We start from the raw sequence: 52,404 nt of genomic DNA on the forward strand, positions 1-52,404 counted from the left end.
ATATTCCACTACTCGCAAGCACCTTTGAGGTAAGATATTTTCTCCTTGAAGGTGCTTTTTAATGCAGATTTTTATAATTTTAGTTATATAATATGCCTTAAAAATTTTGCTTAATTATGTATGCAAAAAACATTTATATTAACAAGAAATATTTACATTCAAATTTTATAAATATTTTATTTTAATATTGTTTTTTACATTATTTCATTTATAATATAAATATAGGCCTAAACTATAATTTAATACTGGAGGACATCAAGATTTGAAACAACGAGTGAAACAGAAGTTCTCAATAAGAAAGTTCTCGATTGGAACGGGATCGGTTTTATTAGGAACGTTTCTAATTTTGGGTGTTCAAGACGTTGCGCATGCCAGCGAATTGGACGCTAACAGCAAGAATTCGACAACGGCTAACAGCTCAGCTAACCCTGACGCTAAAGCCCCAGTAACTTAAGCCAATACGAACGAGGTTTCTCAACCTGAAACTACAAATAAAGAGAATGCAGTTGCACAAGAAGCTCCAACATCTTAAGCACCAGCTACTGCACAATCAAATACTGAAGCTAAAGCTACAGTTGAAGCCGCGCCTACTTCAACAGTTAAAGCTGAAGACAGAGAAGCAAAAACTGACTCTGCTCCTCAAACTGAAACAAACACAGTTACAGCTGCTTCAGATACAACTAGTCAACCTGTAGTGCATAAACGTTCACGCCGTTCGGCAACTGCACCACTTTCATCAGAAGGTGTATTAGAAGATACAACTACTAAAGCAACACCAAACATGGATGATCCAAATGGTGCAACAGTTAAAAGTAGAGATGTAGTGATTCCAAGACCTAAGGATTCAAATACAATCCCTACTCAAAATGTATTATTCGAAAAAAATCCAAATCCTAGTCAATATACATTTGCGATTACCGATTTGAAAAACTTTAACGCGGCATATAGAACAAAATATTACTACCGTTTATCAAAACCATACGATGATTCTAATAATGTAACAATTGAATTAGTTGATGGTGAAACAAATTCTGTAGTTGAAACTAAGAATATTAATTCACCTGGAACTGTATCAATTGGTGAATCTACTTTAGCAAGAGCGGTTGCTGCACGTGACCCTAAAAAAGCTAAATATGGTCATATTAACTTCACGTTTTTACAAACATTAGATTCATTTAAAAACACACTTTCAACTATCAGAGCTCGTTTCGCGATTGATGATCAAGGTAGCTTAGAAGATGAACGTAGTGGTATGCAAATCTATGACGTATTTAACCAAGCCAATGAAGGAACAACTATTACGGACCCGCAATACTATATTCCTCAAATTGTGCCTGAAACTGCGTACTATCGTGTAGTTAATAAAAACAACCCTACTTATCAAGCGAATAAAACTGATGTAAATGCGCAAACTTATGAACCAAACCGTACTGAAAAAGAATTAGCACGTTACACAATTAAAGGTATGGATGGTCAAACATATACTGCCTCAAACGTACGTCAATTTGAAGGTTACCATTTATATCAAATGGCTGATCCTGCCAATATGACTGGTCCAATGACTCGTCCTTATCAAGTAGGTTTAAGATACGTTGATGCCGAAACAAACAACGGTGGGGTAAAACGTATTAAAGAAATCGTTGGTGAAGATGGTACAACACGTATTGAAGTTTGGACTTTATCTGCTGACCACATGTCTGAATCAGCGAAAAATACAGGTATTGATACAACCAACTATGTGAAAGTATACGAAGCAACATTAAAACCTGGCGAAAAGAATATGAATGACTTAGGTAAACAAATTCTTATCCCTGGTTATACAAAACCATTCCTTATCCAACCAACTAGTGCTGGTGAAGGTGCTGTAGGTAACGTCTTCGTACCTGATCAAACTATAAATGGTGTACAAGTAGGTCGAGGAAGTAACTTCCGTTTACAAAACTTATTAACTAAAGCGCACCCAGTTATTTACTACTACACTAAAATCGAACCAGTTGAAGTAACATTAACTGCGAAAAAAGTTGTTAAAGGTACTTCTTCTTTACCTGGCGGAGAAATCCCTGTAACTAATGGACAATTTACTTTCAACATCGCAGCTGGCCCTAATTCACCGGCTATCCCAGTAGCTTCACAAACAAAAACAAATGATGCGAATGGTACAGTTACATTTGATAAAATTGCATTCTCAAAACCAGGTACTTATACGTACACAATCACTGAAAACAAAACAAACTTAAGTTCAAATTATGATGCTGAACCTTTAACAGTAACAGCTACGGTTAAAGTAACAGAAGAAAATGGTGTCTTAAAATCAAACGTAAGTTATGCATATGCTTCTGATAATGATAATAACCAAGCATTCACTAACTATTACGTAGCACCTAAACAATTGAACTTCGATGTACACTTCACAAAAGAATTAGCAGGACGTCCGTTAAATAACGGAGAATTCCACTTCAACATGAAAAATGCTAACGGTGAAGTTATTGCGACTGGTACTAACGATGCTCAAGGTCAAATTAACTTTACTTTCATCGACGGTAAACGTCCAACTTACACTAACACTGATGCTGGTAAAACATTTACCTACACTGTTGAAGAGGTTCCTGGTAATGAAGAAGGTCTTACTTATGACCCAATGAAAGCGAAAGTTACTGTTAATGTGACTAAGAGCCAAGACCAAAGTCTTCATGTACTTACAGTAACTTCTGTAGCACCTTCAGATACTGTATTTAACAACATTTATACACGTAACCCTGCAAAAGCAAAAATTGAATTTACTAAAGTATTAGCAGGTAAAAAATTAACTGATGGTGCATTTGAATTTACACTTTCTGAGAATGGTGAAGTGCTTCAAACAGTTAGCAATAAAAACGGTAAAGTAACATTTGAAGATATCTCTTATGATAGTGAAGGTAGCCATACTTATACTATTAAAGAAGTAAGAGGTAACGACGCTAATTACGACAACGATCCAATGGAAGCGACTGTTACAGTTAATGTCAATGAAAATCCAAGTACACACGAACTTAGCACTGTAGTCGAAATGCCTGATGACACTGAGTTTAATAACTACTATGTAGCACCAAAACAATTAAACTTTGATGTTCAATTCACTAAAGAATTAACTGGTCGTCCATTAAATGATGGTGAGTTCCACTTCAACATGAAAAATGCTGACGGTGAAGTCATCGCGACTGGTACTAACAACGCTCAAGGTATTATTACTTTCGAATTCGTTAATGGTAAACGCCCAACTTACACTAACGCAGATGCTGGTAAAACATTTACTTACACAGTAGAAGAGGTTCCAAGTGATTTAGAAAACATTACTAGTGACCCAATGAAAGCGAAAGTTACTGTTAATGTGACAAAATCAGAAGATCAAGGTTTACATGTTTTAACTGTAACTTCTGTGGCACCGGCTGATAAAGAATTCAATAACGTCTTCACTCCACCATCAGCAAAAGCAAAAATCGAATTTACTAAATCATTAATCGGTAAAGATTTAACAGATGGTGAATTCCAATTTACTATTTCTGAGAATGGTGAAGTACTTCAAACCGTTACGAATAAAGGCGGTAAAGTAGTATTCGACGACCTCACTTATGATGAAGTTGGATTGCATAGTTATACAATTAAAGAAGTAGCTGGTACTGATCCAAACATTGATTATGATTCAATGGTAGCCGTTGTAACAGTCAACGTTTATCAATCACCTTCTACAGGTTTATTAGCAGCAGAAATCATCCCTGCAGCTGATAGCGAATTCCATAACTATTACGTTACGCCTAAACAATTAAACTTCGATGTTCAATTCACTAAAGAATTAGTTGGCCGTGACTTAAAAGATCAAGAATTCCACTTCAATATGAAAGATGCTAATGGTGACGTGATTGCGACTGGTACTAACAATGCTGAAGGTAAAATCAACTTCACATTCGTTGATGGTAAACGTCCAACTTACACTAATGCAGACGCTGGTAAATCATTTACTTACACTGTAGAAGAAGTTGCTAGTGACGAACAAGGTATGACAAGCGACCCAATGAAAGCGAAAGTTACTGTTAATGTAACGAAAGACTTACATGTATTAACTGTAACTTCTGTGGCGCCTAGTGATACTGAATTCAACAATATTTACACACCAACACCAGCGAAAGCTAAAATTGAATTTACTAAAGCGTTAACTGGTAAAGCATTAACTGATGGTGAATTCCAATTCACACTTTCTGAAAATGGCGAAGTGCTTCAAACAGTATCAAATAAAGATGGCAAAGTTTCATTTGATGAAATTTCATACGATGAAGAAGGCTCACATACTTACACTATTAAAGAAGTTGTAGGCACTGATGCAAACATTGACTATGATCCAATGGAAGCAACTGTAACAGTTAATGTTTCTAAAAATTCAACTACTGGTAACTATGAAGCTGTAGTTCTTACACCAGATGACACAGAATTCAACAACTTCTATGTAGCACCTAAAGAATTGAATTTTGATGTTGAGTTTACTAAAGCTTTAACTGGTCGTGACTTAAAAGACCAAGAATTCCAATTCAATATGAAAGATGCTAATGGTGAAGTCATTGCCACTGGTACAAACAATGCTGCAGGTAAGATTACTTTCACATTCGTTGACGGTAAACGCCCTACTTACACTAATGCAGATGCTGGTAAATCATTCACTTATACAGTAGAAGAAGTACCAAGCACTGAAGTAGGTGTAACAAGCGATGCTATGAAAGCAACTGTAACTGTAAACGTTACTAAAGATTTACACGTACTTACAGCAACTTCAGTAGCACCAGCAGACACTGAATTTAACAATACATTTGTACCGCCAACACCTGTATTCCAACCTGAAAAATTCGATTTATCAGCGGAAAAATTTGATATTACAGGTAATAAATTATTAGATGATGATAGTGAATTAACTAATAAATATGCGGATACAAATGCTAACCCTTATGCAGATCAATCAGATAACAACGAACCTGAAAACATCAATACTAAAACATTAACTCGTGGCGATAAAATCGTTTACCAAGTATGGTTAGATACAACTCAATTAGGTGCAGAAAACAAAATCAGTAAAGTGGGTATCACTGATGACTACGACGAAACAAGCGTAGACGTAAGTGACATTAAAGCTTACGATAGCGTAACTGGTCAAGATGTAACTAACTTATTCGATATCACAAATGAAAATGGCGTGATTACAGCTACATCTAAAGCAAGCTTAATCAAAGACCACGTATTAGATAACGAACAAATTCCATTTGGTCGCTACTATAAATTTGATATTGTAGGTTCAATCAAAGCTGATGCTGTAGCAGACAAAGATATTACGAACGTTGCTAACCAATCTGTTCAATACTTCAACCCGGTTAAAGGTGGAAATGAAGTACCACCACCAAAACCATCTGAAAAACGTGTGAACAAAGTAAAACCTGCACCAGCTGACATCGAACTTAAAGTAACTAAGAAACTTGAAGGTGGCCAACTTAAAGGTGGAGACTTCACATTCGTATTAACTGATTTAGCTAACCCTGATCAAGTTGTTCAAGAAGTAACAAACGATGCAGATGGCGTTGTGAAATTCTCAACTATGAAATACAAAGAAGTAGGCACTCATTCTTACCTTGTTACTGAAAAAGTTGGACCAGATGCAAGCGTTGACTATGACACAATGTCTGTTGTAGTAAATGTTGATGTAACTAAAGACGAAGCTACTGGCAACTTAAAAACAAATGTTAAATACGTAAGCACAGGCGGTAAATCTATTGGTGCAAATGATACTGAGTTTAACAACACTGTTAAACCACCAACACCACCACACTTCCAACCGGAAAAATTCGATTTATCAGTGCCAAAATTCGATTTAACAGGAAACAAATTATTAGACGATGATAGCGAATTAGCTAATAAATATGCTGATACTAATAGCAACCCTTACGCTGACCAATCTAATAACAACGAACCTGAAAACATCAATACGAAAGAATTAAATCGTGGAGATGCAATCGTATACCAAGTATGGTTAGATACAACTAAATTAACTGCTGCAAATAAAATTAATCAATTAGGTATTACTGATGATTATGATGAAGCAAGTGTCGAAGTTTCTGATATCAAAGCTTACGATGGCGTAACAGGTCAAGACGTTACTCATCTATTCGATATCGTTAACAACAACGGTGTTATCACAGCTACTACTAAAGAAAGCTTAGTAACTGACCACGTGATTGATAATAATCAAATGCCATTCGGACGTTACTACAAATTTGATATCGTTGGTAAAATCAAAGCTGACGCAGTAGCCGGAAAAGATATTACAAACGTTGCAAACCAATCTGCACAATTCTACAATCCGGTTAAAGGTGGAAACGAAGTACCACCTCCACCACCATCAGAAAAACGTGTCAACAAAGTGAAACCAGAACCAGCTAATATCGAACTTAAAGTAACTAAACGTCTTGAAGGCGGAGACTTCACATTCGTATTAACTGATTTAGCAAATCCTGATCAACCAGTACAACAAGCAACTAATGATGCAAATGGTAATGTTAAATTCTTACCAATCAAATATAAAGAAGTAGGCACTCATTCTTACCTTGTTACTGAAAAAGTTGGTACAGAACAAAACGTTAAATACGATACAATGTCAATCGTTGTAAATGTTGATGTTACTAAAGATGAAGCTACTGGCAACTTAAAAACAAATGTTAAGTACGTAAGTACAGGTGGTAACTCTATTGGTTCAAATGATACTGAGTTCAATAACACTATCACACCACCGCCACCAGTAGTTCCACCAACACCTAAATATCAACCTGAGAAATTTGATTTATCAGTAGAAAAATTCGATTTAACTGGTCACAAATTATTAGATGATGACAGCGAATTAGCTAATAAATACGCTGATACTAATAAAGATCCTTACGCTGACAAATCTGATAACAACGAACCTGAAAACATCAACACGAAAGAATTAAATCGTGGAGATAAAATCGTTTACCAAGTATGGTTAGATACAACTAAATTAACTGCTGAAAATAAAATCAATCAATTAGGTATCACTGATGACTACGATGAAACAAGCGTAGATGTATCTGATATCAAAGCTTATGACGGTGTAACTGGTCAAGATGTAACTCATCTATTCGATATCGTTAATAACAATGGTGTCATCACAGCTACATCTAAAGAAAGCTTAGTGAAAGATCATGTCATTGATAACGAACAAATGCCATTCGGACGTTACTACAAATTTGATATCGTAGGTAAAATCAAAGCTGACGCAGTAGCCGGAAAAGATATTACAAACGTTGCAAACCAATCTGTACAATTCTTTAACCCGGTTAAAGGTGGAAATGAAGTACCACCTCCACCACCATCAGAAAAACGTGTTAACAAAGTGAAACCTGCACCAGCTGATATCGAGCTTAAAGTAACTAAGAAACTTGAAGGTGGCCAACTTAAAGGCGGAGACTTCACATTCGTATTAACTGATTTAGATAATCCTAACCAAGTCGTTCAAGAAGTAACAAACGACGCAAACGGTATTGTGAAATTCTCAACTATGAAATATAAAGAAGTAGGCACTCATTCTTACCTTGTTACTGAAAAATTAGGTACAGATGCAAATGTTGATTACGATGCAATGAACATTGTAGTTAACGTAAATGTAACTAAAGATGAAGCTACAGGTAACTTAAAAGCGGCTGTTAAATACGTAAGCACAGGCGGTAAATCTATAGGAGCTAATGATACTGAGTTTAACAACACTGTTAAACCACCAGTTCCACCAACTCCTGTATTCCAACCTGAAAAATTCGATTTATCAGTAGAAAAATTCGATGTAACAGGTCATAAATTATTAGATGATGACAGCGAATTAGCTAATAAATACGCTGACACTAATAACAACCCATACGCTGACCAATCAAGTAACAATGAACCTGAAAATATTAATACAAAAGCACTTAATCGTGGAGATAAAATCGTATATCAAGTATGGTTAGACACTACTCAATTAACTGCTGCTAATAAAATTAATAAATTAGGTATTACAGATGATTACGATGAATCAAGCGTAGCAGTACAAAGCATTAAAGCTTACGATGGTATTACTGGAAAAGATGTAACATACTTATTCGATATCACTAACGAAAATGGTGTCATCACTGCTACATCTAAAGAAAGCTTAGTGAAAGATCACGTATTAGATAACGAACAAATTCCATTTGGTCGTTACTACAAATTTGACATTGTCGGCGTAATTAAAGGCGATGCCAAAGCTAATAAAGACATCACTAACGTTGCGAACCAATCAGTTCAATTCTACAATCCAGTTAAAGGTGGAAACGAAGTACCACCACCAAAACCATCAGAAAAACGTGTTAACAAAGTGAAACCAGTACCGGCTAACTTTGAATTCAAAGTGACTAAGAAACTTGAAGGTGGTCAACTTAAAGGTGGAGATTACACATTCATCTTAACTGACTTAAATAACCCTGATCACCCAGTTCAATTAGCAACAAACGATGCTAATGGTAAAGTGAACTTCTTACCAATTAAATTTAATAAAGTAGGAACTTACTCTTACCTAATCACTGAAAAAGTGGGAACAGAAGCTAACGTTGATTACGATACAATGTCAATCGTGGCAACTGTGGTAGTGACTGAAAATCCAACAACTGGTGATTTACAAGCAACTGTAAATTACATCAGTACAGGTGGTAAAGCAGTCGGATTAAATGATACTGAGTTTAACAATAAAGTTAAACCACCAGTACCACCAAAACCAGGTAAACCACCGGTTCATCCACCACATCATCCGCCTAAAACACCGGAGAAACCACCAGTGACTCCGCCAGGCAACCCACCAGAAAAACCAGGTGTACCACCGACACATCACGTGCCACCAACACCTGAACAACCTAATAAACCTAAACATCTTCCTAAAACTGGTAGCGAAGAAACTAACACTAACGCACCATTATTAGCTACAATGTTTGCAGGTTTAGGTAGCATCTTATTATTCGGTAGAAGAAGAAAAAAAGAAGATAAATAATCTCCTTTAACTACCAAAGACCTAAGAAGACTTTGCTCTTCTTAGGTCTTTTTTATTCATTATTATAAAAAAATGATACAAGAATCACTCTCATTCTTGTATCACTTTCCAAATGCTTTCAATACGATTTTTAACATTCTTTCGATATAATCTTCATCTAATACATTAGGTTTAATCAAAATATTAAAATAGATAGGTGAGAAAATTAAATCAATAAACATATCTTGATCCGCTTCATCAATATGTCTAGCCACAATAGCCTTTAAACTCTTACGATTACTTTCAAAGTAACCTTTCATAAATAGTTCTCGTGCTTCACTTTGTTGATTACTAATCAATATTTCAATTACCGCACGTCCTAAGTTTGTTTTATAAACTTCCATAATTCTTATTAAGAATTCATACAAATCACTATATAAATCTTCATATTCATGTTCAAAAATTTGAGTTCGACTGACAAACATATCTACAATAATTGATGCTTTATCTTTCCAACGGCGATATATTGTAGCTTTAGAGATACCTGTGTTCTCTGCAAGTTCATCAATTGTAATCTCTCTAAAATGTGTATCTTCTAATAATTTATCTATCTCGTTAAATATTTTATGATTGATTGTCGGATCTTTCGGTCTTCCAGCCATGTTTTCCCCTTCTTAAATGCGCAATAAATTCTACTAGTTCAAATATGATTACCGCACTAACAAACCATACGATAAATCCTACTACAATGCTTAATAACCATTGATTAGTATAGTATAGCATCGCCCAAGTTGCTAAGATACTAAATAATACGCCAGTCATTCCAAAAACAGCGCCTCTACTCACGTGTTTCGCAATGACATCGCCATGTTGCATGCCTGTAATAAATAGTGAAACTAAAAAGACTGCAGGTAAAGTAGCAAATACCCCACCTAGTTCTTTCCAAGGTAAAAGAACTGAAATAATGTAACTTAACGTGACAGCCATGCCACCTACAAGAAATTTAATAAATGCTAATTTCATTGAAAATGCCTCCAACTATTACGAAATATGTCTAACTGCAAAAATAGAAAGTGAAATAACGACCCAGCAAATTAATGCGAAAATCGTACCTCGTTTATAATCTCTTTTACTAATATAGAGAGAAGTTAAAAAGACAGTAATAATACATGAAATGATGCCGATAACCGCACCAGCACTTAAATGAATAGACATTTGAACAAGCTTATCGCCACGATGGTCTATTGCTAAGGCGATTACAGCTGCGAGGTAGACTGCGGGCATAGTTGCGATAATACCACCCATTTTACCGCCAACTTTTTCAGCCATAATAGAGGCAAAGGCGACGGCTAGTCCGCCAATGACAAAATGAAGTATAGCACTTGAAATTGATATCCCGAACACTTTGAAACCCTTCTTCATTAATTATTAAACGAAACGTTTCGTTTAATAATATTGTAAGACTAAACAACTCAGTTGTAAATATCGAATAAAATATCACTAATTTTCAAATTATTTCGCCCGCCCTCACGCATCATGCAATATTCCTCTTTTCCTCATAACACACAAAAATCCTCCTTTCACTATCAGCTAAATTTAGCCTCTCGTGAAAGGAGGATATTTCTACTTTTTATATATTTTAATTTTAATTTCGTAATAATCATCATGGTCTTTATCGCGTTGTTCTACGCGTATGCCTGACGATTCGATAGCCTGTATACTTTTTCCGACTTCATCTCGGGCTTGTGTTAAATCTTTCTCAAATTGGAAGTTTTGAGCTTTAACTTTTTCAGGTCCGACTTTTTGTTTTACGCGGGCTTCTGTTTGTTTAACGTTTAATTTTTGGTTTATCACTTGTTCAATTAGCTTTTCTTGTTCTTCATGTTCAAGAGATAGAACCGCACGAGCATGACGCTCTGAAATCTTACCTTCTCGTAAACGCGTAATTACTTTTGGCGCTAATTTAAGTAATCTCAATTTATTCGCAATAAAGCTTTGGCTTTTACCTAAACTTTTCGCAAGTTCACTTTGTGTTGTTTCGCCAATCTCAAGTAATTTTTTATAAGCTTCCGCTTCTTCTACCGCAGACAAGTTTTCACGCTGAATATTCTCAATCAACGCTACCACTGCTGTTTCTTCGTCATTCATATGGCGAATAATGACGTCTGCTTGAGCTTTATGCAACGATTGTAATGCTCTAAAACGTCGTTCTCCAGCTATAATTTCGTACATGCCTTCTTCGATAGGACGTACGACAATCGGCTGTAATAGCCCGTGTTCATCAATCGATTCTGCCAATTCCTCAATCTTGCTCGCATCAAACACTTGTCTAGGTTGATAGCGATTGGGAACGATACGCTCTATTTGAATGGATTCAACACTTGAATTACGGTCTTCTTCAATGTAGCCAACGATGTCCTCTTTATTTTTTAAACCAAATAATTTTGAAAAAGGTTTTTTCATTATCCATTCACTCCTCTTAAAATTAATTTTATCATGTCTTTATGATTAATTTTCTAATAAAGGAGATTTATTAGGCGTACCGGGCTTTCTAGGATACTTCTTAGACGTTTGACGACGTTTATCAATAATAATCATCTGTCTTTCGCCAGCATCTTCAGGTAAGTCGAATGTATAAGAATCACTGAAGACACCACCTAAAATACCAATCCCATAATGCGCTTCTTCTAACTCTTCTTCTCCTTTTGAAGACTTCAATGCGATGAAGTGTCCTCCTTTTTTAACAAGAGGTAAACATAACTCACTTAAAACAGTTAATCTTGCTACGGCACGTGCTGTTACAACATCATAAGTTTCTCGATTAGCGCCTTTACCAAATAATTCGGCGCGATCGTGAACAAAGCTTACTTCTGTTAAACCAAGTTCAGCAGCTAAATGATTTAAGAATTGAATACGTTTATTTAAAGAATCGACAATCGTTACTTTTAACTCTGGATAAACAATTTTCAATGGAATACTTGGGAAACCAGCACCTGCCCCTACATCACAGATGGCAAGTGGTTGGTTAAAGTCATAATAAAAGCCTGGTGTAATAGAATCATAGAAATGTTTCAAATAAACTTCATGTTCATCCGTAATACTTGTTAAATTCATCTTTTCATTCCATTCAACAAGCAATTTATAGTACGTTTCAAATTGTTTTTTTTGTTTATCTGATAATTCAATTCCATGTTCACTTAATTCTTTAGTTAGCCATTCTACGCCACTCATTAACTTTTCACCCTTTGCAATTTACCTTGTTCTAAATAAACAAGTAAGATTGAGATATCTGCTGGATTTACGCCTGAAATACGTGATGCTTGCGCAATATTCAATGGTTTAACTTCAGCTAATTTTTCACGAGCTTCAGTCGCTAAACTATCCACTTTACTATAATCTAAGTCTTCTGGAATTTTCTTCTCTTCCATACGTTTTACTTTTTCAACTTGTTGTAATGATTTATTGATATAACCTTCATATTTCGTTTGAATTTCGACTTGTTCTTCAACCGCTTCAGGTAATTTGTGGTCTTCTTCTAAGATTTCTAAGATTGTATCATAACTCATTTCAGGACGACGTAATAAATCAATAGCTAAGATACCGTCTTTAAGACGTGAACCACCTTTTGCTTCAATAACAGATTGAGTATGCTCATTAGGTTTAATACGAATATTTGTTAAACGTTCAATTTCGTCTTCAATTTGTTGACGTTTTTCGTTAAAGCGTGCATAACGTTCTTCTGAAATCATACCTAATTCATGGCCTAGATCAGTTAAACGTAAGTCTGCATTGTCATGACGAAGTAATAAACGATATTCGGCACGAGACGTTAATAGACGATAAGGTTCGTTCGTACCTTTTGTCACTAAGTCGTCGATTAACACGCCGATATAAGCGTCTGAACGGCTTAAGATTTTTTCGCCTGTACCTAAAACTTTACCTGCAGCGTTAATACCAGCCATGATACCTTGACCTGCCGCTTCTTCGTATCCTGACGTACCATTAATTTGACCCGCAGTGTATAAGTTTTTAATCATTTTAGTTTCTAATGTTGGCCATAATTGAGTTGGCACGATTGCGTCATATTCAATGGCATAACCTGCACGCATCATGTCGGCCTTTTCAAGACCAGGAATCGTTGCTAACATTTCGCGTTGCACGTGTTCCGGAAGACTCGTTGATAAACCTTGCACGTACACTTCGTTCGTATTGCGACCTTCAGGCTCTAGGAAAAGTTGGTGTCTAGGTTTATCGTTGAAACGGACAAATTTATCCTCAATTGATGGACAGTAACGTGGGCCAGTACCTTTAATCATTCCTGAATACATAGCTGATAAATGTAAATTATCGTCGATTACTTTATGCGTTTTATCATTTGTATACGTTAACCAACATGGAAGTTGATCTAAAATATATTCAGTTGTTTCAAAGCTGAACGCGCGTCCTACATCGTCACCAGGTTGGATTTCTGTCTTAGAGTAATCAATTGTTTTAGAATTCACGCGTGGTGGTGTACCCGTTTTAAAACGAACGACTTCAAAGCCAAGTTCTCTTAAATTATCGGCTAAAGTAATTGAAGGAAGTTGATGGTTCGGGCCACTTGAATACTTCATGTTACCTAAGATAATCTCACCACGTAAGAATGTACCTGTAGTAATGACAACCGCTTTCGAACGATATTCTGTTCCAATATTTGTGCGTACACCTTTAACTTCGTCATCTTCAATAATTAATTCGTCTACCATACCTTGCATGATGTCTAAATTCTCTTCATCTTCAATCACGCGTTTCATTTCTTGTTGGTATAAGACTTTATCCGCTTGTGCTCTTAACGCACGTACTGCTGGACCTTTCCCTGTATTTAACATACGCATTTGAATGTGTGTTTTATCAATCGCTTTCGCCATTTGGCCACCTAATGCGTCAATTTCACGTACTACAATACCTTTAGCTGGTCCCCCTACTGATGGGTTACATGGCATAAAAGCGATATTATCTAAGTTAATTGTTAACATTAATGTTTTAGCGCCACGTCTTGCTGAAGCTAAGCCTGCTTCAATACCAGCATGACCCGCTCCAATGACGATTACATCATATTCTTGAACCACTTTATTGACCTCCTTCATATATTCCTACTTTTTTTATTTATGAAAATTAAGACACCCTACCGTCTCATTTTTTAATATTTATTACTAACTACTTACCTAAACAGAATTGACTAAATAATTGATCGATTAATTCATCACTTGCAGATTCACCAATAATTTCACCAAGTAATTCCCAAGTACGTGTTAAATCGATTTGAACCATATCCATTGGAATACCTGATTCCGCAGCATCAATGGCATCTTGAATCGCATGTCTTGCTTGTTTTAATAACGAAATGTGTCTTGAATTAGAAACGTATGTCATATCTTGGTTTTGAACTTCGCCACCAAAGAATAAATCTCTAATTTGAATTTCTAATTCATCGATACCTTCTTGTTTTAACATAGACGTTTGAATAAGAGGCGTATCTCCAATCATTTCTTTAACTTCTGCGATATCTAATTTTTGTTCTAAATCAGTTTTATTAATAATAACAATCGCGTCTTCATTTTTAATGACTTCATACAATGTACGATCTTCTTGTGTTAATGGTTCATTATTATTAAGCACGAAAAGGATTAAGTCTGCTTCACTTAATGCTTTACGAGAACGTTCTACACCGATTTTCTCTACAATATCTTCAGTGTCACGAATACCTGCTGTATCCACTAATCTTAATGGCACGCCACGGACGTTCACGTATTCTTCTAAAACGTCACGTGTCGTACCTGCGACTTCCGTTACAATGGCTTTATTATCTTGAATAAGGTTATTTAACATTGAAGATTTACCTACGTTTGGTTTACCTACAATAACTGTTGAAAGACCTTCTCTCATGATTTTACCTTGCGTACCAGTTTCTAATAGAAGGTTAATTTCATTTTTTATTTTCTTAGACTGTTCTAATAAGAATTCCGTCGTCGCATCTTCAACATCGTCATATTCTGGATAATCGATATTCACTTCTACTTGTGCGAGAATTTCTAAAATAGATTGACGTTGGCGTTTAATTAAATCACTTAAACGACCTTCAATTTGGTTCATTGCCACTTTAGAAGCGCGATCTGTTTTAGAACGAATGAAATCCATTACCGCTTCAGCTTGAGATAAATCAATACGTCCATTAAGGAAAGCACGCTTTGTATATTCACCTGGCTCTGCCATTCGAGCGCCATGCGTCATTGTTAGTTCTAAAATACGATTAATTGTTAAAATACCACCGTGACAGTTGATTTCAATTATATCTTCACGTGTAAATGTTCTTGGCGCACGTAACACAGAAATCATTACTTCTTCGACCACTTCATCCGTTTCAGGGTCTACAATATGACCGTAGTTAATCGTATGTGAATCTACGTCTTCTAATTTTTTCTTTCCTTTATATAGCTTATCTCCAATTTCTACTGCTTGTGGTCCAGATAAACGGACAATACCAATAGCACCTTCACCCATCGGCGTTGAAATACTAGTTATTGTATCAAAATCCATGATTATCCTCGCCTCCTTATCCAAGTAAAATTTCATTATAACATTGTAATTTGTTTCTTTTGAAAATGCGAATATCTTGATTTATCGCAATCAAGTAAGACTTCGGGTTGTCTGAAGTTAGACTGAAGTATGTCTTATATTAGCGATTTACTTTATCTTCTTATTAAATACTTTCGCAATCTTCAATACGTGTTCTAAACTGCCTTGAATTTCTAATGTCGACATATCTTTCGCAGGCTGTCTTGCTATTACGATAATATCGCGAGCAATGAGATCTTGTTTGTGTACTTTAAAATTTTCTCTGATAGCTCTTTTAATTCTATTTCTAGTTACGGCATTCCCTAACTTTTTAGATACGCTAATTCCTAAGCGAAAATGTTCATTATTACTATTATAGGTGTAAACTACGAACTGTCTGTTTGCTACGGATTTACCTTTTTTATAAATAGTTTGGAAATCCGCATTCTTTTTAATACGATACGCCTTCTCCACGTTTACATCACTCGCTTATTCTAATCTGTTCTTTAAATTTACCTATTTATTTAACTATTTACGTTTGAATCGTCACTTTATTCTATTTTAATTACCTTTCAAACGAAAAAAAAGACCACTGAGAAGTCAGTGATCTTATGCTGATAAAACTTTACGGCCTTTACGACGACGACGCGCTAAAACTTTACGGCCATTTTTAGTGCTCATGCGTTTTCTGAAACCATGAACTTTACTATGTTTACGTTTATTTGGTTGATAAGTACGTTTTACCATGCAAAACACCTCCATCTACTTATTATCCAGTTCATTATTAATCTGAATGAACCTGATTATTTTAATAGATAAATTATACTTTCTGATATCAAAATTCTTGATTTAATTAAATTTTATCTAGTCATAATTCAAGCAACTACTACAATATAACAAATTACCATTTATAAAGCAAGCAGCATTTAAAAGCAACCCAACATTTTTTTATTAAAATTTGCTTTTTCTTCATTATTAATATTTATACATTTGTAGTTCCGCCTAAGTAAAGCGATTTTATTCATTTTTAATACACGTTTATAAATTATTTCCCAAAACTGTTATAGTACATTTTCAGCTTCTGAAAAATAACGTTTATTTTTATCCACTTATTCACATATAGTATTGAAAATATTGTGGATAATCAACCCAATATTCACAACTTTATACCAAATTTAACAACATATTCACAGCCGATTGACATCTATTCTAGTTAAAAAGTATAATTGTGTGGATAAGTCGTCTAACTCATTATTTTTACAGGATTTATTTATAGATTTTATATACATAATTAGTGTGAATAAATCATAGCATACCTAAAGTTATCCACCGATTGTTATTAACTTGTGGATAATTATTAACATGCTGTGATTATTTTTATCCACTCATTCTAATTTCTGTGTATAAGTCTTAAATTTATAGAAAGATGGAGTTTATATATGTCAGAACAAGAAATTTGGAAAAAGGTATTAGAGGTTGCTCAAACAGAAATCTCAAAGACTACTTTTAATACGTTTTTAAAAGATACAGAACTCAAAGAAATTCGTGATAATGTTGCATATATTTATGTCATTGATGAATTTTACGCTAATTGGTTAAATTCGAATTACAAAGACGTTATACAAAGCATTATGAAAGATATTATTGGTTATGAAGTTGATCCCAAATTTTTCACTGCTGCACAGTTAGCTGAACTCGATGAAAATAGTCGCAAGGCTTCTAAACCGAAAGAAACTAACACACAAACGATTGAAGAACCTCATGAAGGTACTGATCAATTCGATACTCACAACACGTTTGATACTTTCGTTATTGGACCTGGCAACCGTTTTCCTCATGCTGCAAGCTTAGCTGTCGCTGAAGCACCCGCTCAAGCCTATAATCCTTTATTTATTTACGGGGGCGTTGGTTTAGGTAAAACGCATTTAATGCATGCGATCGGGCACCATGTATTAAGCAATCAACCTAATGCCAAAGTGCTTTATACCTCTAGTGAGAAATTTACTAATGACTTCATTAAATCTATTCGTAACAATGAACCTGAAGCATTCAGAGAGAAATATAGAAATATCGATGTTTTACTGATTGATGACATTCAATTTATTCAGAATAAAGAACAAACACAAGAAGAATTCTTCCATACTTTTAATGAGTTACATCAAAATAAAAAGCAAATTGTTATTTCAAGTGATCGCCCACCTAAAGAAATTGCAAAGCTTGAAGATCGCTTACGTTCACGCTTTGAATGGGGCTTAATCGTTGATATTACGCCACCTGACTATGAAACTCGTATGGCTATTCTTCAAAAGAAAATCGAAGAAGAGAATTTAGAAATCCCGGCTGAAGCATTGAATTATATCGCAAATCAAATTCAATCTAACATCCGTGAATTAGAAGGCGCTTTAACGCGTTTACTTGCTTATTCAAAACTTCAAGGAAGACCTGTCACAACTGAATTAGCAGCAGAAGCGCTTAAAGATATTATTCAAGTACCTAAATCTAAAAAGATTTCAATTCAAGATATTCAAAAAGTTGTGGGACATTACTACAATGTGCGCATTGAAGACTTTAGTGCGAAGAAACGTACGAAATCTATTGCTTATCCACGCCAAATTGCAATGTACTTATCTAGAGAATTGACTGATTTTTCATTACCAAAAATTGGTGAAGAATTTGGTGGCCGTGACCATACGACAGTTATTCACGCTCATGAAAAAATTGCTAATGATATTAAAGCAGATAGCATTTTCAAACAAGAAGTTGAAGATCTTGAGAAGGAAATTCGTAAACAATAAGTTACAACTGTTATATAACAGATTACATTCTATTAAAGTGGGAAATAAAAAAGTGGATTTAGAAGCTAAATTTTTGAGTTAAAAATTGCTTCCGCTGTTTTAAAATGAAAATAGGAATATGTGGATAATGTTTAAAAGTAATACACACCATCAACAGTTTATCCACATGTGTATAACTTTGCCATTTAAGGCTTTTTCTAAGATATCCACTAATCCACAGGCCCTACTACTATTACTATGAATTTAAAACCTATATAATTTATATATAAACGACTGGAAGGAGTTTAAATTAATAATGGAATTCACAATTAGAAGAGATTATTTTATCACTCAATTAAATGACACATTAAAAGCAATCTCACCAAGAACAACTTTACCAATCTTAACAGGTATCAAGATTGACGCTAAAGATAACGAAGTGATTCTTACTGGTTCAGATTCTGAAATCTCTATTGAAATCACTATTCCTAAACAAGTAGATGGTGAAGATATTGTCACTATTGCTGAAACTGGTTCTGTAGTACTTCCTGGTCGTTTCTTTGTAGATATTATCAAAAAATTACCAGGTAAAGACGTTAAATTATCAACAAATGAACAGTTCCAAACACTAATTACATCAGGTCATTCAGAGTTTAACTTAAGTGGTTTAGATCCTGATCAATACCCATTATTACCACAAGTTTCACGTGATGACGCGATTCAATTATCAGTAAAAGTGCTTAAAAACATCATTGCGCAAACAAATTTTGCAGTGTCCACCTCAGAAACACGCCCAGTATTAACTGGTGTGAACTGGCTTATACAAGATAATGAATTAATATGCACTGCGACTGACTCACACCGCTTGGCTGTAAGAAAGTTAAAACTTGAAGATGAGTCTGAAAACAAAAATGTCATTATTCCAGGTAAAGCATTATCTGAATTAAATAAAATTATGAGTGACAGCGCTGAAGACATCGATATCTTCTTTGCATCTAACCAAGTGTTATTCAAAGTAGGTAACGTCAACTTCATTTCTCGTTTATTAGAAGGTCATTATCCTGATACGACACGTTTGTTCCCAGAGAATTACGAAATCAAATTAGGTTTAAACAATGGTGAGTTTTATCACGCAATCGACCGTGCTTCATTACTTGCACGTGAAGGCGGCAATAACGTTATTAAATTAAGTACAGGTAATGAGGTAGTAGAATTATCTTCAACATCACCTGAAATCGGTACTGTAAAAGAAGAAGTAACAGCAACTGATGTTGAAGGCGGTAACTTGAAGATTTCATTCAACTCTCGATACATGATGGACGCTTTAAAAGCAATCGATAATGATGAAGTTGAAGTTGAATTCTTCGGTACAATGAAACCGTTCATCCTTAAACCTAAGAATGATGATTCAGTAACGCAATTGATCTTACCAATCAGAACATATTAGAAATTATAAGAGCAGGACAGTGAAATCTTTTCATAAATTAGATTTCCGTCCTGTTTTTTATTTGTTTTTGAAAATTCATTTTAAGCCCTCTCAGCCATTCACTGTGGCTAAAGAGTTAATGACTTGTGGATAAATATTGTTTTTCTCATTTTTAAGCTAAAATAGGCCTTAAAATTAAAAATTGGACATGGGCAAATCCTCAACGTATGAAATTAGCATTTTCAAAAAGCAAAAAAGCCGCTTCAAACCCCTTAAATTCTAGCTAAAACTCTATCAAAATCGGCTTATAAAAAACTTCTACTAAAGTAAGCGGTTTCACATTCCATTTTAAATGAAATTTAATCCTAAAAAAGGTATAATATATTAATGACACATAAAGAAACGGAGTGATTATTTTGGTTCAAGAAGTCGTAGTTGATGGCGACATCACGTTAGGTCAATTTCTTAAAACAGAAGGCATCATAGAGTCTGGTGGACAAGCAAAATGGTTCTTACAAGATTATGAAGTTTTAATTAACGGTGAACGTGAAACACGTCGCGGTAAAAAACTAGCTGACCAAGATCGAATTGATTTCCCTGATATTCCTGAAATTGATTCTGTAATCATTATTCATCAAGGTGAACAATGAAGCTTAAAACACTCCAATTAGAAAATTATCGTAACTATGAAGAGGTTACGTTAAATTGTTATCCTGAAGTGAATATTCTTATTGGTGAAAATGCCCAAGGGAAGACAAATTTACTTGAATCAATTTATACGCTAGCTTTGGCAAAAAGTCATCGTACTTCTAATGATAAGGAGCTCATACGGTTTAATGCTGATTATGCTAAAATAGAGGGTGAGCTAAGTTATAGACACGGAACAATGCCACTGACAATGTTTATAACTAAAAAAGGTAAACAAGTTAAAGTGAACCACTTAGAGCAAAGTCGTCTAACACAGTATGTTGGACATCTTAATGTGGTTCTTTTTGCGCCTGAAGATTTAAATATTGTTAAAGGTTCTCCTCAAATACGTCGTCGTTTTATAGATATGGAATTAGGTCAAATATCTGCCGTTTATTTAAACGATTTAGCTCAATATCAACGTATTCTTAAGCAAAAGAATAACTATTTGAAGCAGTTACAACTTGGTCAGAAGACGGACACAACCATGTTGGAAGTGTTAAATCAACAATTTGCGCAATACGCCCTTAATGTGACGTTAAGACGTGACCATTTTATAAAAGAGCTAGAATCTTTAGCTAAACCAATTCATTCAGGTATCACAAATGAGCGTGAAACATTGTCATTAAAGTATTTACCAAGTATTAAGTTAAGTGATACAGAGAAGGATGAAAATGCACTGTTAGACGAAGTGCTGACTTTGTTAAATGACAATATTAAACGCGAAATGGAGCGCGGTGTGTGTTTATACGGCCCACATAGAGATGACTTAGGGTTTAACGTGAACGGTATGGATGCTCAGACGTATGGCTCACAAGGGCAGCAACGTACGACTGCTTTATCTATCAAGTTAGCAGAAATAGAATTAATGAATATTGAAGTAGGAGAATATCCCATCTTGTTATTAGATGACGTACTAAGTGAGTTAGACGATTCTCGTCAAACCCATTTATTAAGTACGATTCAACATAAAGTTCAAACGTTTGTAACCACGACGTCAGTAGAGGGCATCGATCATGAAATTATGAATAATGCGAAACTCTACCGAATCAGTCAAGGTGAAATTATTAAGTAATAGAAAGTGATGGTGAATACATTGTCAGATGTAAACAACACAGATAATTATGGTGCTGGACAGATACAGGTATTAGAAGGACTAGAAGCGGTTCGTAAAAGACCTGGTATGTATATTGGTTCAACTTCAGAAAGAGGCTTACACCATTTAGTATGGGAAATCGTGGATAACAGTATCGACGAAGCACTTGCTGGTTATGCCAATGAAATTGAAGTCATTATTGAAAAAGATAACTGGATTAAAGTAACTGACAATGGCCGTGGTATTCCTGTTGATATCCAAGAGAAAATGGGACGCCCAGCAGTAGAAGTTATCTTAACTGTATTACATGCCGGTGGTAAATTCGGCGGTGGCGGATACAAAGTTTCTGGTGGTCTTCACGGCGTAGGGTCATCTGTTGTAAACGCCTTATCTGAGCAGTTAGAAGTATACGTTCATCGTAACGATACAATTTATCATCAAGCTTATAAACGCGGCGTACCTCAATTTGATCTTAAAGAAGTTGGCTCAACAGATAAAACAGGTACAGTGATTCGCTTTAAAGCCGATGCAGAAATCTTTACTGAAACAACAATTTATAATTACGATACACTTCAAAAACGTATCAGAGAGTTGGCCTTCTTAAATAAAGGTATTTCAATCACTTTAAGAGACGAACGTGAGGAAGAAGAACAACGTGAAGATACATATCACTATGAAGGTGGTATTAAATCATACGTTGAATTATTAAACGAGAATAAAGAGCCTATCCACGATGAGCCAATTTATATTCACCAAACTAAAGACGACGTAGAAATTGAAATTGCAATGCAATATAACAGTGGCTATGCAACGAATTTATTATCTTATGCCAATAACATTCATACGTATGAAGGCGGAACACACGAAGATGGTTTCAAACGTGCGTTAACACGTGTGCTGAATAGTTATGGTACGCAAAGTAAAATCATTAAAGATGATAAAGAACGTTTATCTGGTGAAGATACACGTGAAGGTTTGACTGCGGTTGTTTCAATTAAACACGGCGATCCTCAATTCGAAGGACAAACTAAAACGAAATTAGGTAACTCTGAAGTGCGTCAAATTGTGGATAAATTGTTCGCAGAGCACTTTGAAAGATTCTTATATGAACATCCTAATGTGGCTAGAACGATTGTTGAAAAGGGTATTATGGCATCACGCGCACGTGTAGCTGCTAAAAAAGCACGTGAAGTGACACGTCGTAAATCTGCCTTAGAAATCTCAAGCTTACCAGGTAAACTTGCAGACTGTTCTAGTAAAAATCCGGAAGAAAGTGAAATCTTCTTAGTAGAGGGTGACTCTGCCGGGGGGTCTACAAAAGAAGGTCGTGACTCTAAAACACAAGCAATTTTACCGTTAAGAGGTAAAATCTTAAATGTGGAGAAAGCACGTTTAGACCGTATCTTAAATAACAACGAAATTCGTCAAATGATTACAGCATTTGGTACGGGTATTGGTGGCGAATTCGATATTTCTAAAGCACGTTATCATAAGATTGTTATCATGACAGATGCCGATGTCGATGGTGCACATATCAGAACGCTATTATTAACATTCTTTTATCGCTTTATGCGCCCACTTATCGAAGCGGGATATGTTTATATCGCACAACCACCATTGTATAAATTGACACAAGGTAAACAAAAATACTATGTGTTTAACGACCGTGAATTAGACAAATTGAAATCAGAACTTAACCCTACACCTAAATGGCAAATTTCTCGTTATAAAGGTTTAGGAGAAATGAATGCGGATCAATTATGGGAAACAACAATGAATCCTGAAAACCGCATGATGTTACAAGTAAAACTTGAAGATGCTTTAGATGCCGACCAAACATTTGAAATGTTAATGGGCGACGTTGTTGAGAATCGAAGACAATTTATTGAAGAAAATGCAGTATACGCAAACTTAGATTTCTAATTGATTGCCTATTTGCATAAGTTATAGCACAGGCTGTTAAACAATCGTATGTCTTAACAGTCTGACTATTCATTTTTAAGTGATGATAGAAGGAGGATATCTTGATGGCTGACTTACCTCAATCAAGAATTAATGAACGAAATATAACCAGCGAAATGCGTGAATCATTCTTAGACTATGCAATGAGCGTTATCGTTTCACGTGCTTTACCTGATGTGCGTGATGGTTTAAAACCTGTACACCGTCGTATTTTATATGGTTTAAATGAACAAGGAATGACTCCTGATAAACCTTATAAGAAATCAGCTCGTATCGTTGGGGACGTAATGGGTAAATATCACCCTCACGGTGACTCTTCAATTTATGATGCCATGGTCCGAATGGCACAAACGTTTAGCTATCGTTATCCACTTGTAGATGGTCAAGGTAACTTTGGTTCAATGGACGGCGATGGTGCTGCGGCTATGCGTTATACAGAAGCCAAGATGACAAAGATTACATTGGAACTGTTACGCGACATCAATAAAGATACAATTGACTTTTTAGATAACTATGATGGTACTGAAAGAGAGCCGGAAGTCTTACCTTCTCGTTTCCCTAACCTTTTAGTAAACGGTGCTTCAGGTATTGCGGTAGGTATGGCTACTAATATTCCTCCTCATAATTTAACTGAAGTCATTGATGGTGTACTACATTTAAGTAAGAACCCAGACGTTACAATCGCAGAACTTATGGAAGATATCCAAGGCCCTGACTTCCCTACAGCAGGCTTAATTTTAGGGAAAAGTGGTATCCGACGCGCATACGAAACAGGACGTGGTTCAGTTCAAATGCGCGCACGTGCAGAAATCGAAGAACGTGGTGGCGGACGTCAACGTATCGTAGTCACTGAAATTCCATATCAAGTGAATAAAGCGCGTATGATTGAAAAAATTGCAGAACTTGTACGTGATAAAAAAATCGAAGGTATTACAGACTTACGTGATGAAACAAGTTTACGTACAGGCGTGAGAGTTGTAATCGATGTGCGTAAAGACGCTAATGCGAATGTGATTCTTAATAATTTATATAAACAAACGCCATTACAAACATCATTCGGTGTGAATATGATTGCCCTTGTACATGGTCGTCCTAAATTAATTAACTTAAAAGAAGCGTTAGTAGAATACCTAGAACATCAAAAAATCGTAGTACGTCGTCGTACTGAATATAACTTGAAGAAAGCGAAAGATCGTGCCCATATCTTAGAAGGTCTACGTATTGCGTTAGACCATATCGATCAAATCATTTCTATCATTCGTGAATCTGATACAGATAAAATCGCCATGGAAACGTTACAAGAACGCTTCGAACTTTCTGAACGCCAAGCACAAGCTATTCTTGATATGCGTTTAAGACGTTTAACAGGTTTAGAACGCGACAAGATTGAATCAGAATATAATGAGTTATTAAATTACATTGCAGAATTAGAAGAGATTCTAGCAGACGAAGAAGCATTACTTCAATTAGTCCGTGATGAATTAACTGAAATTAAAGAGCGTTTCGGCGATGAACGTCGTACAGAAATTCAATTAGGTGGCTTAGACGATTTAGAAGATGAAGACTTAATTCCAGAAGAACAAATCGTTATTACATTAAGTCATAATAACTATATTAAACGTCTACCTGTTTCAACGTACCGTTCTCAAAACAGAGGCGGACGTGGCGTGCAAGGTATGAACACGCTTGAAGAAGACTTTGTCAGCCAATTAGTAACGCTAAGCACGCATGACCACGTATTATTCTTCACGAATAAAGGTCGTGTTTATAAACTTAAAGGTTATGAAGTGCCAGAGCTTTCTCGTCAATCTAAAGGTATTCCAGTTATCAATGCGATTGAACTTGAGAATGACGAAACAATTAGTACAATGATTGCCGTAAGAGACCTTGAAGACGAGAATAGTTACTTAGTATTTGCGACTAAGAAAGGTATTGTAAAACGTTCAGCGTTAAGCAACTTCTCACATATCAATAAGAACGGTAAGATTGCGATTGGTTTCAAAGAAGATGACGAACTGATTGCGGTACGCTTAACAGATGGCGATCAAGATATCTTAATCGGTACATCTCACGCATCACTTATCCGCTTCTCTGAGAATAGTTTACGTCCATTAGGTCGTACAGCTGCAGGTGTAAGAGGTATTTCATTACGTGAAGATGACGTTGTAGTTGGTTTAGACGTCGCGCACGCAGACAGTGAAGATGAAGTTTTAGTTGTTACTGAAAATGGTTATGGTAAACGTACGCCAGTAAATGAATATCGTTTATCTAATCGTGGTGGTAAAGGTGTTAAAACGGCTACTATCACAGAGCGTAACGGTAATATCGTATGTATCACTACAGTCACTGGCGATGAAGATTTAATGATGGTTACAAATGGTGGTGTCATTATTCGCTTACAAGTAGATGATATTTCACAAACTGGTCGTTCAACACAAGGTGTGCGTCTAATGAAATTAGGCGAGGATCAATCTGTTTCTACGGTAGCTAAGGTTCAAGATAAAACAGAAGATGAAGATTCAACAGAAGCGGCTCAAGTAGAAGAAGGTACATCTAATGCGGAAAGTACTGAAAGTCCAAGTGAACATGTTGTAGATGATGCTACGCCAGGTAATGCGCTTCATACTGAAACAACGGAAGATGATAGTAATGAACGCGTTGAATTAAGACAAGACTTTATGGATCGTGTGAATGAAGATATTGAAAATGCTTCAGAAAACGATAGCGATAACGAATAATAAAGCAGAAATAAGACTACCCTCTCGTGAAGGTAGTCTTATTTTTATATAGATATGCTTTAAAATTACTTATTTTAAAAGTCGTTCTAAGATAGAGAATTACTCACTTAAGTTGCTACGCGTTTCTGTGGTGCCGTCTCTAAAGCAGCTCTTAGATGGATGCCACTCATTTTGTTGCGACGCTTTCTTGCGGGAAAGGCTCAAGCCTGTAGTCTTGAGGCTCTTTCTTTTCCGCCAAGAGTCGCGCAACACCATTCATTATCCATCTTTAGAGCTACTTACCTAAGTGCTATTGCACTTAGGTTCATTAACGGCACTGCTCCCCTAGAAGTCTACGCAACTACGTTTCGTTATCTATCTTAGAACGCCTTACACAAGTGTGTAAGCACTTAAGTTCCTTCCCCAGCTTGCTTTGTTTGTAGACTTTCTATGCGAAAGTCTTTGTGCTGGGGCCCCGCGCGCAACACCATTCATTATTCATCTTAGAATTTCTTGCCTAAGTGTGGGAATATACAAATTTACTATTTCTAGCTCTATATAAAGCAAACGCTCTGATTTTCTTACAATGGGAATATCAGAGCGTTTTTATTTAAATATTATTTTTCTAATTCTTTCATGACGTATGGGATTTCACTGATTAAACGTGAAGGTGGTACGACGTACATTTTTTCTGAGAGCTTTTCGCCAATGTAACTGTGTGTATAAGTTGCACTTGTTACTGCGTCTTTTAAGCTATCGAATTGACCTACGAAGCTTGTGATCATACCAGCAAGTGTGTCCCCCATACCGCCTGTTGCCATAGCTGGTGTGCCAATCGCAAGTTTATAATCATCATCTTTAAAGTAGATTTCTGTACCGTGTTTTTTCAAGACGACTGTAGCGCCTAGTTTATCTACGGCTTCTCTATTACGTTCATAAGTTTGTTCTTCAATAGGAATACCGCTTAAACGTTCCCATTCTTTTTGATGTGGCGTAAAGATAACGCGACATGTTGGAAGATCTGGTTTCAATTTACTAAATATTGTAATCGCATCACCATCAACAATTAAGTTTTGGTGAGGTTGAATATTTTGAAGTAAGAATGTAATGGCATTATTTCCTTTGAAGTCTACGCCAAGTCCTGGACCTATTAAGATACTGTCTGTGTTTTCAATGAGCTTTGTTAACATTTTAGTATCATTAATATCTGTTACCATTGCTTCTGGGCAACGTGAATGAATAGCTGCGTGGTTATTTGGATGTGTAGCGACTGTAATTAAACCACTGCCACTAAATACACAAGCACGAGCAGCTAACATAATAGCGCCACCTAAGTTCGCACTACCACCGATTAACAAGATTTTACCGTAATCGCCTTTATGTGTTTCATCTTTACGTTTTGGAATATTAACAGTAGTTAATGTTTCCATGAACAAAACCCTCCCTATCTATGAGGTCAGGACAAAGTATACATTCTTAACGTCCAGTCCTCTGTAATCACCTATATTTTCAAAGTCTGAACTTAAATTCGTAGCGAAAGGTCAGACATTTATGAGCTTTAAATACAATAGAAAATACTATACCTGCTAGTCACTTTCGTCAACACTATTCTGAGAAATATTTGAAAGTCTCAATTGTTGGAAAATGATAGCGTTTACCTAATTAGAAAATTTAACATTAGCAATTGCTTGAAAATTCTAAAAGACTTTGCTATATTAAAAATAACTTAATAAGTTATTGTTCGTAGGCCAAGTAACATAATGCGTTAATTTCAGAGAGCTTGTGTTGAGTGTGAACAAGTAATTAATGATTATGCGAATCTACCTACAGTTGTGAGCAATCGGTAATAACCGTTATTTTAGTAAAGTGCAATTTAGTACATTACCTATGTGTTAAATTGTTAAATAGGGTGGCAACGCGTAGACCACGTCCCTTGTGAGGGATGTGGTCTTTTTTTATTTATTTATTTAAAAGTAGCGACCATTCTTAATAAATTTTTTCAAAAATGGGAAGGATGAATGTTAAATGTTAGATATTAGACAATTTAGAGATGAAACTGACAAAGTTAAGAGCAAAATTGAATTACGCGGAGACGATCCTAAAGTCGTTGACGAAGTATTAGAATTAGATAATCAACGTCGTGAATTAATCGGTAAAACTGAAGAAATGAAAGCACGTCGTAACAAAGTAAGTGATGAAATCGCTGAAAAGAAACGTAATAAAGAAAATGCTGACGACGTTATTAAAGAAATGCGTGAACTTGGTGATGAAATCAAAAATAATGACGCTAAATTAAATGAAATTGATAACAAAATTAGAAACATCTTAATTCGCATCCCTAACTTAATTGCTGACGATGTGCCACAAGGTGATTCTGATGAAGATAACGTAGAAATTAAAAAATGGGGTACACCTCGTGAGTTTGATTTCGAACCTAAAGCACACTGGGACTTAGTTGAAGAATTAAAAATGGCTGACTTCGAACGTGCTGCTAAAATCTCAGGTTCTCGTTTCGTTTACTTAACTAGAGACGGTGCATTATTAGAACGTGCATTAATGAACTACATGCTTACTAAACATACAACTGAGCACGGTTACACTGAAATGATGACACCTCAATTAGTTAATGCAGACACTATGTTTGGTACAGGTCAATTACCTAAATTCGAAGAAGACTTATTCAAAGTTGAAAAAGAAGGATTATATACAATCCCAACTGCAGAAGTTCCATTAACAAACTTCTACAGAGACGAAATTATCCAACCAGGCGTTTTACCTGAAAGATTCACTGCTCAAACTGCATGTTTCCGTAGTGAAGCGGGTTCAGCTGGTAGAGATACAAGAGGTTTAATCCGTTTACACCAATTCGACAAAGTTGAAATGGTTCGTTTCGAACGACCTGAAAATTCTTGGGATTCTTTAGAAGATATGACTCAAAATGCTGAATCAATCTTAGAAGAATTAGGTTTACCATATCGTCGTGTTATCTTATGTACTGGAGATATCGGTTTCAGTGCAAGTAAAACATACGACTTAGAAGTTTGGTTACCAAGTTACAACGACTACAAAGAAATTAGCTCTTGCTCAAACTGTACTGATTTCCAAGCGCGTCGTGCAAATATCCGCTTCAAACGTGACGCTTCTGCTAAACCAGAATTAGCGCACACATTAAATGGTAGTGGTCTTGCGGTAGGTCGTACATTCGCAGCTATCGTTGAGAACTATCAAAACGAAGACGGTTCAATTACAATCCCAGAAGCATTAGTACCTTACATGGGTGGTAAAACTGAAATCCGTCCAGTAAACGACTAATCTAAAATTTAAATATTAGTTATTAATGACGATGAGGAGTTTTATACTCCTCATCTTTTTTACGTCTATAAACCACTTTTTCTTGCTAAAGTAGCGCAGTAAAATCCGCTAAATAAGACTATCTAACTAGAGGTAACTCTACCTTAATTCAATAAAATTCTGACATTTTAAAATCTTATTATATCAACGTTTTAACACGTCTTTCAGTCTAACTTCACACAAACTTCCGTCTAAGACTATTGCTACTATTTAGAGCGTGTATTAGACTAAGTTTAATTACTTATATATTCATTTTTTCTTTAATACAAAATTTAATCAAAGGGGGTACTTAAATGACGTCACATGTGACATTTAAACAAGGGGTCAAAGAATGTATTCCTACGTTATTAGGATATATCGGAATTGGATTGTCATTTGGAATCGTGGCGGCTTCCCAACATTTTAGTGTTTTAGAAATTCTGTTGTTATGCTTACTCGTTTACGCAGGTGCAGCACAATTTATCATTTGCGCACTTGTGATTACAGGCACACCTATGTCGGCAATTGTCTTGACGACATTAATTGTAAATTCACGTTTCTTTCTCTTATCAATGACACTCGCACCAAATTATAAAGATTACGGCTTCTGGAATCGTTTAGCTATGTCTTCTATTCTGACTGACGAAACATTTGGTGTAGCTATTACACCTCACTTAAAAGGGGAGAAGATTAACGATCGCTGGTTACACGGTCTTAATCTCACAGCCTATGCGTTTTGGGCACTTGCAAGCGTAGCAGGCGCCGTATTCGGTAAATACATTTCTAACCCAGAGATGTTTGGGCTAGACTTCGCCATCACGGCCATGTTCATTTTCCTGGCAATGGCACAATTTGAAACTATAAGAAGCTCAAAGATTAAAATATATCTCGTATTAATCGCATGCGTCGTTGTGATGATGCTCATCTTAAGTTGGTTCATGCCATCTTACGTCGCTATTCTTATCGCATCAATATTTGCAGCAACATTAGGGGTGGTGATGGACCGATGACAACATCTTGGCATATGTTTATCCTAATCGTTTTATGTGGACTCGTAACCGTGATTATTCGAATCCTACCATTCATTATGATTTCAAGAATACAACTCTCAGAAACCGTCATTAAATGGTTATCATTCATCCCAATCACATTATTCACAGCACTCATCCTAGACGGCATCATCGTGCAACAAGAAGGCGTTCAAGGTTACACACTGAACATTCCATATATCATCGTAACCATCCCAACCGTCATCATCGCACTCGTCACACGCAGCCTGACAGTAACCATACTCGTAGGCATCGCACTCATTGCCGGTATACGTTTCTTCTTTTAAAAGGCACCACCAAACAGCTGACGATTGAAGTTATACCGACAATCAGATAAAATAAATTCAAACTAAAGTTAACGTGTAAATAAATAAAATAACATGAAACCTTATTATGAGAAGCAGAGGGACTTGGCCCAAAGAAGCTTCAGCAACCGGCAACTTCAAGTACGGTGCTAAAACCAACGAGAGACTACTCGAATGATAAGTATTAAAGCACAATCGCTTCTTACTTCTTATATCAAGAGTAGGAAGCGATTTTTTATTTTAAAGGAGGTAATCGCATGACAAATTATACCGTAGATACATTGAACCTAGGATCCTTTACGACAGAATCAGGAGAGACTATTGAGAATTTGCAGTTACGATACGAACATGTAGGCTATTCAGGCCAGCCACTTGTCGTAGTTTGTCATGCCCTTACAGGTAATCATTTAACTTATGGCACAGATGAACAGCCAGGCTGGTGGCGTGAAATCATTGATGGTGGCTATATGCCTATCTATGATTACCAATTTCTTACATTTAACGTCATTGGTAGCCCGTACGGTTCAAGTTCACCGTTAACGGATCCGCATTTTCCAAAGCAATTAACCTTAAGAGACATTGTTAAAGCCATTGAAAAGGGTATCCAAGCACTCGGCTTCAATAGAATCAACATCTTAATCGGGGGCAGTCTAGGCGGCATGCAGGCGATGGAATTACTTTATAACAATCAATTTCAAGTAGACAAAGCAGTCATCTTAGCTGCGACTGACAAAACATCGTCATACAGTCGTGCCTTTAATGAAATTGCGCGTGAAGCAATTCAATTAGGTGGTAAAGAAGGTTTAAGTATCGCACGCCAACTTGGCTTCCTTACTTATCGCTCCTCTAAAAGTTATGATGAGCGCTTTACGCCAGATGAAGTCGTTAGTTATCAACGCTATCAAGGTGACAAATTTAAAGAAACCTACGATTTATCATGTTATTTAACTATGTTAAACGTATTAGATAGTCACAACTTAGACCGTGGCCGTGACGACGTAGATGAAGTGTTACAGTCTTTAGATACTAAAGTCTTAACGATGGGCTTTACCGATGATTTACTCTATCCAGATGATCAAGTAAGAGCAGTAGGGGAGAGGTTTAAATATCATCGCCATTTCTTCGTACCAGATAATGTTGGGCATGATGGTTTCTTATTAAACTTTAATGACTGGGCGCCAAATCTCTATCACTTCTTAAAAGTCACTAATTTCAAACGTAAATAATAACAAGATGGAGGGTTCGAGCTATTTGTTTTAATCTTCCATAGAGGTTAAAATAGAGCTTATAGTCAAAAAAAAGTATAGGAGTGGCGAATGTGTTTTCAAAAGTACATCCTAAAGCAACCATTCTAGGAACGTTAGCACTTATGATTGTTGCTTTAGTAACGCATGTATTACCAGTTGTTGGCTTAATATTATGTCTATTCGCTACCATTCCCGGTGTTATTCTATGGAACAAATCAATACCATCATTTGGGATTGGAGCTTTAGTAACCGTAATCTTAACCACTTTATTAGGTAATACGTTTGTATTAAGTGCCATGATTTTAGTTTTATTACTTAGTTTCGTAATTGGCCAATTATTAAAAGAACGTGCCTCTAAAGAACGTATCTTATATATTGCCACAGTTTATTTAAGTATATTTGCTTTAGTCGCATTTATGTTATTACAAGTATTCAAAAAAATGCCAAGCGCATCAACGTTAATTAAACCATTTAAAGATACGTTACATGATGCGATTGTAACTGCTGGCGTAGAATCAGATTATAAAGCGATTTTAGAAGAAGGCTTCCGACAAATGTCAGTTCAACTTCCAAGTTTTATTATCCTTTTAATCTTTATTTTTGTTTTAATTAATCTAATTATTACATTTCCAATTCTACGTAAATTTAAAGTAGCAACACCAATTTTCAAACCACTATTTGCTTGGCAAATGAATCGTTCATTACTATGGATATATATGATTGTATTGCTTTGTGTCATGGTGGCAACTGAGCCAAGTATTTTCCAAAGTATCGTGTTAAATTTCGAAGTTGTGTTATCATTATTGATGTATATCCAAGGATTGAGCTTAATTCATTTCTTTGGTAAAGCAAGACGTATGCCAGACGGTGTTTCAATATTATTAATGGTCGTGGGGACGCTAATAACGCCATTTACACATATTGTTTCATTACTTGGGGTACTTGATTTAGGAATTAATTTAAAACGAATGATTAAAAAATGACTTTAAAAAGCGAATAGAGGTGGAACAATGAACCGTCAATCCACTAAAAAGGCATTAATGATACCTTACATTTTAATGGTACTTACTGCGATAGCACTTGTTGTCGTGTGGTTTATTTTTAAGCCATTAGTCGCAACGATTGCTGCTGCTATTTTAGTCGTGATGATTATTATTAGCATCGTCTTAGTAAGACAAGCCTTATTAAAAATGGATAATTATGTGGATAATTTGAGTGGTCATGTGTCGGCAGGGAGCAATAAAGCAATTAAACGCTTGCCGATTGGTTTGGTTGTGCTTGATGAGGACGATCATATTGAATGGATTAACCAATACATGTCTGAACACTTAGAAACGAATGTCATCTCAGAACCAGTCAATGAAGTGTTTCCTAATATTTTAAAGCAACTTGAAAAGGTTCAAGAAATTGAAATCGAACATGGACAATATCATTATCATGTACGTCATTCTGAAGAAGAGAATTGTTTATACTTCTTTGATATTACTGAACAAGTACATACGAATGAATTGTATGAAGAATCGAAACCAATTATTGCGACCCTTTTCCTAGATAACTACGATGAGATTACGCAAAATATGAACGATACGCAACGTTCAGAGATTAACTCAATGGTTACACGTGTAATCAGTCGTTGGGCTTCTGAATATAACATCTTTTTCAAACGTTATAATTCAGATCAATTTGTTGCTTACTTGAATCAAAAGATTTTAGCTGAAATTGAAGAATCTAACTTTGAAATCCTCAGTCAGTTACGTGAGAAGAGTGTCGGTTACCGTGCTCAGTTAACGCTAAGTATTGGGGTAGGGGAAGGTACTGAGAACCTTATCGACCTTGGTGAACTATCTCAATCAGGTCTTGATTTAGCATTAGGCCGTGGTGGGGACCAAGTAGCCATTAAGAATATGAATGGTAACGTACGTTTCTACGGCGGTAAGACTGACCCGATGGAAAAACGTACACGTGTAAGAGCGCGTGTTATCTCTCACGCTTTAAAAGATATTTTAACTGAAGGCGATAAAGTTATCATTATGGGACATAAACGTCCTGACTTAGATGCGATTGGTGCCGCTATTGGTGTGTCTCGATTCGCATTAATGAATAATTTAGAAGCCTATGTTGTATTAAATGAAGAAGATATCGATCCAACATTACGTCGTGTGATGGATGAAATCGATAAGAAACCTGAGTTGAAAGAACGTTTCGTAACGTCTGATGAAGCTTGGGACATGATGACATCTAAGACAACGATAGTGGTCGTAGATACGCATAAACCTGAAATGGTTTTAGATGAAAATATTCTAAATAAAGCAAACCGTAAAGTGGTTATTGACCACCATAGACGTGGCGAAAGCTTTATTTCAAATCCATTATTGGTATATATGGAACCATACGCAAGTTCAACTGCAGAACTTGTTACAGAGTTACTTGAATATCAACCAACTGAACAACGTTTAACACGTCTAGAGTCTACAGTAATGTACGCAGGTATCATCGTAGATACACGTAACTTCACATTACGTACAGGTTCAAGAACGTTTGATGCGGCAAGTTATTTACGTGCACATGGTGCTGATACTATCTTGACGCAACACTTCTTAAAAGACGATGTAGATACGTATATTAATCGTTCAGAACTTATCAGAACGGTTGAAGTTCAAGATAATGGTATTGCGATTGCCCATGGTTCTAACGAAAAGATTTATCATCCCGTTACAGTTGCACAAGCTGCGGATGAGTTGTTAAGTTTAGAGGGTATTGAAGCATCATATGTTGTGGCGAAACGTGAAGATAACTTAATTGGTATCTCTGCACGTTCACTAGGCTCTATCAACGTTCAATTAACGATGGAAGCACTTGGTGGCGGTGGTCACTTAACGAATGCTGCAACACAACTTAAAGGCTTAACAATTGAAGAAGCAATCGAACGTTTACAACAAGCAATTACTGAACAAATGAGTAGGAGTGAAGACGCATGAAAGTAATATTTACACAAGATGTTAAAGGTAAAGGTAAAAAAGGCGAAGTTAAAGATGTACCAGTAGGTTACGCTAATAACTTCTTATTAAAAAATAACTATGCTGTTGAGGCAACTCCAGGTAATTTAAAACAATTGGAACAACAAAATAAACGTGCTGAAGCGGATAGACAACAAGAGATTGATGATGCTAAAGCATTGAAAGCTAAATTAGAAGATATTGAAGTTGAAGTAAGTGCGAAAACAGGTGAAGGTGGCAAGTTGTTTGGTTCTGTAAGTACTAAGCAAATTGCTGAGGCACTTAAAGCTCAACATGATATTAAGATTGATAAACGTAAAATGGATTTACCTCAAGGTATCCATGCGTTAGGTTACACAAATGTTCCTGTAAAATTAGATAAAGAGGTTGAAGGAACTATTCGTGTTCATACAGTAGAGAAATAATTTTCCTTTCCTAGCGGAAAGAAATTTTGTTGGTTGGCTTTTTAACTGCGCTTAAGTTGAGACGCTTTCCCAGGGTACAGTTTCAGCCAGAATTACCTCACAGATAAATCTGTGGGTAATTCTAAGGTCTTCAACTTGTACTGTTCCCTCGGGAGTCGCTCAACTACGCTTTGTTAGCCAACCACAAAATTTCTCTTTTTCTAAAAAAGAATTTGGTACTTTAATATTAGTTAAATTATTTAAATTATAGTCTATAGAAATAGAGTTATTATCTAACTTAAAAGATTAAAATAAGTTTTTAAATTTAATTTTTAATTATAATAAATTGGGAAGGTAAGTAACTCAAACAAATAATTCTAAGATAGATAACGCAGCGTAGTTGTGAGACTCCTAGTGGAAAAGAAAGAGTCTCAAGACTACAGGCTTGAGCCTTTCCCACAGGAAAGCGAAACAACTTAAGCAAGTGACTATCTATCTTAGAATTAAAATTTAATTGAACAATGTTGCACTGTGTTTAGGAAATTTAAGATGGATTGATTTAGAGGTGTGATGATTGATGGATAATATGTATGATCAAAAACAAATGCCCCATAATAATGAAGCTGAACAATCTGTCTTAGGTGCAATTATTTTAGATCCACAATTAATTGGAACGACTCAGGAGGCCCTACTTCCTGAGTCATTTTATCGAGGCGCCCACCAACATATCTTCAGAGCAATGATGAACTTGAATGAAGATAGTAGCGAAATTGATGTTGTTACGTTAATGGACCAATTAACGAAAGAAGGTACATTAAGTGAAGCTGGTGGTCCTCAATATTTAGCGGAACTCTCTAATAATGTACCGACGACACGAAACATTCAGTATTATACAAATATCGTTGCTAATTTAGCGTTAAAACGTAGATTAATTCAAACGGCGGATAGTATCGCCAATGATGGTTATAATAACGAGCTTGAATTAGACGCGGTTTTAAGTGATGCAGAGCGACGTATACTTGAGTTATCTGCTAACCGTCAAAGTGATGGTTTCAAAGACATTAGAGATGTTCTAGGACAAGTATATGAAACGGCAGAGGAACTTGACCAAAACAGTGGTCAAACGCCTGGTATTCCTACAGGATACCGTGATTTAGACCAAATGACGGCAGGGTTTAACCGTAATGATTTAATTATTTTAGCGGCGCGTCCTTCGGTAGGTAAGACTGCCTTCGCTCTTAATATTGCGCAAAAGGTAGCGACGCATGAGGATAACTACACTGTAGGTATCTTCTCGCTTGAGATGGGTGCGGACCAATTAGCTACACGTATGATTTGTAGTTCTGGGAATGTAGATTCTAACCGTTTAAGAACAGGTACGATGACGGAAGAAGACTGGAATCGTTTTACTATTGCGGTTGGTAAGTTATCTCGTACAAAGATATTTATTGATGATACACCAGGTATTCGAATTACAGATTTACGTTCTAAATGTCGTCGTTTAAAACAAGAGCATGGCTTAGATATGATTGTGATTGACTATTTACAATTGATTCAAGGTAGTGGGTCACGTTTTTCAGATAACCGTCAACAAGAGGTTTCGGAAATTTCACGTACGTTAAAAGCGATTGCTCGTGAATTAGAATGTCCGGTTATTGCCTTAAGTCAGTTATCTCGTGGTGTAGAACAACGTCAGGATAAACGTCCGATGATGAGTGATATACGTGAATCTGGGTCTATCGAGCAAGATGCGGATATTGTAGCGTTCTTATACCGTGACGATTATTATAATCGTGGTGAAGGCGAGGATGACGATGATAGTACAAATTTTGAACCGCAATCTAATGATGATAACGGGGAAATTGAAATTATCATTGCTAAGCAACGTAACGGCCCAACTGGAACGGTTAAGCTACACTTTATGAAACAATATAATAAATTTACAGATATTGATTATGCTCATGCTGAGATGACATAATAAATTAAAAATAAATTTTACCTTACATTATTTATTGAATATAAATTAATGTACGGTTTTTATTTTGTTTTGAGCTAATCTTATTTTTTGAAGTATGTGTCTTTCATTTTGAAAAATGTGCTTTGAAATACTGAAATTAAAGGAATTTCTATGGTTTATTGATTGAATTCATTTTCAAAAAAAGAAGTGATAAGAGTAAAATTTAATGTTCGATTTTTATTTGCATTATGCGGTTCGTATTGATAGAATACTTAATGGTTAATTGAGAAAACTTTGGAGGTGCTCACATGTCATCAATCGTAGTAGTTGGGACACAATGGGGAGACGAAGGTAAAGGTAAAATTACAGATTTCTTAGCGGAACAAGCAGATGTTATTGCACGTTTTTCAGGTGGTAATAACGCAGGTCACACAATTCAATTTGGCGGAGAAACGTACAAATTGCATTTAGTGCCATCAGGTATTTTTTATAAAGATAAATTAGCAGTTATCGGTAATGGTGTAGTTGTTGATCCAGTTGCATTATTAAAAGAATTAGATGGTTTAAATGAACGTGGTGTATCTACATCAAACTTACGCATTTCAAACCGTGCGCAAGTGATTCTTCCTTATCACTTAGCACAAGATGAATACGAAGAACGTCGTCGTGGCGATAATAAAATCGGTACAACTAAAAAAGGTATCGGTCCAGCTTACGTAGATAAAGCGCAACGTATCGGTATTCGTATGGCTGATTTATTAGAAAAAGAAACATTTGAAAGACGTTTAAAAGAAAATATTGAAATTAAAGATGCTTATTTCAAAGGTATGTTTAATGAATCATGTCCACGTTTCGATGAAATCTTTGATGAATATTATGCTGCAGGTCAACGTTTAAAAGAGTTTGTTACTGATACAGCTAAAATTTTAGACGATGCTTTTGTAGCTGAAGAAAAAGTATTATTTGAAGGTGCACAAGGTGTTATGTTAGACATCGACCATGGTACATATCCTTTCGTAACTTCAAGTAACCCTGTTGCAGGTAACGTAACAGTTGGTACTGGCGTAGGCCCAACTTTCGTATCTAAAGTGATTGGTGTATGTAAAGCTTATACATCTCGCGTAGGTGATGGTCCATTCACTACTGAATTATTTGATGAAGATGGTCACCACATCAGAGAGGTTGGTCGTGAATACGGTACAACTACAGGTCGTCCACGTCGTGTAGGTTGGTTCGACTCAGTCGTATTACGTCACTCTCGTCGTGTAAGTGGTATTACAGACTTATCTATTAACTCTATCGATGTACTTACAGGTTTAGATACTGTGAAGATTTGTACAGCATACGAATTAGATGGAGAAGAAATTACAGAATATCCTGCGAACCTTGATCAATTACGTCGTTGTAAACCGATCTTTGAAGAGTTACCAGGATGGAAAGAAGATATTACAGGTTGCCGTACATTAGAAGAATTACCTGAAAATGCACGTAAATATTTAGAACGTATTTCTGAATTATGTGGCGTACGCATTTCAATCTTCTCAGTAGGTCCAGACCGCGATCAAACAAACTTATTAGAACAATTGTGGTAAGAAAAAAGGTGCGTAGATAAGCGCTTAGAACTTGAGCAGAACTGAAAAGCGAGCAAAACTGTTTCTCAAGTTTTGACGAGTCTTTGAGAGTATCTGCCGAGAAACCTGCTTATCGAAGCCCGTCTATCACATTGTGAATGTAAAAATGGGATTATTGTTAAAAATAATTTTTGTTTAATAAGCAGGCATTGATTTTTCAATGTCTGCTTTTTTTATTTCATTCGAGGTGTAAAAGGGTTAAAAATGAAGGATATGTAAACTTGAAACCGTTGATATTATAGGGTTTTCTAGTAAAAATTAAGATTTCTAAAAAAATATTAAAATTATGTAAAAAATGTCTTGTCTTTAAATTATAGGCTGTGCTATAATCTATCTTGTGCTTAAGAACGGCTCCTTGGTCAAGCGGTTAAGACACCGCCCTTTCACGGCGGTAACACGGGTTCGAGTCCCGTAGGAGTCACCATTTTGGAGGTCTCGTAGTGTAGCGGTTAACACGCCTGCCTGTCACGCAGGAGATCGCGGGTTCGATTCCCGTCGAGACCGTATTGCTTACCCAAAAGGGTAGGCATTTTTTTATGCTTTTTTTGCTTAGTAATCCCCATTTCTTGTGGCGGTCCTCTTTATATTCCATTTTCAAAAAATAAGACTACGGGCATAGTCTAAAAGTTAAATATTCCTCAATTACGTGCAGTGCGTTACAGGTGTGTGACGATGCAACATATTCTTAATATTTCAATCAAAATTATCTTATAAACGTTGGTAGAGTGACTTCAATGGCTATCATAAATTTGTAACAATCTTCAAATCATGCGTCACTACGACTATTGTCTTATTTCAAAGGTGTTCAACTTATTTGTAATATTAAATTAGAGTGGTACACTTGAAACTAATATTATTCTATAAATTTACTTATGAAAATAGAATTAAGTGAGTATTAATGGTAAATTATATAGTAGATTAATATGCGCGATAATCTTAATTTAACGCATCAAATCACTGTTTATTCTTTACTAATTTGCATAAATATTTCATGAAATATAGAACTACAATTTGAGAAATGAGGTTTATAGATATGGCAAGAAAAGTTGTTGTAGTTGATGATGAGAAGCCGATTGCGGATATATTGGAATTTAATTTAAAAAAAGAAGGTTATGATGTTTACTGCGCTTACGATGGTAATGATGCAGTAGATTTAATTTATGAAGAAGAACCAGATATTGTGTTATTAGATATCATGTTACCTGGACGCGACGGGATGGAAGTATGTCGTGAGGTACGTAAAAAATACGAAATGCCTATCATTATGTTAACGGCGAAAGACTCTGAAATTGATAAAGTGTTGGGTCTTGAATTAGGTGCGGATGACTATGTAACGAAACCGTTCAGCACGCGTGAATTAATTGCGCGTGTGAAAGCGAACTTACGTCGTCATTATTCACAACCTGCTCAAGAAGTGGCTAGTACTTCTAATGAAATTACAATTAAGGATATTGTCATCTATCCAGATGCGTATTCTATTAAGAAACGTGGTGAGGATATCGAATTAACGCATCGTGAGTTCGAATTATTCCACTACTTATCTAAACATATGGGTCAAGTGATGACACGTGAACATTTATTACAAACGGTCTGGGGTTATGATTACTTCGGCGACGTGCGTACAGTGGACGTAACGATTCGTCGTTTACGTGAGAAGATTGAAGATGATCCATCTCATCCAGAATATATTGTGACACGTAGAGGCGTTGGATACTTCCTCCAACAACACGATTAGGGGTTTAGGGTTATGAAGTGGCTGAAGCAGTTACAATCCCTTCACACAAAGCTTGTTATTGTCTATGTGTTACTGATTATTATTGGAATGCAGATTATCGGTCTGTATTTTACTAATAGTTTGGAAAAAGAATTAACGAATAACTTCATGAAGAATATTAAACAATATGCGACGCAGCTTGAAGTTAATATCGAGCGGATTTATCGAGATGATCCGTCTAACGCACAAAAAGAAGTGCAAAGTTTATTAAATGAGTATGCCAATCGTCAAGAAATCGAAGAAATTCGTTTTATTGATAAAGATCAAATTATTATGGCGACGGCGAAGTTATCGTCTCATAATTTGATTAATCAGAAGGTCAATGATAATTCGGTCCAAAAAGCTTTATCATTAGGAGAACCAAATAGCCATAATGTACTGAAGGATTATGGTAGTGGTAAAGAACGGATTTGGATTTATAATTTGCCTGTGAAAAATGGCAACGAGACGATTGGTAATATTTACATAGAATCAAATATTAATGATGTATATAATCAGTTGAATAATATTAACCAAATCTTCATTATTGGTACGGCAATTTCCCTTTTCATAACAGTAATCCTAGGTTTCTTCATTGCGCGAACGATTACGCGGCCGATTACCGATATGCGTAACCAGACGGTCGAAATGTCGAAAGGGAATTACACGCAACGTGTGAAGATTTACGGGAATGACGAAATCGGTGAACTTGCCTTAGCATTCAACAACTTATCGAAACGTGTGCAAGAAGCCCAAGCGAATACGGAAAGTGAGAAACGTCGTCTAGACTCTGTTATCACGCACATGAGTGACGGGATTATTGCGACGGACCGACGTGGACGTGTACGTATCGTTAATGATATGGCGCTTAAAATGTTAGGCATGGCACGAGAAGATTTAATTGGTGATTACATGTTAAATGTCTTAAATATAGAAGACGAGTTTTCTTTAGAAGAGATTCAAGAGAATAATGATAGTTTCTTACTTGATATCAACGAAGAAGAAGGTATTATTGCGCGTGTGAACTTTAGTACTATCGTTCAAGATACTGGCTTTGTGAATGGTTATATTGCCGTGCTCCACGATGTTACAGAGCAACAACAAGTTGAACGTGAGCGTCGCGAATTCGTAGCCAATGTGTCTCACGAATTACGTACGCCATTAACGTCAATGAACAGTTATATTGAAGCGTTAGAAGAAGGTGCATGGAAAGATGATAATTTAGCACCGCAATTCTTATCAGTGACACGTGAAGAAACAGAACGTATGATTCGTTTAGTTAACGACTTACTTCAATTATCGAAAATGGATAACGAATCTGAACAAATCACTAAAGAGATTGTCGACTTCAATATGTTTATTAATAAAATTATTAATCGACATGAAATGGCAGCGAAAGATACGATTTTTGTGCGTGAAATTCCTCAAGATACAATCTTCGCTGAAATTGATCCAGATAAGATGACGCAAGTGTTCGATAACGTTATTACTAATGCGATGAAATATTCTCGTGGTCAGAAACGCGTCGAGTTCCACGTGAAACAGAATGCATTATATAATCGTATGACGATTCGTATTAAGGATAACGGTATTGGTATCCCTATTAACAAAGTAGATAAAATCTTTGATCGTTTCTATCGTGTCGATAAAGCACGTACACGTAAAATGGGCGGTACTGGTTTAGGTCTTGCGATTTCAAAAGAGATTGTTGAAGCACATAATGGTCGTATTTGGGCAAACAGCGTTGAAGGACAAGGTACATCGATATTTATTACGCTTCCATGTGAAGTTATAGACGATGGTGGTTGGGATGAAGAGTAAGGAGTACATTAAATCTATTATTCTTATTTTATTAGTCATGATGAGTATTGTCTTAACGTACATGGTGTGGAACTTCACGCCAGATTTAACGAATATCGATAGTGCAGAGAATAAAAAGAGTAATGTGAAATCGATTGGTAAACCAATGGCAGCGCATATTGATAATGTGATTGCGCCGTATCAAATGGTTGAAGTGAAAGACGATAAAGTAAAAGGCATGGCGCCGTCACGTGCGCAATTATCACAAGTGACAGAAGCTTTAAAGAATCATGAAGTAAGTAAAATTGAGCATTTACAGCGTGATTATAACTTAACGCTTCCTACGTTAAATACACGTTTTACTGTATTAGATTTTACTTATGACATGCCTTTAACTACATATTTAGGCCAAGTCTTAAATACGTCGGCGAAAGTGCCTAAAGACTTTAATTTTAATCGTTTATTAGTAGATGAGAATCCAAAGGGTAATTTAGAGCTATATGCGATAAGTAAAGACCGACATCAAGTCATGAAAGTGACGATGAATGCGAAAGCAGCGAATTTTGCTAAAACGATGGATCAATTGAGTAAGGATATGCAGAAATATTCTGAGATCATTACGAATAAAGATACCATCGATAAAGCGACGCATGTCTTTGCGCCAAGTCAGCCTAAACATATGCGTTCTTATCGTATGGTGTATGACACAATTCCTGTAGAAACGATGAATTCAATTCTATTTGATGATTCTGTTATTATTCGAAGCGGGAAAAGTGGCGCTACGACCTACAACAACAATACAGGTGTAGCAAACTATAATGACGATAGTAAAAAATATCATTATAAGAACTTGTCTGAAGATGAATCAAGTTCGAGTGATATGGATACGACAATTCCAAGTACCTTTGAATATATTAATGGGCATGGTGGCTTCTTTAACGATGATTTCCGTCTATTTAGTACGGATAATTCATCAGGTGAACTGACGTATCAGTTATTCCTTAATGGACATCCAACGTTCAATGATCAGAAATTGAATGAGATTGAAGTCACATGGGGAGAGAAAGGTATTTATGATTATAAACGTGCGTTACTGCGTTCTAGTGTGCCTTTAGAAGGTGAAAGTAAGTCATTAGATAGCGCAGAAACGGTGCGTTCGGCTTTAGCTAACAATCATGATATTGATTTCCAAAAAGTAACGAATATGACGGTCGGCTATCGTGAAGATGATCAACCTTCGAAAGATGATATTGAAGTGCAACGTAATAGTGAGTTTATTCCAACGTGGTATGTTGAATACGATGGCGATTGGTATGCATATGAGGATGGGAGGCTTGAATAAATGAACTGGAAACGAACGAAGACATTGTTTATTTTCGTATTTGTTCTTGTTAACATCCTGCTAGTTATGATTTACATTAACAAGGTGACGAAGTCTCAGATTAACGAGTCAGAGAGTGATAATGAGGTTAATTTTCAACAAGAAGAGATTAAGATTTCGAAAGATGTGTTGAATAAAGATGTCAGTGGTACAAAGATGCAGATGATTACTGCGACGTCGAAGAATTTCGATAATTATGCGGAAGATAAATCGTCGTTGGAAGCGGATGACGCGGGTTATACGCTGACTGGTGAGATTAATAGTACGGTTAATGTGAGTGATAGTAATTTAAGTGATTTGAAGAATTACATTATGGATAATATTTATAATGGTAAGGCGTATCAGTTAGGTAGTGTGTCGTCGAATACGGTGACGTATGAGCAGACGTATGATGGTTATCCATTGATGAATAATAATAAGGCGCGTTTACGTTTTAATGTGAGTGATGGTAAGGCGACGAGTTATAAGCAGACGGTAATGAGTAAGATTGAGCCTGCGCAAAGTGATAGTAATCCTAAGAAGCAGGTGATTACGCCACGTAAGGCGATTGAGACATTGTATTTTAATCGTTATTTAAAATCGGGCGATGAAGTGTTGGATGCGAGACTTGGTTATTACTCAGTCGTGAGGGAAACGAATGTGCAGTTGTTGCAAGCGAACTGGGAGATTAAGGTGAAGCATAAAGGCAAAAATGATACAAAGACATATTATGTTGAGGCGAGATCAGCAAACCCTAAGGTTATTGATAACTAATTATCTTAAATAAAAGGATAATTCTTACGAATTATTACGTGCTCTTGTTGCGTATGTTTTTATCTTTATAAAATTCTTAAATGGATTTTGCATTCACTTTAGTTGAGATGCTTGCCTAGGGGGCTGGGTCGAGCCTTGGTCTCGACACTCATCCTGCTCCCTCAGGCGTCACTCAACTACGTTCATGCTCCATTTGAAGAATTTTTACTTAAATGTCTAAGCGCTTAAGTTCATAAGAAGTTGTTCTTTTAAGTGGTGGGCAACATCGCTACGTAATAATCTTCAGAATTCTTTACGGAATTTAAGTTTAATAAACTTTTCAATAATAACTAACTAACCTTATCCTTTCTCTTCTCTTATTTAAGAAAGGGAGTGGTTTGGGGTATGGAAAGTATAGTAAGTGTGTGGGGTTTAGGTTTCATGCACTTACTTTTTTGTGTTTTTGTAGAGGATTTGATTTATAAACAAGGAATTGGAACTTTAATTTCTGTGTTGATATAGTATAATATAAAGGTATTTTTAAAGGACTGGAATGTTTCGGATGATGTGAATTGTTCGAAACATCATTTTTTAGGAAAAAGAGTGCAGAATAGAGAATTTAGACTGAAAGCACTCTAACATATAGATTAGGTTGTCGAAGGTAGAAAGGATGAGCTGCTTGATACGTATGAGTGTTCTGGCGAGTGGCAGTACGGGGAATGCCACTTATGTAGAAAGTGATAAAGGCAGTCTTTTAGTAGATGTTGGACTCACTGGTAAAAAAATGGAAGAGTTATTTAGCCAAATAGATAGAAATATGAAAGATTTAAACGGTATATTGGTTACTCATGAGCATAGTGATCATATTAAAGGATTAGGTGTGGTTGCACGTAAATATGGTTTGCCGATTTATGCGAATGAGAATACATGGAAAGCTATCGATAAAAAAGATGGTAAAATTCCAATGGATCAAAAATTCATTTTTAATCCATATGAAACGAAATCAATTGCAGGTTTTGATATAGAGTCATTTAATGTATCTCACGATGCGATTGACCCTCAGTTTTACATTTTCCATAATAATTATAAGAAATTTACGATGATTACAGACACAGGTTATGTTTCTGACCGTATGAAAGGCATGATTCAAGGTAGTGATGTCTTTATGTTTGAGAGTAATCATGATGTGGATATGTTACGTATGTGTCGTTATCCGTGGAAGACAAAACAACGTATTTTAAGCGATATGGGACATGTATCAAATGAGGATGCAGGACTTGCGATGACGGATGTTATTACAGGCAATACGAAGCGTATTTATCTTTCTCACTTATCTCAAGATAATAATATGAAAGAATTAGCTCGTATGAGTGTGGGACAAGTGTTAAATGAACATGATATTGATACAGAAAGAGAAGTATTATTGTGCGATACAGATAAAGCACAAGCAACTCCTATTTACACATTATAATAATTAAGACAGTCGGCCTACTTATAATTTAAATAATTGTAAGTAGGTCTTTTTCTATATTTTTGAAGTAATTATCTAATAATTTGAACTATACATTAATATTCATAAGGAACCCTATAAAAGTAGGATTTGGATAAAATGTGTGAATAAATATTTAAGACTTACTTCAAGTTATCCCCAAAAATAGAAGAAGTTATCCACTGTTGTGTATAATACACACAGAAATACTCACATTATTCACAGACTTATCCACAAATTCGAGGTGTTAATAACATATTTTGGTGCTATTTCTAAATTTTTCCACAGAATTTATATACATTACTGTTATAATTAGAGGGAATTCTGTTAACAAGTTAATAACTTGTGGATAAGTGGGATAACTATTAACATCTATGGAGGATTATATGAAGATAACTATCTTAGCTGTAGGCAAATTAAAAGAAAAATATTGGAAACAGGCTATTGCAGAATATGAAAAAAGATTAGGTGCTTATTCCAAAATTGAAATTATTGAAGTACCAGATGAGAAAGCACCAGAAAATATGAGCGATAAAGAAATCGAGCAAGTGAAAGAAAAAGAAGGACAACGCCTTCTAGCTAAAATTAAACCACAAGCAACGGTTATAACTTTAGAGATACAAGGCAAAATGTTGTCATCAGAAGGATTAGCACAAGAACTTCAACAACGCATGACGCAAGGTCAAAGCGACTTTGTATTTGTTATTGGAGGATCAAACGGCTTACATGAAGACGTCTTAAAACGCAGCAACTATGCCCTTTCCTTCAGTAAAATGACATTCCCTCATCAAATGATGCGCGTCGTCTTAATCGAACAAGTATATCGAGCATTTAAAATAATGCGAGGCGAAGCATATCATAAATGATGCGGTTTTTTCAGCCGCTTCATAAAGGGATTTTGAACGTATCGGAACGTATGAGGTTTATGAGAATTGCCGTTATGTTTTTGTGAAGCATATCATAAATGATGCGGTTTTTTATTAATTTATTGACTAAAAATACAGTACGCAATATTAATTATTATCAAATTTTGATATATTTAAAGAAAGATTAAGTTTAGGATGGATGAATGAATGGCTTATCAGAGTGAATATGCATTAGAAAATGAGGTACTTCAACAACTTGAGGAATTAGGCTATGAAAGAGTAAATATACATAATACTGAATCAGAAATTAATGAATATCTCAAAGAATTAGGAGCGTTAAAACATGTCTGAACATAAAAATACTCCAGAATTAAGATTTCCAGAGTTTAAAGATGAATGGTATCAATCAAATTTAGACGAAATGTGTTCATTTACTTCGGGCGGTACTCCTAGTAGAAAAATAAATAAGTACTGGGATGGAGATATTCCATGGATTACAACAAGTGATTTGAATAATAAATTTATTAAAAATATATTTACTAAAATAACTTCTTCAGGTTTAAAAAATTCATCAGCAAAATTAATAACTGAACCAGCAATAATCTTAGCAATGTACGGTCAAGGCAAAACAAGAGGTAAATGTTCCATATTAAATTTCCCAGCTACTACAAACCAAGCTTGTGCTATTTTACAACCTAATGAATTTAATAACATTGAATTTGTGTATCAATTTCTAGAAAAAAATTACACTTATTTAAGAGCTCAATCTAATGAAGGGAGTCAAAAAAATTTAAGTTTATCTCTTTTAAAAAAAATAAAAATTAATTATCCATCTCTGTTTGAACAAAATAAAATTAGTGATTTCTTTAGCAAACTCGACCACCAAATTGAGTTAGAAGAAAAGAAACTTGAACTCTTAGAGCAACAAAAACGTGGGTATATGCAAAAGATTTTCTCTCAAGAGTTAAGATTTAAAGATGCAAATGGAAATAGTTATCCGAAGTGGGAACAAGAAAAACTAGATGATGTAGCTAATTATAGAAGAGGGTCTTTTCCACAACCTTACGGAAAAAGAGAATGGTATGATGAAATAAATGGAGAACCATTTGTGCAAGTTGTTGATGTTGACAAAAATATGAAGTTGCATAACCAAACTAAACAAAAAATTAGTAACTTAGCAAAACCTAAAAGTGTAAAAGGGTTTATAGGTGATATAGTAGTAACATTACAAGGTAGCATAGGTAGAGTAGCAATTTTACAATATGACGCATATATTGACAGAACCTTACTACTAATTAATTCTTTTAAAATAGAAATGAACAAAGATTACTTTAAATATGTATTATATTTATTGTTTTTAAAAGAAAAAGAACGAGCGCCTGGTGGAACAATAAAAACTATCACTAAAACTGTTCTTTCAAATTTTAAAATAGATGTACCAATTATAGAAGAGCAGGAAAAAATAGGTAACCTTTTTAATGCATTAGATAAAACTATTGAAATACAAGGTGACAAAGTTAATTTTCTTAAACAACGTAAACAAGGCTTGTTACAGAAAATGTTTGTCTGATTCTTATAAAATCCTATTATGTTAACTAAAAGGAGAGACGTATTAATGAAAGATGAAAATTTAGACATTTTTATGTCAATGCTAGTTGACATTTCCTTAAAAGCTAAGCAATTTAGATTTTTAAACCAAGAAAAAGAAAAGATAGAAAAAATACTGGAATTATTGGTTTGTAAAGAACAAATTATATTTTTAGGGAATACTTCTGCAAGTAACAAACCTTATTTGTATCTTATTCCTGAATATTATTCATTAACAAAAGAACTCATAGATAAGATAAATACAAATTTTGATTTGTATACCATTGAAAATAATCTGTATCACAAAGTTCGAATGAATGATTCAGGCATATTAGTGAAAATTCCTATTGACCAGGATAGTTTTGATATAACAGAAAAAAGTAGATATGTCTCAAATGAACTGGTAGTATAACAAATCTATTAACTTTCATCTATAATTAAAAAATATAAGAAATTAGAAAAAACAAAAAAATAAATTTAAGAGCATCCCTCACCGCTAAGTGAAGGATGCTCTAGTTTTATTAGAATATAGTTTTCATTTTAATAGATAATGGTTAATAATTGTCTGTAAATCATTGTTAAGTACCGTTGTGATAGTGTCATCATTCATAAAATAATCATAGATTTTATCAAGTATTTTCTCATCTTCAATTAATGACATTAGTTTAGAGATTTGACTAATGACGCTTATTAGGGTTCGTTAACTGATAAAATGAGAACTAGAAAATTAGTATTATTTAGATTTACCATCTAAATAATTAACAAAGATATCTTTAAAAATATCTATATAATTTAAATACATGTTTTTATAAATAAATTCATCAATTTGGTGAGCGACTAAGGAATCTCCAGGGCCAAATATTGCTAGATCGACATTATCTTTATTTTCACCTAATAAACTTGAAGCATCAGTTGTACCAATTAAAGCACTAATCACAATATCATCATCAACATACTTAGAAGCGATATTAGAAATGCATTGAATTAAATCATTATCTTTGTCACTTACAACAGGGTGATGGTTGCTAGGAATCGTTAATTCTAATTTTTCTTTATCCACTCTTTGAATTACTTTTTCGAATAAATCTTTTACGAATACATTGTCATATTCAGGAACCGTTCTTACATTATATTCAACTGTTGCTTTTTCTGGAACAGAATTAAATTGGTCTCCGCCATTTATAATTGAATTTAACATTGTAAATCCCGAAAATATATGTGTTTCATCATCATCAATATCTTTATCTAGATTCTTCTCCATCATAGGTACAACATCAAGTTGATGTTTTTTATCATTGTTTTTAATATGTTTATACTCTGAACGCATTTCATTGATAAAGTCAATTAAGATATCAATAGCGTTTACACCTAATTGCGGCATCGAGCTATGTGCCGCTTTACCTTTAGCTGTTACTTGACAACTCATAGAACCTTTATGTGCGTAATAAACGATATTATTTGTTGGTTCGCCAATAATTAAACCATCCACATCATCTAAATAACCCTGCTTATTAAATAATAAGGCACCTTTTTGTTCTTTTTCTTCACCACTTGTAGCAAGTAAACGAATCGTACCTTGGTTTAATTTATTCTCTTCTTTTAATTCAATTAAAGCTAGAACGAGCGCAACAAGCCCCCCTTTCATGTCTGTTGTGCCTCTACCGTAAAGTTTGTCATCTTTTTCTGTGAGTTCAAATGGAGGATACGTCCATTCATTTTTGTCGCCACTTGCTACGACATCCATATGACCACTAATTGCTAATATAGGAAATCCACTTCCGATTTCTGCAACGAGGTTTGCTCTTGTATCATTAATTTCTAAAATATTTGAATCGATATCATATTGAGATAATAATTTTTTCAAATACACACATACCTCTTTTTCATTATCATTTTCGCTTTTGATTTTAACAACGTCAGATAGAATGTCTATTTTCTCTTTTTCACTAAATACACTCATTGTATTATCTCCTTTTCACAGTCCTTTCATTATTCTTTACCACTTTTGTTAGTTTATATGCATAAATTATACTTACGTAGAATAAAAATAGAGCATCCCTCACCGTAAGAGTGAGACGTGCTCTATTCCTTTAAGTATTATACTTAGAGGTAATTTATTATCTATAAAGATTTATTGGATATTGAAAATACTTATTACTTTAATACATGAAAATTATACAACTACTATAAATCAGCATATAGATGTTTTAAGTCAATGATAGCAATTGAGTTTTATCAAAAAAATACCAATTCTTTCAAATAATTCACAAAAAAGTATAGTTTAATTTTACATTATTTCATATTAACGTTTATTTAACTTCATTTCTAATTGATGAATGAGATGAGTAATCAGTTCATTATTAGGAGTTTCGATACCTAATGATTTACCATAGTCCACAATTTGACCATTTAAGTAATCTATTTCAGTTAAACGACCATGATTATAATCTTGATGCATTGAAGGATAGTGTAAACCTTGTGCATGATCAGGATAAGCTGCTTCAATTTTCGAGATTAAGTCGTTAATATGAATATCTACATTTTTAGCATGTGCTACGTCGACAATTTCTTCAATGACTGGACGTATCATTGCTCTAGAATGATCATAAGCGCCCAATTCACCAATTGTTTTATCTAATATCGTGCACAATGGATTTAAAACACTGTTAAGCGTAGCTTTAGACCATATCGCTTTAAATACATCATTACTGATAGTGGCATTTAAATGGGCTTGATTTAAGATATCTGCAATTTCTTGAGTACGTGAGTCTTTTTTACCATCAGCACGTTGAAAGTCAATTGAACCTTCACCTTCTAATAGCAATTGACCTGGACCACGTAATCCAGCTGTCCACATTGTTACGGCTAAGAAAATTTGTGATTTTGGAACGAATTGTGATAGACGTTCGTCATGGCCTAAACCATTCATCATACATAAGATGGCAGTATCCTCGCTAATTGCTCCCTGATCTTTTAAAGTTTGCATCATTTGTTCAGATTGCATTGATTTTGTTAAAAGAACAATAATATCATATGTCTCTTTGACTTCTTCAGGGAATGTTGCACGCATCTCAACAGTGTACGTCTCATTTTCAGTTTGAACTTCTATTCCTTTTTCATTTATTCGATGAACATGATCTTTCCAGTAATCAAGTAAAGTGACATCTTGTCCACTTTGTTTTAGGTAAGTACCAATACGGCTTCCCATTGCACCCGCACCAGCAATTGCAATTTTCTTAGACATATTGAACACTCCTCGTTTTTTTATATATTATATTTATTTCCACTAAAACATCTTTTAAAACTTATCTTTTAGCATTGATTTGTTTTGAAGTATATATACACCATAATACTAAAATATGAGTATAAAAATCATTTTAGGGAATGTCACGAATATTAGTATATGTTTCATTGTAAAAAGAGTAACTTTGATTGACAAAATACAAAACGATGCGTATTTACATGTATTTTTAATATAAATGAAATATTATTGCATAGGTTGATTCATTAATAAACTTTTAAATGATTAATTGAGGTATCATAATTTAAATATACGTTTTAAT

The 52,404-nt window shown here is 35.2% G+C and carries 38 protein-coding genes, 2 tRNA genes, 1 riboswitch and 1 other annotated feature; of the genes, 28 read left to right on the top strand and 12 right to left on the bottom strand.

Features of this window, described 5'->3' with window-relative positions; genetic code table 11:
* The first annotated feature begins 274 nt into the window (after window positions 1-274).
* Together CD127_RS12820 and CD127_RS12825 are read left to right on the top strand one after the other, a co-directional pair.
* Complete coding sequence (locus CD127_RS12820; protein WP_235851332.1) at window positions 275-454, top strand: YSIRK-type signal peptide-containing protein; 180 nt, start codon at window positions 275-277, stop codon at window positions 452-454.
* A gap of 240 nt (window positions 455-694) precedes the next feature.
* Entirely contained in the window at window positions 695-9,079 is an 8,385-nt protein-coding gene (locus CD127_RS12825) for a Spy0128 family protein (protein WP_235851317.1), read from the top strand.
* A 101-nt stretch (window positions 9,080-9,180) separates the two neighbouring features.
* On the opposite strand, the gene CD127_RS01405 is transcribed toward CD127_RS12825, so the two are convergent.
* From CD127_RS01405 to rpmH, 9 genes are all read right to left on the bottom strand, one after another.
* The gene (locus CD127_RS01405) at window positions 9,181-9,720 is read right to left on the bottom strand and encodes a TetR/AcrR family transcriptional regulator C-terminal ligand-binding domain-containing protein (protein ID WP_103365483.1); all 540 of its coding nucleotides are present in this window, start codon (window positions 9,718-9,720) and stop codon (window positions 9,181-9,183) included.
* A complete protein-coding gene (locus CD127_RS01410) occupies window positions 9,683-10,081 on the bottom strand; it encodes a DUF3147 family protein (RefSeq protein ID WP_103365484.1) in 399 nt (132 codons plus the stop codon). Before CD127_RS01410 ends, CD127_RS01405 begins: the two co-directional genes overlap by 38 nt.
* A gap of 18 nt (window positions 10,082-10,099) precedes the next feature.
* Window positions 10,100-10,462, bottom strand: coding sequence for a DUF3147 family protein (locus CD127_RS01415; protein ID WP_103297294.1), 363 nt, complete (start codon window positions 10,460-10,462; stop codon window positions 10,100-10,102).
* Between the two features lie 219 nt (window positions 10,463-10,681).
* Window positions 10,682-11,521, bottom strand: coding sequence for a nucleoid occlusion protein (noc, locus tag CD127_RS01420; protein ID WP_103365485.1), 840 nt, complete (start codon window positions 11,519-11,521; stop codon window positions 10,682-10,684).
* A 45-nt stretch (window positions 11,522-11,566) separates the two neighbouring features.
* The gene (gene rsmG, locus CD127_RS01425) at window positions 11,567-12,289 is read right to left on the bottom strand and encodes a 16S rRNA (guanine(527)-N(7))-methyltransferase RsmG (RefSeq protein ID WP_103365486.1); all 723 of its coding nucleotides are present in this window, start codon (window positions 12,287-12,289) and stop codon (window positions 11,567-11,569) included.
* A complete protein-coding gene (gene mnmG, locus CD127_RS01430) occupies window positions 12,289-14,166 on the bottom strand; it encodes a tRNA uridine-5-carboxymethylaminomethyl(34) synthesis enzyme MnmG (protein ID WP_103297291.1) in 1,878 nt (625 codons plus the stop codon). Before mnmG ends, rsmG begins: the two co-directional genes overlap by 1 nt.
* Before the next feature lie 88 nt (window positions 14,167-14,254).
* On the bottom strand, window positions 14,255-15,634 hold the full coding sequence (gene mnmE, locus CD127_RS01435) for a tRNA uridine-5-carboxymethylaminomethyl(34) synthesis GTPase MnmE (RefSeq protein WP_103365487.1): 1,380 nt from the start codon (window positions 15,632-15,634) through the stop codon (window positions 14,255-14,257).
* A 147-nt stretch (window positions 15,635-15,781) separates the two neighbouring features.
* Window positions 15,782-16,126, bottom strand: coding sequence for a ribonuclease P protein component (gene rnpA / locus CD127_RS01440; RefSeq protein ID WP_103297289.1), 345 nt, complete (start codon window positions 16,124-16,126; stop codon window positions 15,782-15,784).
* 135 nt (window positions 16,127-16,261) lie between these two features.
* Window positions 16,262-16,399 carry a 50S ribosomal protein L34 gene (gene rpmH / locus CD127_RS01445; protein ID WP_000240855.1) on the bottom strand — a complete coding sequence of 46 codons (138 nt, stop codon included), beginning with the start codon at window positions 16,397-16,399 and terminating at the stop codon, window positions 16,262-16,264.
* A 692-nt stretch (window positions 16,400-17,091) separates the two neighbouring features.
* Between rpmH and dnaA the strand changes: the two genes are divergently transcribed.
* From dnaA to gyrA, 6 genes are all read left to right on the top strand, one after another.
* On the top strand, window positions 17,092-18,447 hold the full coding sequence (gene dnaA, locus CD127_RS01450; RefSeq protein ID WP_103365488.1) for a chromosomal replication initiator protein DnaA: 1,356 nt from the start codon (window positions 17,092-17,094) through the stop codon (window positions 18,445-18,447).
* A 292-nt stretch (window positions 18,448-18,739) separates the two neighbouring features.
* Entirely contained in the window at window positions 18,740-19,873 is a 1,134-nt protein-coding gene (dnaN, locus tag CD127_RS01455; protein ID WP_103365489.1) for a DNA polymerase III subunit beta, read from the top strand.
* Between the two features lie 386 nt (window positions 19,874-20,259).
* The gene (gene yaaA, locus CD127_RS01460) at window positions 20,260-20,502 is read left to right on the top strand and encodes a S4 domain-containing protein YaaA (RefSeq protein ID WP_174694733.1); all 243 of its coding nucleotides are present in this window, start codon (window positions 20,260-20,262) and stop codon (window positions 20,500-20,502) included.
* Window positions 20,499-21,614, top strand: a complete 1,116-nt coding sequence (recF, locus tag CD127_RS01465; RefSeq protein ID WP_103365490.1) for a DNA replication/repair protein RecF — start codon at window positions 20,499-20,501, stop codon at window positions 21,612-21,614. Before yaaA ends, recF begins: the two co-directional genes overlap by 4 nt.
* A 9-nt stretch (window positions 21,615-21,623) precedes the next feature.
* Entirely contained in the window at window positions 21,624-23,558 is a 1,935-nt protein-coding gene (gene gyrB / locus CD127_RS01470; protein ID WP_103297283.1) for a DNA topoisomerase (ATP-hydrolyzing) subunit B, read from the top strand.
* Window positions 23,559-23,662: 104 nt separating this feature from the next.
* Window positions 23,663-26,335 (top strand): DNA gyrase subunit A, encoded by a 2,673-nt coding sequence (gene gyrA / locus CD127_RS01475; RefSeq protein WP_103365491.1) that lies wholly within the window; start codon window positions 23,663-23,665, stop codon window positions 26,333-26,335.
* 596 nt (window positions 26,336-26,931) lie between these two features.
* Here the strand turns inward: gyrA and CD127_RS01480 are convergent.
* Window positions 26,932-27,744, bottom strand: coding sequence for an NAD(P)H-hydrate dehydratase (locus CD127_RS01480; RefSeq protein ID WP_103365492.1), 813 nt, complete (start codon window positions 27,742-27,744; stop codon window positions 26,932-26,934).
* A 307-nt stretch (window positions 27,745-28,051) separates the two neighbouring features.
* Window positions 28,052-28,251, top strand: a binding site (T-box leader).
* An 88-nt stretch (window positions 28,252-28,339) separates the two neighbouring features.
* Here CD127_RS01480 and serS point away from each other — a divergent pair.
* From serS to CD127_RS01580, 20 genes are all read left to right on the top strand, one after another.
* Entirely contained in the window at window positions 28,340-29,626 is a 1,287-nt protein-coding gene (gene serS, locus CD127_RS01485) for a serine--tRNA ligase (protein ID WP_103365493.1), read from the top strand.
* A 332-nt stretch (window positions 29,627-29,958) separates the two neighbouring features.
* Window positions 29,959-30,654 (top strand): AzlC family ABC transporter permease, encoded by a 696-nt coding sequence (locus CD127_RS01490; protein ID WP_103365494.1) that lies wholly within the window; start codon window positions 29,959-29,961, stop codon window positions 30,652-30,654.
* Window positions 30,651-30,980 (top strand): AzlD domain-containing protein, encoded by a 330-nt coding sequence (locus CD127_RS01495; protein WP_103297278.1) that lies wholly within the window; start codon window positions 30,651-30,653, stop codon window positions 30,978-30,980. Before CD127_RS01490 ends, CD127_RS01495 begins: the two co-directional genes overlap by 4 nt.
* A gap of 98 nt (window positions 30,981-31,078) precedes the next feature.
* A riboswitch (SAM riboswitch) is annotated at window positions 31,079-31,182 on the top strand.
* A gap of 73 nt (window positions 31,183-31,255) precedes the next feature.
* Window positions 31,256-32,224 carry a homoserine O-acetyltransferase MetX gene (gene metX / locus CD127_RS01500; RefSeq protein ID WP_103365495.1) on the top strand — a complete coding sequence of 323 codons (969 nt, stop codon included), beginning with the start codon at window positions 31,256-31,258 and terminating at the stop codon, window positions 32,222-32,224.
* A gap of 77 nt (window positions 32,225-32,301) precedes the next feature.
* The gene (locus CD127_RS01505) at window positions 32,302-33,228 is read left to right on the top strand and encodes a YybS family protein (RefSeq protein WP_235851318.1); all 927 of its coding nucleotides are present in this window, start codon (window positions 32,302-32,304) and stop codon (window positions 33,226-33,228) included.
* Window positions 33,229-33,255: 27 nt separating this feature from the next.
* Window positions 33,256-35,223: a DHH family phosphoesterase gene (locus tag CD127_RS01510; protein ID WP_103297275.1), complete on the top strand. Its 1,968-nt coding sequence runs from the start codon at window positions 33,256-33,258 to the stop codon at window positions 35,221-35,223.
* Window positions 35,220-35,666 (top strand): 50S ribosomal protein L9, encoded by a 447-nt coding sequence (gene rplI, locus CD127_RS01515; RefSeq protein WP_103297274.1) that lies wholly within the window; start codon window positions 35,220-35,222, stop codon window positions 35,664-35,666. Before CD127_RS01510 ends, rplI begins: the two co-directional genes overlap by 4 nt.
* 556 nt (window positions 35,667-36,222) lie before the next feature.
* Window positions 36,223-37,623: a replicative DNA helicase gene (dnaB, locus tag CD127_RS01520; protein ID WP_103297273.1), complete on the top strand. Its 1,401-nt coding sequence runs from the start codon at window positions 36,223-36,225 to the stop codon at window positions 37,621-37,623.
* Window positions 37,624-37,910: 287 nt separating this feature from the next.
* A complete protein-coding gene (locus tag CD127_RS01525) occupies window positions 37,911-39,194 on the top strand; it encodes an adenylosuccinate synthase (protein WP_103365497.1) in 1,284 nt (427 codons plus the stop codon).
* 388 nt (window positions 39,195-39,582) lie between these two features.
* A tRNA-Glu gene (locus CD127_RS01530) sits at window positions 39,583-39,657 on the top strand.
* Window positions 39,658-39,664: 7 nt separating this feature from the next.
* Window positions 39,665-39,737, top strand: a tRNA-Asp gene (locus tag CD127_RS01535).
* Between the two features lie 529 nt (window positions 39,738-40,266).
* Window positions 40,267-40,968: a response regulator YycF gene (gene yycF, locus CD127_RS01540; RefSeq protein WP_103297271.1), complete on the top strand. Its 702-nt coding sequence runs from the start codon at window positions 40,267-40,269 to the stop codon at window positions 40,966-40,968.
* A 12-nt stretch (window positions 40,969-40,980) separates the two neighbouring features.
* On the top strand, window positions 40,981-42,807 hold the full coding sequence (gene walK / locus CD127_RS01545; protein WP_103365498.1) for a cell wall metabolism sensor histidine kinase WalK: 1,827 nt from the start codon (window positions 40,981-40,983) through the stop codon (window positions 42,805-42,807).
* Window positions 42,797-44,128: a YycH family regulatory protein gene (locus CD127_RS01550; RefSeq protein WP_103365499.1), complete on the top strand. Its 1,332-nt coding sequence runs from the start codon at window positions 42,797-42,799 to the stop codon at window positions 44,126-44,128. The genes walK and CD127_RS01550 overlap by 11 nt, the downstream gene beginning before the upstream one ends.
* The gene (locus tag CD127_RS01555; RefSeq protein WP_103365500.1) at window positions 44,129-44,920 is read left to right on the top strand and encodes a two-component system regulatory protein YycI; all 792 of its coding nucleotides are present in this window, start codon (window positions 44,129-44,131) and stop codon (window positions 44,918-44,920) included. It begins immediately after the preceding gene.
* Window positions 44,921-45,569: 649 nt separating this feature from the next.
* Window positions 45,570-46,370 carry an MBL fold metallo-hydrolase gene (locus CD127_RS01560; protein ID WP_103365501.1) on the top strand — a complete coding sequence of 267 codons (801 nt, stop codon included), beginning with the start codon at window positions 45,570-45,572 and terminating at the stop codon, window positions 46,368-46,370.
* 404 nt (window positions 46,371-46,774) lie between these two features.
* Complete coding sequence (gene rlmH, locus CD127_RS01565; RefSeq protein WP_103365502.1) at window positions 46,775-47,254, top strand: 23S rRNA (pseudouridine(1915)-N(3))-methyltransferase RlmH; 480 nt, start codon at window positions 46,775-46,777, stop codon at window positions 47,252-47,254.
* Window positions 47,255-47,461: 207 nt separating this feature from the next.
* Complete coding sequence (locus CD127_RS01570; RefSeq protein WP_070673363.1) at window positions 47,462-47,605, top strand: restriction endonuclease subunit R; 144 nt, start codon at window positions 47,462-47,464, stop codon at window positions 47,603-47,605.
* Window positions 47,598-48,824: a restriction endonuclease subunit S gene (locus CD127_RS01575; RefSeq protein ID WP_103365503.1), complete on the top strand. Its 1,227-nt coding sequence runs from the start codon at window positions 47,598-47,600 to the stop codon at window positions 48,822-48,824. Before CD127_RS01570 ends, CD127_RS01575 begins: the two co-directional genes overlap by 8 nt.
* Before the next feature lie 45 nt (window positions 48,825-48,869).
* Complete coding sequence (locus tag CD127_RS01580) at window positions 48,870-49,253, top strand: hypothetical protein (protein ID WP_103365504.1); 384 nt, start codon at window positions 48,870-48,872, stop codon at window positions 49,251-49,253.
* 321 nt (window positions 49,254-49,574) lie between these two features.
* Here CD127_RS01580 and CD127_RS01585 read toward each other — a convergent pair whose 3' ends face one another.
* Together CD127_RS01585 and CD127_RS01590 are read right to left on the bottom strand one after the other, a co-directional pair.
* Window positions 49,575-50,801 carry an ArgE/DapE family deacylase gene (locus tag CD127_RS01585; RefSeq protein ID WP_103365505.1) on the bottom strand — a complete coding sequence of 409 codons (1,227 nt, stop codon included), beginning with the start codon at window positions 50,799-50,801 and terminating at the stop codon, window positions 49,575-49,577.
* 342 nt (window positions 50,802-51,143) lie between these two features.
* On the bottom strand, window positions 51,144-52,085 hold the full coding sequence (locus tag CD127_RS01590) for a ketopantoate reductase family protein (protein ID WP_103365506.1): 942 nt from the start codon (window positions 52,083-52,085) through the stop codon (window positions 51,144-51,146).
* Window positions 52,086-52,404: the final 319 nt, after the last annotated feature.

It is taken from the genome of Staphylococcus petrasii (assembly GCF_002902565.1).
Taxonomy (GTDB): Bacteria; Bacillota; Bacilli; order Staphylococcales; family Staphylococcaceae; genus Staphylococcus; species Staphylococcus petrasii.

What these genes read in the sequence shown, in the direction of transcription:
- CD127_RS01405 (WP_103365483.1), bottom strand. Translation starts at nt 9,720, where the DNA reads ATGGCTGGAAGACCGAAAGATCCGACAATCAATCATAAAATATTTAAC.
- CD127_RS01410 (WP_103365484.1), bottom strand. Translation starts at nt 10,081, where the DNA reads ATGAAATTAGCATTTATTAAATTTCTTGTAGGTGGCATGGCTGTCACG.
- noc (WP_103365485.1), bottom strand. Translation starts at nt 11,521, where the DNA reads ATGAAAAAACCTTTTTCAAAATTATTTGGTTTAAAAAATAAAGAGGAC.
- rsmG (WP_103365486.1), bottom strand. Translation starts at nt 12,289, where the DNA reads ATGAGTGGCGTAGAATGGCTAACTAAAGAATTAAGTGAACATGGAATT.
- mnmE (WP_103365487.1), bottom strand. Translation starts at nt 15,634, where the DNA reads ATGGATTTTGATACAATAACTAGTATTTCAACGCCGATGGGTGAAGGT.
- rpmH (WP_000240855.1), bottom strand. Translation starts at nt 16,399, where the DNA reads ATGGTAAAACGTACTTATCAACCAAATAAACGTAAACATAGTAAAGTT.
- dnaA (WP_103365488.1), top strand. Translation starts at nt 17,092, where the DNA reads ATGTCAGAACAAGAAATTTGGAAAAAGGTATTAGAGGTTGCTCAAACA.
- recF (WP_103365490.1), top strand. Translation starts at nt 20,499, where the DNA reads ATGAAGCTTAAAACACTCCAATTAGAAAATTATCGTAACTATGAAGAG.
- gyrB (WP_103297283.1), top strand. Translation starts at nt 21,624, where the DNA reads ATGGTGAATACATTGTCAGATGTAAACAACACAGATAATTATGGTGCT.
- gyrA (WP_103365491.1), top strand. Translation starts at nt 23,663, where the DNA reads ATGGCTGACTTACCTCAATCAAGAATTAATGAACGAAATATAACCAGC.
- CD127_RS01480 (WP_103365492.1), bottom strand. Translation starts at nt 27,744, where the DNA reads ATGGAAACATTAACTACTGTTAATATTCCAAAACGTAAAGATGAAACA.
- serS (WP_103365493.1), top strand. Translation starts at nt 28,340, where the DNA reads ATGTTAGATATTAGACAATTTAGAGATGAAACTGACAAAGTTAAGAGC.
- CD127_RS01490 (WP_103365494.1), top strand. Translation starts at nt 29,959, where the DNA reads ATGACGTCACATGTGACATTTAAACAAGGGGTCAAAGAATGTATTCCT.
- CD127_RS01495 (WP_103297278.1), top strand. Translation starts at nt 30,651, where the DNA reads ATGACAACATCTTGGCATATGTTTATCCTAATCGTTTTATGTGGACTC.
- metX (WP_103365495.1), top strand. Translation starts at nt 31,256, where the DNA reads ATGACAAATTATACCGTAGATACATTGAACCTAGGATCCTTTACGACA.
- CD127_RS01510 (WP_103297275.1), top strand. Translation starts at nt 33,256, where the DNA reads ATGAACCGTCAATCCACTAAAAAGGCATTAATGATACCTTACATTTTA.
- rplI (WP_103297274.1), top strand. Translation starts at nt 35,220, where the DNA reads ATGAAAGTAATATTTACACAAGATGTTAAAGGTAAAGGTAAAAAAGGC.
- dnaB (WP_103297273.1), top strand. Translation starts at nt 36,223, where the DNA reads ATGGATAATATGTATGATCAAAAACAAATGCCCCATAATAATGAAGCT.
- CD127_RS01525 (WP_103365497.1), top strand. Translation starts at nt 37,911, where the DNA reads ATGTCATCAATCGTAGTAGTTGGGACACAATGGGGAGACGAAGGTAAA.
- yycF (WP_103297271.1), top strand. Translation starts at nt 40,267, where the DNA reads ATGGCAAGAAAAGTTGTTGTAGTTGATGATGAGAAGCCGATTGCGGAT.
- walK (WP_103365498.1), top strand. Translation starts at nt 40,981, where the DNA reads ATGAAGTGGCTGAAGCAGTTACAATCCCTTCACACAAAGCTTGTTATT.
- CD127_RS01550 (WP_103365499.1), top strand. Translation starts at nt 42,797, where the DNA reads ATGAAGAGTAAGGAGTACATTAAATCTATTATTCTTATTTTATTAGTC.
- CD127_RS01555 (WP_103365500.1), top strand. Translation starts at nt 44,129, where the DNA reads ATGAACTGGAAACGAACGAAGACATTGTTTATTTTCGTATTTGTTCTT.
- CD127_RS01560 (WP_103365501.1), top strand. Translation starts at nt 45,570, where the DNA reads ATGAGCTGCTTGATACGTATGAGTGTTCTGGCGAGTGGCAGTACGGGG.
- rlmH (WP_103365502.1), top strand. Translation starts at nt 46,775, where the DNA reads ATGAAGATAACTATCTTAGCTGTAGGCAAATTAAAAGAAAAATATTGG.
- CD127_RS01570 (WP_070673363.1), top strand. Translation starts at nt 47,462, where the DNA reads ATGGCTTATCAGAGTGAATATGCATTAGAAAATGAGGTACTTCAACAA.
- CD127_RS01575 (WP_103365503.1), top strand. Translation starts at nt 47,598, where the DNA reads ATGTCTGAACATAAAAATACTCCAGAATTAAGATTTCCAGAGTTTAAA.
- CD127_RS01580 (WP_103365504.1), top strand. Translation starts at nt 48,870, where the DNA reads ATGAAAGATGAAAATTTAGACATTTTTATGTCAATGCTAGTTGACATT.
- CD127_RS01585 (WP_103365505.1), bottom strand. Translation starts at nt 50,801, where the DNA reads ATGAGTGTATTTAGTGAAAAAGAGAAAATAGACATTCTATCTGACGTT.
- CD127_RS01590 (WP_103365506.1), bottom strand. Translation starts at nt 52,085, where the DNA reads ATGTCTAAGAAAATTGCAATTGCTGGTGCGGGTGCAATGGGAAGCCGT.